Source organism: Microcella sp., assembly GCF_025808395.1.
GTDB lineage: Bacteria > Actinomycetota > Actinomycetes > Actinomycetales > Microbacteriaceae > Microcella.
Window position 1 is genome coordinate 225,702 of record NZ_CP075524.1, and the last position, 55,936, is coordinate 281,637.

General features: G+C 68.0%; 58 protein-coding genes and 1 other RNA gene (2 of these 59 only partly in view). 29 read left to right on the top strand and 30 right to left on the bottom strand.

The features are described from left to right. The 4 genes in view from KIT89_RS01155 to KIT89_RS01170 are tightly spaced (at most 44 nt apart) and all read left to right on the top strand, a layout consistent with a single transcriptional unit that may run on beyond the window. On the top strand, positions 1–454 hold the 3' portion of the coding sequence (locus KIT89_RS01155; RefSeq protein ID WP_297602635.1) for a 3'-5' exonuclease. It extends 125 nt beyond the left edge of the window; 454 of the gene's 579 nt are visible here — the last part of the coding sequence; its start codon lies off the left edge, out of view; the stop codon is at positions 452–454. A 33-nt stretch (positions 455–487) separates the two neighbouring features. Further along, entirely contained in the window at positions 488–1,834 is a 1,347-nt protein-coding gene (locus tag KIT89_RS01160; protein WP_297602636.1) for a hypothetical protein, read from the top strand. Then, a complete protein-coding gene (locus KIT89_RS01165; RefSeq protein WP_297602637.1) occupies positions 1,831–2,592 on the top strand; it encodes a type 1 glutamine amidotransferase in 762 nt (253 codons plus the stop codon). The genes KIT89_RS01160 and KIT89_RS01165 overlap by 4 nt, the downstream gene beginning before the upstream one ends. Positions 2,593–2,636: 44 nt before the next feature. Further along, complete coding sequence (locus KIT89_RS01170; protein ID WP_297602638.1) at positions 2,637–3,359, top strand: SDR family oxidoreductase; 723 nt, start codon at positions 2,637–2,639, stop codon at positions 3,357–3,359. Here KIT89_RS01170 and KIT89_RS01175 read toward each other — a convergent pair. Beyond that, the gene (locus KIT89_RS01175) at positions 3,356–4,579 is read right to left on the bottom strand and encodes an MFS transporter (protein ID WP_297602639.1); all 1,224 of its coding nucleotides are present in this window, start codon (positions 4,577–4,579) and stop codon (positions 3,356–3,358) included. The two genes, KIT89_RS01170 and KIT89_RS01175, sit on opposite strands and share 4 nt — an antisense overlap. Positions 4,580–4,621: 42 nt before the next feature. On the opposite strand from KIT89_RS01175, the gene prfB reads away from it, so the two are divergent. From prfB to KIT89_RS01205, 6 genes are all read left to right on the top strand, one after another. Further along, positions 4,622–5,734, top strand: a complete 1,113-nt coding sequence (prfB, locus tag KIT89_RS01180; protein ID WP_297602640.1) for a peptide chain release factor 2 — start codon at positions 4,622–4,624, stop codon at positions 5,732–5,734. A gap of 25 nt (positions 5,735–5,759) precedes the next feature. Then, positions 5,760–6,134, top strand: a complete 375-nt coding sequence (locus KIT89_RS01185; protein ID WP_297602641.1) for a VOC family protein — start codon at positions 5,760–5,762, stop codon at positions 6,132–6,134. A 75-nt stretch (positions 6,135–6,209) separates the two neighbouring features. Then, positions 6,210–6,947: a cell division ATP-binding protein FtsE gene (gene ftsE / locus KIT89_RS01190; protein WP_297602642.1), complete on the top strand. Its 738-nt coding sequence runs from the start codon at positions 6,210–6,212 to the stop codon at positions 6,945–6,947. Next, positions 6,944–7,858, top strand: a complete 915-nt coding sequence (gene ftsX, locus KIT89_RS01195; protein ID WP_297602643.1) for a permease-like cell division protein FtsX — start codon at positions 6,944–6,946, stop codon at positions 7,856–7,858. The genes ftsE and ftsX overlap by 4 nt, the downstream gene beginning before the upstream one ends. Positions 7,859–8,018: 160 nt before the next feature. Then, complete coding sequence (gene smpB / locus KIT89_RS01200; RefSeq protein ID WP_297602644.1) at positions 8,019–8,495, top strand: SsrA-binding protein SmpB; 477 nt, start codon at positions 8,019–8,021, stop codon at positions 8,493–8,495. A gap of 19 nt (positions 8,496–8,514) precedes the next feature. Further along, entirely contained in the window at positions 8,515–9,978 is a 1,464-nt protein-coding gene (locus KIT89_RS01205) for an MFS transporter (protein ID WP_297602645.1), read from the top strand. Here KIT89_RS01205 and KIT89_RS01210 read toward each other — a convergent pair. After that, the gene (locus tag KIT89_RS01210) at positions 9,965–10,633 is read right to left on the bottom strand and encodes an SIMPL domain-containing protein (protein WP_297602646.1); all 669 of its coding nucleotides are present in this window, start codon (positions 10,631–10,633) and stop codon (positions 9,965–9,967) included. The two genes, KIT89_RS01205 and KIT89_RS01210, sit on opposite strands and share 14 nt — an antisense overlap. A 155-nt stretch (positions 10,634–10,788) precedes the next feature. Between KIT89_RS01210 and ssrA the strand changes: the two genes are divergently transcribed. After that, positions 10,789–11,159: a transfer-messenger RNA gene (gene ssrA / locus KIT89_RS01215) on the top strand. A 10-nt stretch (positions 11,160–11,169) separates the two neighbouring features. Here ssrA and KIT89_RS01220 read toward each other — a convergent pair. The 3 genes from KIT89_RS01220 to KIT89_RS01230 are packed head-to-tail and all read right to left on the bottom strand — an operon-like array spanning position 11,170 to position 13,651. Continuing rightward, a complete protein-coding gene (locus KIT89_RS01220) occupies positions 11,170–12,054 on the bottom strand; it encodes a metal ABC transporter permease (RefSeq protein WP_297602648.1) in 885 nt (294 codons plus the stop codon). Beyond that, positions 12,051–12,791: a metal ABC transporter ATP-binding protein gene (locus KIT89_RS01225; RefSeq protein ID WP_297602649.1), complete on the bottom strand. Its 741-nt coding sequence runs from the start codon at positions 12,789–12,791 to the stop codon at positions 12,051–12,053. The genes KIT89_RS01220 and KIT89_RS01225 overlap by 4 nt, the downstream gene beginning before the upstream one ends. After that, complete coding sequence (locus tag KIT89_RS01230) at positions 12,788–13,651, bottom strand: metal ABC transporter substrate-binding protein (RefSeq protein ID WP_297603870.1); 864 nt, start codon at positions 13,649–13,651, stop codon at positions 12,788–12,790. The genes KIT89_RS01225 and KIT89_RS01230 overlap by 4 nt, the downstream gene beginning before the upstream one ends. Before the next feature lie 316 nt (positions 13,652–13,967). Here KIT89_RS01230 and KIT89_RS01235 point away from each other — a divergent pair, with 316 nt between their 5' ends. The 6 genes from KIT89_RS01235 (at position 13,968) to KIT89_RS01260 (ending at position 18,254) form a co-directional block, all read left to right on the top strand. Next, positions 13,968–15,212 carry a hypothetical protein gene (locus KIT89_RS01235; protein WP_297602650.1) on the top strand — a complete coding sequence of 415 codons (1,245 nt, stop codon included), beginning with the start codon at positions 13,968–13,970 and terminating at the stop codon, positions 15,210–15,212. Between the two features lie 4 nt (positions 15,213–15,216). After that, complete coding sequence (locus KIT89_RS01240; protein ID WP_297602651.1) at positions 15,217–15,591, top strand: YccF domain-containing protein; 375 nt, start codon at positions 15,217–15,219, stop codon at positions 15,589–15,591. Positions 15,592–15,619: 28 nt separating this feature from the next. Beyond that, entirely contained in the window at positions 15,620–16,519 is a 900-nt protein-coding gene (locus KIT89_RS01245; protein ID WP_297602652.1) for an EamA family transporter, read from the top strand. Between the two features lie 66 nt (positions 16,520–16,585). Then, entirely contained in the window at positions 16,586–17,014 is a 429-nt protein-coding gene (locus KIT89_RS01250) for a hypothetical protein (RefSeq protein WP_297602653.1), read from the top strand. Next, positions 17,008–17,247, top strand: coding sequence for a helix-turn-helix transcriptional regulator (locus KIT89_RS01255; protein ID WP_297602654.1), 240 nt, complete (start codon positions 17,008–17,010; stop codon positions 17,245–17,247). Before KIT89_RS01250 ends, KIT89_RS01255 begins: the two co-directional genes overlap by 7 nt. After that, positions 17,244–18,254 (top strand): NAD(P)-dependent alcohol dehydrogenase, encoded by a 1,011-nt coding sequence (locus KIT89_RS01260; RefSeq protein ID WP_297602656.1) that lies wholly within the window; start codon positions 17,244–17,246, stop codon positions 18,252–18,254. Before KIT89_RS01255 ends, KIT89_RS01260 begins: the two co-directional genes overlap by 4 nt. Here the strand turns inward: KIT89_RS01260 and KIT89_RS01265 are convergent. From KIT89_RS01265 to aroA, 5 genes are all read right to left on the bottom strand, one after another. Further along, the gene (locus KIT89_RS01265; protein WP_297602657.1) at positions 18,229–18,789 is read right to left on the bottom strand and encodes a septum formation family protein; all 561 of its coding nucleotides are present in this window, start codon (positions 18,787–18,789) and stop codon (positions 18,229–18,231) included. The two genes, KIT89_RS01260 and KIT89_RS01265, sit on opposite strands and share 26 nt — an antisense overlap. After that, a complete protein-coding gene (locus KIT89_RS01270) occupies positions 18,729–19,247 on the bottom strand; it encodes a septum formation family protein (RefSeq protein ID WP_297602658.1) in 519 nt (172 codons plus the stop codon). Before KIT89_RS01270 ends, KIT89_RS01265 begins: the two co-directional genes overlap by 61 nt. Positions 19,248–19,312: 65 nt before the next feature. Beyond that, positions 19,313–20,119, bottom strand: coding sequence for a histidinol-phosphatase (gene hisN / locus KIT89_RS01275; protein ID WP_297602659.1), 807 nt, complete (start codon positions 20,117–20,119; stop codon positions 19,313–19,315). Further along, positions 20,116–21,183 carry a ribosome small subunit-dependent GTPase A gene (rsgA, locus tag KIT89_RS01280; RefSeq protein ID WP_297603871.1) on the bottom strand — a complete coding sequence of 356 codons (1,068 nt, stop codon included), beginning with the start codon at positions 21,181–21,183 and terminating at the stop codon, positions 20,116–20,118. Before rsgA ends, hisN begins: the two co-directional genes overlap by 4 nt. Then, on the bottom strand, positions 21,180–22,583 hold the full coding sequence (aroA, locus tag KIT89_RS01285; protein WP_297602660.1) for a 3-phosphoshikimate 1-carboxyvinyltransferase: 1,404 nt from the start codon (positions 22,581–22,583) through the stop codon (positions 21,180–21,182). Before aroA ends, rsgA begins: the two co-directional genes overlap by 4 nt. A gap of 121 nt (positions 22,584–22,704) precedes the next feature. Between aroA and KIT89_RS01290 the strand changes: the two genes are divergently transcribed. Next, positions 22,705–23,355: a sigma-70 family RNA polymerase sigma factor gene (locus KIT89_RS01290; RefSeq protein ID WP_297603872.1), complete on the top strand. Its 651-nt coding sequence runs from the start codon at positions 22,705–22,707 to the stop codon at positions 23,353–23,355. Further along, the gene (locus tag KIT89_RS01295; protein ID WP_297603873.1) at positions 23,355–23,597 is read left to right on the top strand and encodes a zf-HC2 domain-containing protein; all 243 of its coding nucleotides are present in this window, start codon (positions 23,355–23,357) and stop codon (positions 23,595–23,597) included. The genes KIT89_RS01290 and KIT89_RS01295 overlap by 1 nt, the downstream gene beginning before the upstream one ends. Here the strand turns inward: KIT89_RS01295 and KIT89_RS01300 are convergent. After that, entirely contained in the window at positions 23,592–23,792 is a 201-nt protein-coding gene (locus tag KIT89_RS01300) for a hypothetical protein (protein WP_297602661.1), read from the bottom strand. The genes KIT89_RS01295 and KIT89_RS01300 overlap by 6 nt on opposite strands. Before the next feature lie 14 nt (positions 23,793–23,806). Beyond that, entirely contained in the window at positions 23,807–27,562 is a 3,756-nt protein-coding gene (locus KIT89_RS01305; protein WP_297602662.1) for a multifunctional oxoglutarate decarboxylase/oxoglutarate dehydrogenase thiamine pyrophosphate-binding subunit/dihydrolipoyllysine-residue succinyltransferase subunit, read from the bottom strand. A gap of 132 nt (positions 27,563–27,694) precedes the next feature. Here KIT89_RS01305 and KIT89_RS01310 point away from each other — a divergent pair, with 132 nt between their 5' ends. From KIT89_RS01310 to KIT89_RS01320, 3 genes are all read left to right on the top strand, one after another. Continuing rightward, complete coding sequence (locus tag KIT89_RS01310; RefSeq protein WP_297602663.1) at positions 27,695–29,134, top strand: GuaB1 family IMP dehydrogenase-related protein; 1,440 nt, start codon at positions 27,695–27,697, stop codon at positions 29,132–29,134. Positions 29,135–29,234: 100 nt separating this feature from the next. Continuing rightward, entirely contained in the window at positions 29,235–30,575 is a 1,341-nt protein-coding gene (locus KIT89_RS01315) for a hemolysin family protein (protein WP_297602664.1), read from the top strand. Continuing rightward, complete coding sequence (locus KIT89_RS01320; protein WP_297602665.1) at positions 30,572–31,621, top strand: hemolysin family protein; 1,050 nt, start codon at positions 30,572–30,574, stop codon at positions 31,619–31,621. Before KIT89_RS01315 ends, KIT89_RS01320 begins: the two co-directional genes overlap by 4 nt. Positions 31,622–31,630: 9 nt before the next feature. Here KIT89_RS01320 and KIT89_RS01325 read toward each other — a convergent pair whose 3' ends face one another. Continuing rightward, positions 31,631–32,770, bottom strand: a complete 1,140-nt coding sequence (locus KIT89_RS01325) for an NADH:flavin oxidoreductase/NADH oxidase (protein WP_297602666.1) — start codon at positions 32,768–32,770, stop codon at positions 31,631–31,633. A 63-nt stretch (positions 32,771–32,833) separates the two neighbouring features. Here KIT89_RS01325 and KIT89_RS01330 point away from each other — a divergent pair, with 63 nt between their 5' ends. Genes KIT89_RS01330 through KIT89_RS01340 form a run of 3 tightly spaced genes read left to right on the top strand, consistent with a single transcriptional unit; the run spans position 32,834 to position 35,255 of the window. Then, positions 32,834–33,691, top strand: coding sequence for an ADP/ATP-dependent (S)-NAD(P)H-hydrate dehydratase (locus KIT89_RS01330; RefSeq protein ID WP_297602667.1), 858 nt, complete (start codon positions 32,834–32,836; stop codon positions 33,689–33,691). Further along, positions 33,688–34,947 (top strand): glycosyltransferase 87 family protein, encoded by a 1,260-nt coding sequence (locus KIT89_RS01335; protein WP_297602668.1) that lies wholly within the window; start codon positions 33,688–33,690, stop codon positions 34,945–34,947. Before KIT89_RS01330 ends, KIT89_RS01335 begins: the two co-directional genes overlap by 4 nt. Next, on the top strand, positions 34,944–35,255 hold the full coding sequence (locus KIT89_RS01340) for a thiamine-binding protein (RefSeq protein WP_297602669.1): 312 nt from the start codon (positions 34,944–34,946) through the stop codon (positions 35,253–35,255). Before KIT89_RS01335 ends, KIT89_RS01340 begins: the two co-directional genes overlap by 4 nt. Here the strand turns inward: KIT89_RS01340 and KIT89_RS01345 are convergent. From KIT89_RS01345 to KIT89_RS01375, 7 genes are all read right to left on the bottom strand, one after another. Beyond that, on the bottom strand, positions 35,252–35,923 hold the full coding sequence (locus tag KIT89_RS01345; protein WP_297602670.1) for a response regulator transcription factor: 672 nt from the start codon (positions 35,921–35,923) through the stop codon (positions 35,252–35,254). The two genes, KIT89_RS01340 and KIT89_RS01345, sit on opposite strands and share 4 nt — an antisense overlap. A gap of 27 nt (positions 35,924–35,950) precedes the next feature. Next, on the bottom strand, positions 35,951–37,207 hold the full coding sequence (locus tag KIT89_RS01350; protein WP_297602671.1) for a hypothetical protein: 1,257 nt from the start codon (positions 37,205–37,207) through the stop codon (positions 35,951–35,953). After that, entirely contained in the window at positions 37,204–38,367 is a 1,164-nt protein-coding gene (locus tag KIT89_RS01355) for an ATP-binding protein (RefSeq protein ID WP_297602672.1), read from the bottom strand. Before KIT89_RS01355 ends, KIT89_RS01350 begins: the two co-directional genes overlap by 4 nt. A 69-nt stretch (positions 38,368–38,436) precedes the next feature. Further along, on the bottom strand, positions 38,437–39,333 hold the full coding sequence (locus KIT89_RS01360; protein ID WP_297602673.1) for a hypothetical protein: 897 nt from the start codon (positions 39,331–39,333) through the stop codon (positions 38,437–38,439). Positions 39,334–39,342: 9 nt separating this feature from the next. Further along, positions 39,343–40,542, bottom strand: coding sequence for a homoserine O-acetyltransferase (locus KIT89_RS01365; protein WP_297602674.1), 1,200 nt, complete (start codon positions 40,540–40,542; stop codon positions 39,343–39,345). Between the two features lie 84 nt (positions 40,543–40,626). Further along, positions 40,627–41,943 carry a bifunctional o-acetylhomoserine/o-acetylserine sulfhydrylase gene (locus tag KIT89_RS01370; protein WP_297603874.1) on the bottom strand — a complete coding sequence of 439 codons (1,317 nt, stop codon included), beginning with the start codon at positions 41,941–41,943 and terminating at the stop codon, positions 40,627–40,629. A gap of 117 nt (positions 41,944–42,060) precedes the next feature. Then, on the bottom strand, positions 42,061–43,137 hold the full coding sequence (locus tag KIT89_RS01375; protein WP_297602675.1) for an acyltransferase family protein: 1,077 nt from the start codon (positions 43,135–43,137) through the stop codon (positions 42,061–42,063). Between the two features lie 32 nt (positions 43,138–43,169). Here KIT89_RS01375 and KIT89_RS01380 point away from each other — a divergent pair, with 32 nt between their 5' ends. Next, positions 43,170–43,985, top strand: coding sequence for an SDR family oxidoreductase (locus tag KIT89_RS01380; RefSeq protein ID WP_297602677.1), 816 nt, complete (start codon positions 43,170–43,172; stop codon positions 43,983–43,985). Positions 43,986–43,990: 5 nt separating this feature from the next. Here KIT89_RS01380 and KIT89_RS01385 read toward each other — a convergent pair whose 3' ends face one another. Next, the gene (locus tag KIT89_RS01385) at positions 43,991–45,475 is read right to left on the bottom strand and encodes an MFS transporter (RefSeq protein WP_297602678.1); all 1,485 of its coding nucleotides are present in this window, start codon (positions 45,473–45,475) and stop codon (positions 43,991–43,993) included. A 37-nt stretch (positions 45,476–45,512) separates the two neighbouring features. Between KIT89_RS01385 and KIT89_RS01390 the strand changes: the two genes are divergently transcribed. After that, positions 45,513–46,196: a uracil-DNA glycosylase gene (locus KIT89_RS01390; RefSeq protein ID WP_297602679.1), complete on the top strand. Its 684-nt coding sequence runs from the start codon at positions 45,513–45,515 to the stop codon at positions 46,194–46,196. A 49-nt stretch (positions 46,197–46,245) separates the two neighbouring features. Then, positions 46,246–46,833: a GNAT family N-acetyltransferase gene (locus tag KIT89_RS01395; protein ID WP_297602680.1), complete on the top strand. Its 588-nt coding sequence runs from the start codon at positions 46,246–46,248 to the stop codon at positions 46,831–46,833. A gap of 12 nt (positions 46,834–46,845) precedes the next feature. Here the strand turns inward: KIT89_RS01395 and KIT89_RS01400 are convergent, their stop codons facing one another. After that, a complete protein-coding gene (locus KIT89_RS01400; RefSeq protein WP_297602681.1) occupies positions 46,846–47,460 on the bottom strand; it encodes a hypothetical protein in 615 nt (204 codons plus the stop codon). Positions 47,461–47,611: 151 nt separating this feature from the next. On the opposite strand from KIT89_RS01400, the gene KIT89_RS01405 reads away from it, so the two are divergent. Beyond that, the gene (locus KIT89_RS01405) at positions 47,612–49,075 is read left to right on the top strand and encodes an amidase (protein ID WP_297602682.1); all 1,464 of its coding nucleotides are present in this window, start codon (positions 47,612–47,614) and stop codon (positions 49,073–49,075) included. A 7-nt stretch (positions 49,076–49,082) separates the two neighbouring features. On the opposite strand, the gene KIT89_RS01410 is transcribed toward KIT89_RS01405, so the two are convergent. From KIT89_RS01410 to KIT89_RS01445, 8 genes are all read right to left on the bottom strand, one after another. Then, positions 49,083–49,670, bottom strand: a complete 588-nt coding sequence (locus KIT89_RS01410) for a hypothetical protein (protein WP_297602684.1) — start codon at positions 49,668–49,670, stop codon at positions 49,083–49,085. 42 nt (positions 49,671–49,712) lie between these two features. Beyond that, positions 49,713–50,141, bottom strand: a complete 429-nt coding sequence (locus KIT89_RS01415) for a hypothetical protein (RefSeq protein ID WP_367275879.1) — start codon at positions 50,139–50,141, stop codon at positions 49,713–49,715. Then, complete coding sequence (locus tag KIT89_RS01420; protein WP_297602686.1) at positions 50,138–51,595, bottom strand: NAD(P)/FAD-dependent oxidoreductase; 1,458 nt, start codon at positions 51,593–51,595, stop codon at positions 50,138–50,140. The genes KIT89_RS01415 and KIT89_RS01420 overlap by 4 nt, the downstream gene beginning before the upstream one ends. Before the next feature lie 4 nt (positions 51,596–51,599). After that, complete coding sequence (locus tag KIT89_RS01425; protein WP_297602688.1) at positions 51,600–52,397, bottom strand: crotonase/enoyl-CoA hydratase family protein; 798 nt, start codon at positions 52,395–52,397, stop codon at positions 51,600–51,602. A 63-nt stretch (positions 52,398–52,460) separates the two neighbouring features. Continuing rightward, on the bottom strand, positions 52,461–53,297 hold the full coding sequence (locus tag KIT89_RS01430; protein ID WP_297602689.1) for an arginase family protein: 837 nt from the start codon (positions 53,295–53,297) through the stop codon (positions 52,461–52,463). Positions 53,298–53,301: 4 nt separating this feature from the next. After that, positions 53,302–54,384 carry a heparan-alpha-glucosaminide N-acetyltransferase domain-containing protein gene (locus KIT89_RS01435; protein ID WP_297602691.1) on the bottom strand — a complete coding sequence of 361 codons (1,083 nt, stop codon included), beginning with the start codon at positions 54,382–54,384 and terminating at the stop codon, positions 53,302–53,304. 8 nt (positions 54,385–54,392) lie between these two features. Further along, complete coding sequence (locus KIT89_RS01440; protein WP_297602692.1) at positions 54,393–55,127, bottom strand: PspA/IM30 family protein; 735 nt, start codon at positions 55,125–55,127, stop codon at positions 54,393–54,395. Between the two features lie 60 nt (positions 55,128–55,187). Further along, positions 55,188–55,936: the 3' portion of a TPM domain-containing protein gene (locus KIT89_RS01445; protein WP_297602693.1), read on the bottom strand. Its footprint extends 1,270 nt past the window's final position; only the last 749 of its 2,019 coding nucleotides appear in the window; its start codon lies beyond the right edge, outside the window; its stop codon occupies positions 55,188–55,190.

Consider the following 55,936-nt stretch of genomic DNA (forward strand, 5'->3'; position numbering starts at 1 on the left):
GGCCCCCGACCGCTTCTACGCAGAACTTCGACCAGATCGCGAGGCCGTCGACGAGCGGGCGATGACAGTGGGTGGGTTCACGCTCGAAGGATTGCGAGCATCCGGAACCGAACCGCAGGCCGCGATGCAGCAGTTCGCCGACTGGATCGAGTCGGTCACGCCCGAGGGCAGCAGGGCGGTGATGGTCGGCTTCAACGCCGCATTCGACTGGATGTTCGTCTGTGACTACTTCGACCGGTACCTCGGCCGCAACCCGTTCGGGCACTCGGCGCTCGACATCAAGGCCTATTACATGGGCGTCACGGGTGAGCCCTGGTCGAAGACGGCCATGGTTCATGTCGCCGAACACTATGGAGTGACCGTCGACTTGACGCATAATGCACTAGATGACGCTCGTGATCAGGCGTCGCTTTTTCGCGCAGTGCGCGCGGAGCAGGCGGCTCGCGTCGGCTGATCAGCGCGTCGCCCGACGGGAGAGGCCGCGACGATGACGCCACCGAACGAGACCGATGTCAGCCCCGATGACGACTTGGCGCGCATTGTCGCCTCGGCCGCTCGGCTCGGCGTGCAGCTCGACGAAGAGGGCGCGCTGCAGTGGCTCTCGGCGATCGCGGCGGATGCTGACAGCGACGACCACATCGTCGAGCACGAGAGCGGCACCTTCGGGCACCGTGTCTCGATGCTCGACTTCACCCCGAACGATCTCGAGCGGTTTCGGCGCATCGGCGCCGTCGTCGAGGTGACCGGCCCCGACGGGGTCGTCGAGGGTGCGCTCGCGCTCAGCGGTTCGGCGGCGCAGTCGAAGATCCAGTCGTTTCCGGGTGACTGCGACTACTTTCAACGACTCAACATCAAGGCAGACACTCGCGAAGAGGCGTGCCGCATCATGGCCGACTGCATGCGTGCCGCGGCGCGCCGCACGGCGACGGGCGACCCGTTCGAGTTTCTCGAGGGCAAGCTCGGCAGCTACCCGGCCGACTGCCTGCACGGGGGAGTCGCGCGCAAGAAGGGCAGCCCGATCACGTGGACTCCGGCCGAGATCGAAGCCGAGCGCATCGAGCTCACCCACGCCGACGGCTCTGTGCAGACGCTGACGTGGCATGAAGCAGCGCTCGACCCTGGCTGGTGCAAGCTCGACTGGGTGGTGGCAGACCCCGCCCGCAAGGCGCTGTCGAATGCCAGCAATGTGATCGACGTGACGTGGGAGGCCCCCGACGGCGAGATCGTCGCCCTCGACGGCTACCTCGACGCCTACTTTCAAGAGGTCTACCTCGACGCTGACGCCATGCCGACATTCGCGAAGGTGGCCAAGTTCGTCAGCGATGACGCCCTCGACGAGTACGTCGACCGACTCGAAGATGAGGTGCGCAAATACCTGACTAAGCAGGTGAACTACGGCAAGGCCGCCAAGCGCATGTACAACATCTTCAGGCTGTCGGGCCGCCATCTCGATGCCGCCTATGTGCGCGAGCTCTTCGATGAGCCGGCCACGATCTTGTATCAGGTGTGGTCGCTCATCTCGACGCTCGACAACGCGACGCAGCCGGGGTCGAGCATTCCGATCGACTCGGTGCGCGACCAGACCGACACCCTCGTGCTGCAGGTCATCGAGATGCTCGAGGGTGACGAAGAGACCGAGATCGTCAGCGCGCTGCTGAGCCTGCGCCGCACCCTCGAGGGCCAGCACACCGGCGAGCAGCGCACCGCTGAACTCGAGGCTGCCCAGACGCGGGTCATCAACCTCGTCAACACGTTCTTCCGCGAGAAGCTCGAAGGTGTTCCGACGATTCGCGAGTACATCCTCGCCATGCAGTCGGCTGCAGGTGGTGCGTGAACAGAGCGCGCCCCGACACGATGGCACCCGAGGTGCTCGTCGTGCTGCACGACGTCGACGACAATCTCGGTGAGCTGGCGCCGCCCTTCGCCGAAGCGGGCCTGCGCATCGTCATGTGGGATGTCGCTCGCGACCCCGATGGTGCCCCACCGCTCGAGACCCTCGATCGGTTCAGCGCGATCGTCTCGCTGGGCGCATACGCCGGCGTCACCGATGAGTCGTCGCATCCCTGGATGACCCACGAGAGACGGATGCTCGAGAGCGCTCTCGATGCCGATCTACCCGTGCTGGGCCTCTGCTTCGGCTCGCAACTGCTCGCGGCGGCCGCGGGCGCACCTTTTCGGCCCTCGCCCGTGCCCGAACTGGGGTGGACTCGTGCGCGTCTCACCGCTGCTGCCTCGGCCGATGCGCTCATGGCACCTCTTGCGACCGCGGGCGACGAGATCGACGTCTTCCACTATCACTTCGACAGCCACGACTTGCCCGAGGGTGCCGTGCTGCTGGCCGAGACCGACGGCATCATCGAGGCCTACCGGGTGGGCGACTCGGCGTGGGGTCTGCAGTTTCACCTCGAGGTGGGGCTCGCCACGCAGCTCGCCTGGATAGCGGGCGCTCGGCACGTCTTCGCGCGCGAAGGCCTCGACCCCGCCGCGCACGAGCAGCTCAGTCATGAGCACTGGAAGGCCTACCGCGACCACACTCACGCGGTCGGCGCAGCGTTCGCCGAGCAGGTGCTGCAGCGTCACGCGCAGCGCTGAGCGCCCTCTGCATGCTCCCAGAGAGCACCCATAGCGTTGCCTGCATGACCGACCTCAGTGGAGCCTCCATTCTCGTCCTCGGTGCGACGGGCGGCCTCGGCCGTGAGTTCGCGCGCCAGCTCGCCGACGAGGGCGCACTGCTGACGCTCACCGGTCGATCGATGCTCGCGCTCGACGACCTCGACATCGCGGGTGCCGCTCTTGTGCCCGCCGACCTCGACGACGCCAGCGCCGCTCGCACGCTCATCGCGGCGGCGCTCACAGCGCACGGCAGGCTCGACGGCATCGTCAACGCCGCCGGAGTCGTCGCCTTCGGCACCCTCGCCGACACCACCGACGACACCTTCGAGACGCTCTGGCGCATCAACGTCATGGCTCCGCTGAGAGTGCTGCGCGCCGCGGTACCATCGCTCGCCGAGTCGGCCGACGCCGGTCGATCACCGTTCGTGGTGTCGCTCAGCGGCGTGGTGAGCGAGTCTCCGACAGCGGGCATCGGCGCCTACAGCGCGGTCAAGGCGGCCGTCGCTGCGGCGCACCAGGTGGCAGCCCGCGAGTTGCGCCGCTCGGGCATCCGGGTCATCGATGCCCGACCCGGCCACACCGAGACCGAACTGTCGCGGCATCCGATCGCGGGTGAGGCCCCGGCGTTCCCGGTCGGCCTCGCACCCGCCGCCGTCGTGACGCGCATTCTCGATGCGGTGCGCGACGACGAGAAAGACCTTCCGTCGAGCGCCTTCGCGCAGGTGCCGCTCGCGTCGACGAGCTAGCGGTCGCGCGGCAGGTGGCGCGGAATCATGTAGCCGAGCATGCCGGCGCCGACGAGCCCCAGTGCCCCGAGCACGCCGGCACCGATCGCGAGCGAGAACGCCGCGGTCAAGGCCGCGAGCAGCAGGGGAGCGGTCGCACCCCCGGCGTCGAGGATGAGCCGCCACGCGCCGAGGAACAGCGCCGGATCAGTGCGGCCCGCGAGGTCGCTGCCCATCGTCATGAGAATGCCTGCACCGATTCCGTTCGCGACGGCGAGACCGATCGCGACGCCGATGAACCAGGCGACGGGGTCGGATGCTGATGCCGAGAACGCGAGCACGAGGAACCCCAACCCGAGGCCGAGAGTCGAGGGCACGGCGGTGTAGAGACGCCCGAAGCGGTCCATGAGCCAGCCGCCGAGGTAGAACAGCGCGAAGTCGACCGCGGCCGTCGCCCCGATGATCGTCGCCGTCTGGGCGTCGCCCAGGCCGATGCTGACCGCCCACAGCGGCAGCAGCACCTGCCGACTGGCGCGCAGCGCCGAGACCGTCAGCGCGGCGACACCCAGGCGGGCGAGCACCGCGCGGCGTCGGCCGATGGTGCGCAGCACGTCGAGCGGGCTCGCCGCCGGCCGGGGCTCGGCGTCGACTCGCACGCGCAGCAGCTTCTCGGGGTCGGGCAGCAGCAGCAGGCTCGCGGCCACCGCGATGAGCATGCCGATCGACAGCCAGTAGACGGCGCCGATGCCGCCCGTGACGGTGATGATTGCGGCACCCAGAAACGGCCCGATCATCATGCCGAGCCTGTAGAAGCCGCCGAGTGCCGACAGGGCTCGCGCGCGGTAGGCGGCGGGCACGGCGGTGGTCAAGAGGGCGTGACGGGCAAGGCCGAAGACGGCGGCCGAGGCTCCGAGCACGAGCATGCCGAGACCGAGCACGGCAGTCGTTGTGGCGAAGGCCGCCAGCGCGATGCCGAGACCGGCGGCGACGAGCGCCCCGAGCATGGCGTTGCGCTCGCCGACGCGCGCCACGATCCACCCCGCGGGCAGATCACCGATCAGCTGGCCGACGAGCAGCATCGCCGCGACCAGACCGGCGGCGGCGAGACCCGCGCCCGTCTGCGCGGCCAATGAGGGAATGAGCGGGATGATCGCGCCCTCGCCGATCGTGAACAGCAGCGTGGGCAGCAGCGCGGGTGCGACGATCGAGCGCCATCGAAACTCGTGCGGGCTGTCGGTCATCTCGAGAACGATGCTACGCCCCGCCGGTAGGCTGGAGTCGACATGATCGATCTGGACTTCGCCGAGCGCATCGCCGCCGCTCGCAGCACCTTCGCCGATATTCGCGCCGTGATCGACGTCGAACGACTCGAGATGCAGATCACCGAGCTCAGCGAGCAGGCCGGTGCACCTGACCTGTGGGACGACACGGCGCACGCGCAGAAGGTCACGAGCGCCCTCAGCCACCGGCAGAGCGAGCTCAAGCGCATCACCGAGCTGCAGCAGAAGCTCGACGACCTCGACGTGCTCATCGAGATGGCGCGCGAGGCAGACGATGCCGATGCCGCCGCCGAGGCGGGCAGTGAGCTCGACGCCATCGAGAAGACTCTGGCCGAGATGGAGGTGCAGACGCTGCTCGATGGCGAGTACGACGCGCGCCCCGCCGTCGTGACCATTCGCGCGGGGGCGGGCGGCGTCGACGCCGCCGACTTCGCCGACATGCTGCTGCGCATGTATCTGCGCTGGGCCGAGCAGCACGGCTACTCGACCACCGTGATGGATATCTCGTACGCCGAAGAGGCGGGCATCAAGAGCGCGACCTTCGAAGTGGATGCGCCTCACGCCTTCGGCACCCTCAGTGTCGAGGCGGGCACGCACCGGCTCGTGCGCATGTCACCGTTCGGCGCCGCGGGCAAGCGTCAGACGAGCTTCGCCGCCGTCGAGGTCATTCCGCTGCTCGAAGAGAGTGCCGTCATCGATGTGCCCGAGGCCGACATCAGGGTCGACGTGTTCCGGTCATCCGGCCCGGGCGGTCAGTCGGTCAACACCACAGACTCTGCCGTGCGCATCACCCACTTGCCGACGGGCATCGTCGTCTCGATGCAGAACGAGAAGAGCCAGATTCAGAACCGCGCGGCGGCGATGCGCGTGCTGCAGTCGCGACTGCTCATCATGCAGAAAGAGCAAGAGGCGGCGACGAAGAAAGAGCTCGCGGGCACCATCACTGCGAGTTGGGGCGACCAGATGCGCTCGTATGTGCTCGCCCCGTACCAGATGGTGAAAGATCTGCGCACCGAGTATGAGGTGAACAACCCCTCGGCGGTCTTCGACGGTGATCTCGACGGCTTCATCGCCGCGGGCATCAAGTGGCGCAAGCAGAAGCCCATCGACGAATAGCCCGCGCGGTCGTAGAGTGCTCGCCATGGTGAGCGTCAACATCGTCGAGATTCCGTCTCGCAACCTCGAGCGTGCCGTCGCGTTCTACTCGCGCGTGCTCGACCTCGATCTCGAGATCTCTGAGATCGACGGCCAGCGCATGGTGTTCGTGACTCCCGATGATGCCGATGCAGCGGGCACAGCGCTCGCGATCACCGAGGGCGATGACTACCAGCCGAGCGGCGAGGGCGTCAGGCTCTACCTCACCGTCGACGACCTCGATGCTGTGCTCGCGAGGGCCGTCGACGCCGGAGGCGAGGTGGCCGCCGAGATCGGCATGGTTGAAGGCTGGGCTCGGTATGCGGCGTTTCGCGACCTCGAAGGCACCGTCGTCGGGCTCGCCGAACCGCTCACCGGCTAAGCGGCACCTGATAAGCGCGCGCTCGCGGGTGTCGCACCCCGGCACGGGGGCCGGTGGCGCATACGCTGACCCACGATGATTCGCTTCGATGAGGTCACCAAGGTCTACCGCGGAACCGCCCGGCCAGCACTCAACGCTGTCAGCCTCGAGATTCTCAGCGGCGAGTTCGTGTTTCTCGTGGGCGCGTCTGGCTCGGGCAAGTCGACCTTCTTGCGCCTCGTGCTGAAAGAAGAGAAGCCCTCGAGCGGCAGCATCCATGTGCTGGGCCAAGATCTCGGCTCGATCTCGAGCCGCAAGGTGCCCTACTTCAGGCGCAATCTCGGAGTCGTCTTTCAAGACTTCAGGCTGCTGCCCAACAAGACGGTGTTTGACAACGTCGCGTTCACCCTGCAGGTGATCGGCAAGAGCAAGGGATTCATTCACGAAGCCGTTCCCGACGCACTGCAGACCGTCGGGCTCGACGGCAAGGCGCAGCGTTTTCCGCACGAGCTCTCGGGGGGCGAGCAGCAGCGAGTCGCGATCGCTCGAGCCGTGGTCAACAAGCCGGCCATCATGCTGGCCGATGAGCCGACCGGAAACCTCGACCCCGAGACCAGTGCCGGCATCATGGCGCTGCTCGAGCGCATCAACGCCAACGGCACCACGGTCATCATGGCGACGCACGACGCAGGCATCGTCGACAGGCTGCAGCGACGCGTCATCGAGGTGGTCGGAGGGCGCATCGTGCGCGACGAGCGCGGCGGCGGCTACAAGACGCAGGCGAATCCCATCGCCACGCAGGGCTTCGGCATGTCATCGGAGGGTGCACGATGAGGCTCGGGCTCGTTCTCGGGGAGGTCGGCCAGGGGCTGCGCCGCAACCTGAGCATGGTCATCTCGGTCGTGCTCGTCACCTTCATCTCGTTGACTTTCGTGGGCGCGGCGATTCTGCTGCAGATGCAGATCAACCAGATGAAGTCGTACTGGTTCGATCGTGCCCAGGTGGCGGTCTACCTCTGCACCGAGTTCACAACCGTCGGGGGGTGCGACCAGCAAGCTGCCACGCCCGACCAGATCGCGACAGTGCAGGCTCAGCTTGAGTCGCCCACTCTCGCTCCCTTCATCGACACCTTCTACTTCGAGACGCAAGAAGAGGCGTACGCGAACTTTCAAGAGCAGTTCGCGGGCCAGGCCGTTGCCGATCTGGTGACTCCCGATCTCATGACCCCTGCGTTCTGGGTCAATCTCGTCGACCCCACGCAGAGCGCCGTGCTGCAAGACTCGTTGCGCGGGTTGGCAGGGGTCGAGAGTGTGGTCGATCAGCGAAGCCTGCTTGACCAGATTTTCGAGATACTCAACGCCGCGAGCATCACAGCCGTCGGTATCGCCGCGCTCATGCTCATCGCCGCCGCGCTGCTCATCTCGACGACCATCAGACTCAGTGCGTTCTCGCGTCGACGCGAGATCGGCATCATGCGGCTCGTCGGGGCGTCGAATCGCTTCATTCAGACACCGTTCATCATCGAGGGCGTCGCAGCCGCACTCATCGGGTCGGTGCTCGCCGGCCTCGCCGTCGTCGGCATCGTGCAGTTCTTCGTGCAGGGCTATCTCGCCGAGACGCTGCCCTTGACGTCGTTCGTCGACCTGTCTGATGCGCTGCTCGTGGTGCCGATTCTGCTCGCAGCGGGGGCCGTGCTCGCGGCGCTGTCGGCGAACGTCGCCATCACCCGCTACCTGCTCGTCTAATACCCGAGCGCCGCCAGCGTGCCTCTCAGGCGCGAGTGTGCCGCCACCGGATGGGCACGGTCGCGCGCAACGGGCACTCTCGGCGCGCGGGCGCGGGTATGCTGGAATGCTCTGCGCGACTGGCGTTGAGCATCCGTCGACCACACGCAGGAGGTGAATCGTGCCCAAAGAGAAGGGCGAAAAGGTCGTGGCGACCAACCGCAAAGCGCGGCACGATTACGCCATCGAAGACACCTATGAGGCCGGGCTCGTGCTGAGCGGCACCGAGGTGAAGTCTCTGCGCATGGGGCGGGCGAGCCTCGTCGACGGCTACGGCTTCATCGACGGCGGCGAAGCCTGGCTCGATGCCGTGCACATTCCCGAGTACACCCAGGGCAACTGGACGAACCACCCGCCCCGCCGCAAGCGCAAGATGCTGCTGCACAAGGCGCAGATCATCAAGATCAGTCAGAAGGTCAAAGAGGGCGGCTACACCCTCGTGCCGCTGCGCATCTACTTTCTCGACGGCCGCGCCAAAGTCGAGCTTGCCGTGGCCAAGGGCAAGAAAGAGTACGACAAGCGCCACGCACTGCGTGAGCGTCAAGACAAGCGCGAAGCCGATCGGGCGATGCGCACGCGCAATCGCATGGGCGAGTAGGGGTGCGGGTTCTCACACGATGACGCAGGCTGACGGGTACAGCGACCGCACTCGTTGGCAGGCGTTCGCGATCGCAGTCTCGGTGGCCGCGCTCACGATTCTCGACCTGTCGAAGGTCAATGTGGGTATTCCGGCGATCGAAGAGGCCTTCAGCGCGACTCCCACGCAGATTCAGATCATCGTCGCAGGCTATGTTCTGGCGTTCGGCGTCGTGCTCGTGCCGGCGGGTCGCTGGGGCGACCTGAACTCTCGTCGACGCATGTTCCTGGTCGGGCTCGTGGTGTTTCTCGTCGCGAGCCTGCTGTGCGCGATCGCGCCGACCGTCGAAGTGCTCGCGGCTTCGCGCGTGCTGCAGGGTGTGGCTGCCGGCCTGCTCATGCCGCAAGTGCTCGGGCTCACGCAGCAGCTCTTCACCGGCCCGGCGAGGGGTCGGGCGTTCGGGATCTTCGGCGCGGTCATCGGGCTCGCGGTCGCGTTCGGCCCGACGCTCGGCGGGCTCTTCGTCGGCATCGGCGATGTCGACTTCGGCTGGCGGCTCATCTTCTGGATGAATGTTCCGCTCGTGCTCGGGCTGCTGCCGTTCGCCTACCGGCTCTTGCCCCGCACGCAACCCGATTCTGGCGCGGCGAAAGATCTCGACCTCATCGGCACCACGCTCCTCGGCGTGACGGTCTTGTCGCTCATGCTGCCGTTCATTCTCACCACTGGCAGCACTGACGATGACCCCGCTCGGTGGTGGTGGTTGCTCGTCGCAGCGACGAGCGCCTCGGTCTTCGTGTGGTGGGAGCAGAAATACACGCGCAGTGGCCGCACCGCGGTGATCGACATGAGCTTGTTCCGCATCTCGAGCTACCGCAACAGCACGATCATCAGCGCCTTCTACTTCGCCGCCGTGCCCACCATCTTCTTGACCCTCACCCTCTTCCTGCAGCTCGGCATCGAGCTCGCGGCGGTGTTCGCCGGCATGGTCACCATTCCGTTCGCGCTCGCGTCGGCACTGACCTCGATCGTGTCGGGTCGTGTCGTGCACCTCTACGGTCGGCGCGTCGTCGCCCTCGGTCTGGCGGGCGTCATCGCCGGGGTGGCGGGCACCGTCGCTGCCGCTTTCTTCGTGCCGGTGGATGCCCTGCCGTGGGTCGTGGCGGTCGCGATGGGCATCGCTGGCGCGGGGGCGGGGGCAGTGATCCCTCCGAACCAGACGCTCGCCCTCTCAGAAGTGCCGGTGACCTCGGGCGGCGTCGCCGGGTCGATCCAGCAGGTCGGGCAGCGGGTCGGCACGGCGGTCGGCATGGCGGCCGGCACTGCCGCGTTCTACGCGACGATCTACGCCGAGCGCGGCGAGTTCGCCGAACTGGTCGTCTATCAAGACGCCTTCCGCAACGCGAGCATCGTGGCGCTCGGCCTGCTGTCGATCGCGATGCTCGTCGCAGTGCTCGACCTTCGCTCGCGGCCGATGCAGGCCACGGCGGTCAGCGCGCGCTGAATCGTGCGTCGACCGCGACGTCGATGACGATCGGCTCGGGGCGCAGAGAGAGACCGCCGTCACCTCGAGCATCCATCGCCATGGCGCGTTCGAGGCGCGGCAGGGGCGCGGGGTGCTCTGTTCCCCCGTCGAGCATTCCGGGGTCGGCGAGCGCGAGCGTGGTGAGTGATCCGAGGCCGATGGCGGTGGCGAGCACCTCTGCTTTCGCTCGGGCGTCGGCGACGGCGCGAGTGCGCGCCTCGCGCGTCTCGAGCTCGAGCCGGGCATCCGTCAGCGCCCACTCGATGCCGTCGATGGCGACCAGGTCATGCTCGACGAGCGCGCCGATCAGCCCGGACACCTCGTCGACCTCGCTCACCGTCGCCTGACCAGACACGCTCGCGCGGTGGATGAGTGGCGCGGTCGAACCATCGTTGGTCCACGGTCGGTGCGAGGTCACGGCGACGCGATCGGCAGACCATGCGGTGACCGGGCCGGCCTGCGCGTCGAAGCGGGCGTCGATGACTGCCGCGATCGCCGTCGAGGCGTCGGTGACCGATGCGACGACGGATGCTCGCTCTGGCCCGTCTGCCGCAACGGTGAATCGCACGATCGCGCGTTCTGGGCGCAGCTCGCTGCGGGCCGATCCGTGCACGGTGATGATGGTCTCGCTCATGGGGCTCCTCACTCGACGACCGACTCACGGCGTTTCGTCGGCAGTGACGTATACTGTAGGGCTACGCCGTGATCGGCGTCTGACATCGGGTTCGCCCGATCTCTCAACTCCACAGTGCGTGACAGCGACCCGCCTGACACAGCTCAGGTACTCATGGGGATGATCGGTTTCGACATCGCCTGCGAAACGGTGAGAAGCGGGTCGAGGATGCAGGGTTATCTCGTAAACGATCTCTGCAAACAACAGGTGCCGATGCTAAGCGCACCGACTTCGCTCTCGCCGCCTAAGGCAGAGTAGAAAGTCCGTCAGTCCGGGTGCGTCTCCGACCCGATCACTGGCGTCATTGAGGAGACTTGCTGCGTGCCTGCGTCTCAGGTGCACGCGGGACTTGAACTGAGGCTGGGCTCGTCGACCTAGGGGTCTGCAACAAAGGTCGGAGCCGAGTAGAACGTCTCAGCAGACTACGCCCGTAGAAGGCTCCGGCTCACAGCGATGGACGGGGGTTCAATTCCCCCCATCTCCACCACTGGTCGCTGTCACGCACTGAGGAACCTCTCGCTCGTCGCCGACCGGCGCCGGCGCGCCGCGACCCGGCGGCCCAGCAGCCCGTGCCGAGAGCTCAGCACTGCCACGAGCGCGAAGACCGCTCCCTGCACGACGACGACGAGCCCTCCTGACGAGGCGTCGAACCAGTAGCTCAGGTAGATGCCGGCCACTGAGCACGTCGCGGCGATCGCGGGTGCGATCACGAGCATGCGCGAGATGCGGTCGGTGATGAGGTAGGCAGTGGCGCCGGGAATGATGAGCATCGCGACCACGAGGATGACGCCGACCACCTGCAGGGCGACGACCGCGATGAGCGCGAGCAGGCCCAGCAGCATCGCACTGAGCACTCGCGGATTGATGCCCATGGCGTGAGCGTGCGCGGGGTCGAAGGCGAAGAGCGTGAAGTCTCGCCGTTTCAGCAGCAGCACGAAGGCTGCGATCGACGCGAGAACGCTGATCTGCACGAGGTCGGCGACCGAGACGCCGAGCACGTTGCCGAAGATGATGTGCCCCAGGTCGATCTGGCTGGGGGTGACCGAGACGAGCACCAGGCCGAGCGCGAACAGTGTCGTGAAGACGATGCCGATCGCGGCGTCTTCTTTCACTCGATGCGTTCCTCGCACCGCCCCGATGAGGCCCACCGCGAGAAACCCGAACACCAGGGCTCCCAACGCGAACGGCGCGCCGACGGCGTAGGCGATGACGACTCCCGGAAACACCGCGTGAGCGACGGCGTCGCCCATGAGCGACCAGCCCACGAGCACGAGCCAGCACGAGAGCAGCGCGCACACGACAGCGGCGATCGTTGTGGCGAGCAGCGCTCGCACCATGAACTCGTACTGCAGGGGCTCGAGCAGCAGGTCGAGGGGGTTCACGGCGCACCGCCTGTGTCAGGGGGGTCGATGCCGAACGCTCGAGCGAGCGTCGACGGCTGCAGTGCTGCTGCCACGTCGCCGTGAAACAGCACGCTCTGCTTCAGCAGCACGGCGTCATCAGCCAGCCGGGGCAGGGCCTGCAGATCATGCGTCGAGACCACGATCGTGCGGCCTTCATCAGCGAGCTCGCGCAGCAGGCGCACGATCGTCGACTCTGACGTGCGATCAACCCCTGCGAACGGCTCGTCGAGCAGCAGGATGCGGGCGTCGTGCGCGATGCCCCTGGCGACGAAGGCGCGCTTGCGCTGCCCTCCCGATAGCTCGCCGATCTGGCGGTCGGCGAGTTCGGTGAGCTGCACTCGCTCGAGCGCCACCGCCACGGCGGCGTGGTCAGCTGCCCGCGGTCGTCTGGTGATGCCGAGCCGGCCATAACGGCCCATCATGACGACGTCGTGCACCGACACCGGAAAACTCCAGTCGACGAGCTCGCTCTGCGGAACGTAGCCGACGATGCCGCGGCGACGGGCGATCGACGGAGCGACCCCGTCGAGAGCGACGTGCCCGGCGTCGGGTGCGACGAGACCCATGATCGCTCTGAAGAGCGTCGACTTTCCTGACCCGTTCATGCCGATGAGGGCGCAGACTCGCCCCGTGTCGATGCACATCGAGACGGAGTCGAGGGCAGTGGTCTCGCCGAAGCGAACGGTGAGGTCGCGCACGTCGATGGCGGCGGTCATGGTGACCGCCCGGTGAGCCCCGCGATGATGAGCGCTGTGTCGTAGCGAATCAGGTCGAGGTAGGTCGGCACGGGGCCGTCGGGTGCCGAGAGGGAGTCGACGTAGAGGGTTCCGCCGAAGACCGCGTCGGTGGCGTCGACGACCTGCTGCATCGCACTGTCTGACACGGTCGATTCACAGAACACCGCGGGCACGTCGTTGTCACGCACGAACTCGATGACGCTCGCGATCTGCCGCGGCGTGGCCTGCTGTTCGGCATTGACCGGCCAGAGGTAGTGCTCGGTCAGACCCGCGTCTCGAGCCAGGTATGAGAAGGCGCCCTCGCACGTGACGAGGGCTCGTCGAGTCGGTTCGAGCGCGGCGACGGCGGCCGTGAGTTCGTCGTGCACGAGCTGCAGCTCGGCAGAGTATGCCGACGCGTTGGCGACGAACGACTCGGCGTGCTCGGGTGCGAGTTCACTGAACGCGGCCGCCATGACGTCGGCATAGTGCTGCACGGTGACAGGGCTCATCCACGCGTGCGGGTTCGGGGCGCCGGCGAAAAAGTCGCCGGTGATGTCGATGACGTCGATGCCCTCAGACACGACGACGTGCGGCACGTTCGCCGAGTCGATGAAGCGTTCGAACCATGCTTCGAGGTTGAGACCGTTCTCGAGCACCAGATCGGCCCGAGACGCAGCGATGATGTCGCTCGGTGTCGGCTCGTAGCCGTGAATCTCTGCGCCTGCCTTGGTGATCGATTCGACTCTGAGGTGGTCACCGGCGACATTCTGCGCGATGTCGGCGAGCACCGTGAAGGTCGTGAGCACGAGCGGGCGGTCGTTGGCAGGCGGCACTGCTGCGGGCGAGCATCCCGTCATGGCGACCACTGCGAACGCCGTCGTTGCGGCCGCGAGCCACCGAGAGGCACCTCCGCAACGAGTTTTCGGCATACCGAAAAATCTACGGGCTGTCGCCCCGATCTGCAACGTGGTCGTGCCGACCCGTTAATCTGTGCCTCATTGAGCGTCGCACAGGTCGATCTTGAAACCTGACGCGCTCTCGAACTAGGTTCGATGTGAGCCCAAACCCGATCGAAAGGGCCCACTCATGCGAAGCACTGACCCGCAACCAGCGTCGAGACGCAGCACGAGAGGGCGCGCACCTGCACATCGTGCACGCACCGTCGCCGTCATCGTGAGCGGGACGTGGGCACTCACGGCCTGCGCACCGGCATCAGTCGACACCGACGTCGTCGACCCAGAGCCGAGCGCTGTCGAGGTCGAGGCGATCGAGCTCGGTGTGGAGTGGCGAGTGCAGCCGACGGAGGGTCTCGACGCCTACACGCGCATGGACGCACTCGCGTTCGGCGCGGGGCGATGGTGGGCCCTCATGGATGTTCCCTCGGGAGTCGGGAGTGATCTGGTCAGCCCTCATGGCCGCCCCGTTCTCGTCGTGAGCGATGACGCAGTGCAGTGGAGCGAAGTCGATCTCAGCGTGCAGGGGCTTCCCGACGAGATACCTGGCGATGCTGTGCTCGTGACGACTGACGATGACGTGACGGTCGTCTTCGCGAACGCCGTGACCCAGCCACTCACGACCAACGATCGATCGGCCCCCTGGGTCGTGCGTGGTGATGGATCGTCGTGGAGCGTACTGCGCCCCGAGGCTTTCGGCGCGTGGAGCGTCGAAGGGTCTCGGGCGAACTTCAGCTATATCGGCACTGGCCCGCTGGCCCATCGAGGTGATGACTCACTCATGCTCGCGCTCGGCCAGTGGTGGAACCCCCCGCCAGGAGGGCCGAACAATCGGGCCTCGATCATCTTCGACTCGTCGACCGGATCGATGAGCAGTCGTGATGGTGTCGGCCCGGGCTCGGCCCGGGGAGAGAACCTGAGTGCACTGCTGGTCTCGGGCGATCAGTGGGTGGCTCTGGGGAGTGTGAGTCGGGATCCGAACAGCGCAGGAGCGGGAATCGATGTCGCCGTGTGGTCGAGCGCTGACGGGCGCGAGTGGCAGCGAGATCACCCTGATGTGAATGGTGCTGAGGGCTACACCGTCGTCTACGACGCTGTTGCGGGGCCCGCGGGCATAGTTGCTGTCGGAGCAGAGCAGACGAGTCGTAGCACGGTGGGTGCGCGGGAAGCGACTCCCGTGGTGCTGCATTCAGTGGATGGACAGCAGTGGAGCCGAATCGAGCTCGAGGGCGAACGGGCTCTCGGTTTCGTCGTCTCGACTCCGCACGGGTACTTCGCGTTTCATGATCCATCGAACTCGAGCGCCGTGTTCCAGGTCGTATGGCGCTCAGAAGACGGAGTCGTGTGGAACGAGGTATCTCGCGAGATCGGGGTGCTCATCAACGACGTTCAGGTCGCTGCGTCGAGCAGCGCCATCGTCATCAGCAATCAGGGAAGGGTTGCTATCAGCGGCGTGACAGACTGAGCGCATGCGCACCCTGCTCAACGTCATCTGGCTCGTGCTCTCTGGCGTGTGGCTCTTTCTCGCCTACGCACTCGCGGCACTGATCATGTTCGTGCTCATCATCACGATTCCGTGGGGTATCGCTGCCTGGCGTATCGGCGTCTACTCGCTGTGGCCGTTCGGCAAGACGGTCGTCGACAAGCCCACCGCGGGGGTCTTCTCGCTGCTGGGCAACATCGTCTGGGTGGTGCTCGCGGGCTGGTGGCTCGCGATCGGGCACATCATCTCGGCTGTCGGCCTCGCCATCACGATCATCGGCATTCCGTTCGCGATCGCCAACATCAAGATGGTGCCGGTCGCGCTGCTGCCGCTCGGCAAGCAGATCGTCGATCTGCCGTGACCCGGCTGCACGCAGCGCGCACGAACCGGTGAGCCTCAAGCACTCTCTGCTGGCGCTGCTGGTCGTCGTCATCTGGGGCGCCAACTTCGTCATCATCGATGCGGGGCAAGAAGATGTTCCTCCCTTGCTCTTTCTCGCTCTGCGCTTTCTCGTGGTGTGCGTGCCTGCGCTCTTCTTCATCAAGCCGCCACCGATCGGTTGGCGCAACATCGTGGCCATCGGCGCGACACTGAGCCTCGGGCAGTTCTCGCTGCTGTATCTGGCGCTCGCGCTCGGCATGCCGCCCGGGCTCGCCTCGCTGCTGCTGCAGACGCAGGTGATCTTCTCGATTCTGGTCGCCGCCGTCGTGCTGCGCGAGCGGCCGTCTCGTCGCCAGTTCGTCGGGGTCATGATCGGCATGCTTGGGCTGTCGATCGTGATCGTGGGCCACAGCCAGGTGGCGCCGTGGCTGCCGCTGGTGGTCACGCTGCTCTCAGCGCTCGCATGGGCGGTCGGCAATGTGCTGACGCGGCGCTCGAAGGCGAGCTCGGGCCTCTCGCTCGTGGTCTGGTCGGGCGCGGTGGTGCCGCTGCCGGCACTCGCCCTGTCGCTCGTGGTCGACACGCCGACCGTGGTCTGGCAGGCCCTGACCTCGCTCTCGTGGGTCGCGATCGCGAGCACGGTGTACACCGCTGTGTTTGCGAGCCTCATCGGCTACGGCATCTGGAACTCGCTGCTCGCACGGCATCCGACGAGCGCTGTCGTGCCTTTCACGCTGCTCGTGCCCGTCGTCGGAATATTGACCGCCTGGCTCGTGCAAGCGGAGGTGCCGACGACCGCGGAGTTCATCGGCGGGGCGATCATGCTCGCAGGCCTCGCCGCGGCGATCATCCAGCCTCGTCGGCGTCGGGAGCCTCCGACGAAGGCGAGTCAAGAAAACTTGACATGATGTAATGCATGCTTTACCTTCGGGTGTGTCAAACATTTATGACACATCAAGGGAAGGGAGGGCGTCATGGCCTTCGAAGAAAAGAGTGCCTGGGTTGGCCTCATCGTGTCGGTCGTGGCCTACGCGGTGTACCTCACCGTGGTGCTGACTCGAGCATCGGGAGGCCAGATCGTCGACACTCCCTACGTCGATGCGCTCCTCTGGAGCATCGGCACCGCCATTGCCGTGGTCATCGTGCTGAACATCATCGTGGCGATCCTCACGGGCAAAGACGGGCACGAAACAGATGTGCGCGACAAGCAGATCAGCGCTCGCGCAGAGTTCACCTCTCGGGGGTTTCTGATCGCTGGGGCCCTCGCCGCCCTCATCTTCGCGATGCTCGAGTGGGATCACTTCTGGATCGCCAACGTGCTCTTTCTCGGGTTCGTCTTGTCGGCAGCGCTCGAAGGCGTCACCAAGATCGCGCTCTACCGAGGGGGCATGCCCGCATGGTGAAGCCGACCCGAGTGACCAACAGCATCCGCGCACTGCGATTCGCCGCCGGAGAGCTCACGCAGGCCGAGCTCGCGCAGCGCGTCGGCGTCACTCGGCAGACCATCATCGCGATCGAGCAGGGCAAGTACTCGCCGTCGCTCGAAGTCGCCTTCCAGATCGCTCACGCGCTCGGGGTGCGCCTCGACGACGTGTTTTCATACCCGAGCATCGACCGCAGTCCGGAGGAATCATGACCGCCACCGACACCATGCGAGCGATCGTGCAGCACGGCTACGGCGGCACCGAGGTGCTCAGCTTCGCCGACGTCGCTGTTCCCAGCCCCGGCCCGAAGCAGGTTCTCGTGAACGTGCACGCCGTGAGCCCCGACTCAGGAACGGTGCACCTCATGACGGGCCGGCCGTCATTGGTGCGCCCGTTCATGGGCTGGCGCACCCCGAGGCAACCCGTCATCGGCCTGGCGTTCGCCGGCGTCGTGACTGCTGTCGGCTCAGCGGTCGAGAGCGTTCGAGTCGGCGATCGGGTGGCGGGCTCGGCGCCGGCGGCATTCGCAGACTTCGTCGTCGCCGACCCCGCCAAGATCGCCGTGGTGCCCGCCGCGGTCTCGATGGTCGACGCTGCCACCGTGCCAATCTCAGCCGGAACCGCGCTGCAGGCCGTGCGCGATGTCGCTCGCATCCAGGCGGGGCAGCGGGTTCTCGTCATCGGGGCAGGCGGGGGAGTCGGCTCGTTTCTCACCCAGCTCGCGATACTCGAGGGCGCCAGCGTCACCGGGGTGGCGAGCGCGGCCAAAGCGGCGTTCGTGACCTCACTCGGCGCGGAGCGCGTGATCGACTATCGAGAGAGCTCTGAGCCTGCCGAGTGGGGCGAGTTCGATGTCATCATCGACACCGCAGATGGGCGCCCCTTGCACGTGCTGCGTCGAGCACTCGCCGAGCGAGGCGCACTCGTCATCGTCGGGGCCGACGGTGCTGGAGGGCCTGTGCTCGACGGCGTCGACCGTCAGCTTCGAGCGGCGCTGCTCAGCCCCTGGGTGAAGCACCGACTGGTCGGAGTGGTGCAGCGAGAGCGCGGATCAGACGTCGCTGTGCTGCTCGATCATCTCGCGGCGGGCAGGCTTTCGGCCGCGGTCGGCGAAGTGGTGCCGTTCGACGCAGCTCGCGAGAGCATCCATCGGTTGCAGCAGCGGTCGATCCCAGGCAAAGCGGTGATCGAGCTCAGGGCCGAAGAGTCTCAGCGGTGAGCGAGCCGCGACGAGGGCCACTCGGGTCGACGACCACGCAGAGAATCTCGCGGTCGTCGGCGCTCCAGCTGTCGGCGGTGGGGGCGAGATAGACGAAGTCGAGCGGCGTTTCGAAGTAGGTGACGCCGACGAGCTGCTCGAGAGCGGCGCGGCACTCGATCTCGGCGCGTGAGACGAGAGCGTCAGACCCCGGAAAGCTCGTGCCGCTCACCACGATCGACGCGTAGACCTCGCCCTCGTGCTCGGCATCGCACGGCACGGTGGCCACGGTCGAGATCTCGCCGAGCGAACCAAGCCCGTCGATGCAGTCGCCCACGAGCAGAGCGAACGCATCGGTCTCGAGGTTCGCCTCGATGACGAGCCCGTCATCATCGCGAATCGGCTGATCAGTCGGCGCGACGGCGTCGAGCGCGGTGCACCCCGTCAGTGCGGCGACGCTGAGGAGCGTCGCCGCACTGACGAGGCCGCGGTGAATCAGCGGCCGATGTTCTGCAAAGAGCCCGTGACCTGGCCCGCTTGGTCGTAGATGGTGCACAGAATCTCGCGGTCGCCGCCCGACCAGCTTCCCTCGGTCGGGAAGTAGTAGCTGTAGTAGTAGATCGAGTCAGCCCAGGCGATGCCGACGAAGCCTTCGAAGGCATCGAGGCAGACGCGGTCGGCCTCATCGATCACCGCGTCTTGGCCCGGGTAGGTGTCGCCGCTCATGATGTGCGAGGCGTAGATCTCGCTGTCGTGCGGCTGCGAGCACGGCACGGTCGGAATGGTCTCGACGGTCTCGGCGGCGGTGGCATCGTTGAGGCAGTCGCCGACCTGCAGGGTGAAGACGTCGGTGTTGTCGTTGCCTTCGACGACCTGGCCGCTGTCATCACGCGTGGCCTGCCCGCCACCGGTGATCTGGTTGAGAATGCTGCAGCCGCTGAGGGCGACACTCGCCGAAGCGACAGCGACAAGAGCGATGGCACGAGTCCAACGCGAAGAGCTGATGATGGTCACGACAACTCATTTCACTCGGGGGCGGAAAACGGCGTGCGATGCTGTGCTCGCCAGTGAAAAACAGCCTACCGAGAGCGCAGGCTCTGCAACACCTCGTCGTGCAGCGCGCCGTTCGTCGCGAGGGCGCTGCCATGCCAGGGGCCGTCATCGCCGTCGACCGAGGTGAATCGACCACCGGCCTCTTCGACGATCGGCTGCAGCGCGGCCATGTCATAGGGCTGCAGGTCGAACTCGCCCGCGATGTCGATGGCGCCCTCGGCCACGAGCATGTACGACCACATGTCGCCGATGGCGCGAGCCCGCCAGACGGCGCGAGTCAGCGCGACGATCTGATCGAGCCTGCCGGCGTCATCCCACCCCGGCAGGCTGTTGTAGCTCAGTGAGGCGTCGGCCAGTTCGGTGACTCCGCTGACCGCCAGGCGACGAGCAGCCTGGCCATGCTGACTGGTGTACGCGCCCTGATCGCGCGCGGCCCACCACCGCTGACCGAGCGCCGGAGCACTGACGACACCGACCACCGGCCGGCCCTCGACGGCGAGGGCGATCAAGGTGCCCCAGATGGGCACACCCCTCAAGAAGTTCGCGGTGCCGTCGATCGGGTCGATGATCCACTGACGGCGGGAGTCTTCGTCGGAGCCATCGGCGGTGCCGAACTCTTCGCCGAGAATGCTGTCGCGTGGCCGAGCGTCGCCGAGTCCGTCGCGGATGACTCTCTCGACAGCACGATCGGCATCGGTCACGGGCGTGCGGTCTGGTTTGGTCGAGACCTGCAGGTCGAGTGCGCGAAAGCGGTCGATCGACACCGCGTCGGCTGCGTCGGCGAGCTCGAGAGCCAGTGCCAGGTCGGCGGCCAGGTCGTCAGTGGTCGTCACTGCTTCAGCGTATCGGCACCCGTGCGGCCGCTGGGCGTGATGAGCGTCGACAGCAGGCGCTGCAGAGAGTCGAGCCGTTCGACGCCGAATTCACCCAGCGTGCCCGCGCGCGCGCGGTCGACGAGCTCGCAATCGGGAGAGTCGGGCAGATGCGTGCAACCGCGGGGGCACTGCGCTGCGATCTCGGCCAGGTCGCCGAAAGACCTCACGATGTTGTCGGGGTCGACGTGGCCGAGCCCGAATGATCGGATGCCGGGGGTGTCGATGACCCACCCGCCCGTCGCCAACCGCAGCGACACGGTCGACGACGACGTGTGGCGGCCGCGGCCCGTGACGGCGTTCACGACACCGGTGGCGCGCCCCGCGCTCGGTACGAGCGCGTTGACAAGGGTCGACTTGCCCACCCCCGAGTGCCCCACTGCGACCGTGGTGCGGTCGCGCAGCAGCGCGTGCAGCTCGTCGAGCGGGGGCGCATCTGAGCGGCTCGTCACAATGCGCAGGTCGAGCCCGCGAAACTGCGCGAGAAACGGGGTGGGGTCGGCGAGGTCGGTCTTGGTGACGACGAGCAGCGGCTCGACACCGGCGTCGAACGCCGCGACGAGGTAGCGGTCGACCAGTCGGGGGCGAGGCTCGGGGTTCGCTGCGGCCACGACGATGAGCAACTGGTCGGCGTTGGCGACGATGATGCGCTCGACGGCGTCGGTGTCGTCTGCGCTGCGCCGCAGGAGGGTTCGGCGCTCGTGCACCCGCACGATGCGCGCCAGCGAGCCGTCATCGCCGCTCGTGTCTCCGACGAGGTCGACGCGATCGCCCGTGACGACCGGGGTCGAGCGCAGCTCGCGGGCGCGAGTGCTGATGACCTCGCGCTCGGTCGGTGCTGCCTCATCGACGAGACACAGGTAGCGACCGCGGTCGACAGTGACGACGCGGCCCACCTCGGCGTCGGTGTGCGCCGGCCGCTGCTTCGACCGCGGCCGGTTGGCTTTCGGGTTCGGTCGAGACCGCACAGCCGACTCGTCGTACTGGTCGTACGGCTCATCGTCGTCGGGCGGCAACCAGCTCACGGTGTCGAGGCCGTCTGGTCGAGCATCCGGTGCCACAGCGCTGCGAACTGCGGCAGAGTCTTGGTGGTCGCCGCGATGTCGTCGACGAGCACGCCGTCGACGGCGAGGCCCACGATGGCGCCCGCGGTGGCCATGCGATGGTCGTCGTACGAGTGCCAGACGCCCCCGTGCAGTGGGCGCGGATCGATGGCGAGCCCGTCGTCGAGTTCGGTCACGGCGCCGCCGAGCGCGTTCAATTCTGCGGCGAGCGCGGCGAGCCGGTCGGTCTCGTGGCCGCGCAAGTGCCCGATGCCCGTGATCTCGCTCGGCTCAGAGCTGAGCGCGGCGAGGGCGACAATGGCGGGTGCCAACTCACCACCCGTCGACAGATCGACGTGGATGCCCGGCAGGCGAGTGCCGCCCAGCAGGCCCGCACCGCCGTCGACGACGAGTCGGCCGTCGTGCCGGTGCGCGCTGGCGCCGAAGAGGGGCAGCAGCTGCTCGAGGTCGGCGCCGACCTGCGTCGTGCTGACCGGCCAGCCGTCGATGGCGACGGTGCCGCCCGCGATCACCGCGGCGACCAGAAACGGTGCTGCGTTCGAGAGGTCTGGCTCGATGTCGATCGAGATGCCCTCGATCGGGCCGGGCGCGACCACCCAGACCCCCGGCTCGGGGCTCTCGACGGTGACGCCTCGAGCGGCGAGCGAGGCGATCGTCATCTCGATGTGCGGCATCGAGGGCAGGCGGTCGCCGACATGACGCAGTACGAGACCCTCGTCGAATCGTGCGGCCGCGAGCAGCAGCCCCGACACGAATTGACTCGAGGCAGAAGCGTCGATCTCGATCTCGCCGCCTCGCACCGATCCGGTGCCCCACAGGCTGAAGGGCAGTGCGCCGCGGCCGTCGTCATTGACGTCGACGCCGAGCGATCGCAGCGAGTCGATCGTCGTCGCCATCGGGCGTCGCCGCGCCCCGGCGTCGCCATCGAAGGCCACGGGGCCGAGCGCGAGCGCCGCCACGGGCGGTATGAACCTCATGACGGTGCCGGCGAGGCCGCAGTCGATCGAGGTGCTGCCACTGAGTTCAGCGGGTGGCGCGACGCGCAGGTCGGCGCCGAACTCGCCATTGCCCTCGATCTCGTCGATCTCGACGCCGAGCGACCGCAGGGCCTCGATCATGAGCGCAGAGTCGCGAGAGTGCAGTGGCTGCCGCAGCTGCGATGGTCGATCGGCGAGGGCGGCGAGCACGAGCTCGCGGTTGGTCAGGCTCTTCGACCCCGGAAGGCCGAGTCGCGCCGCGAGCCTCTCGGTCGCGCGGGGCGCGGGCCAGTTGCCGTCGGCATCGAGGCCCTCGGCGGTGCCAGGGCGCTCGTCATCGCCGTATGGCGAGAATCGGGCGCCGGAATACGTGAATACCTGCATCGGTTATCAGAGTAACGGCACCGCGCACGGTGCCCCGTTGCGACCACGCGAGAGGATGCCCGAGGTGACCTTGCTGCTGCACCCGCCGTCGGCCGAGCTCGCGCCGTTAGACTCGCGCCTGATGACCGAGAACGCGCAATCAGAAGCCGAAGAGCTCGCCGAACGTCGCCGACTGTTTCAAGAACAGGCGCTGCCGTTCATGGACCAGCTCTACGGAGCGGCGATGCGCATGACGAAGAACCCGGCCGATGCTGCCGATCTCGTGCAAGAGACCTTCGGCAAGGCCTTCGCGGCCTTCGGCCAGTTCGAGCAGGGCACCAACCTCAAGGCCTGGCTCTATCGCATTCTGACGAACACCTTCATCAACGTGTACCGCAAGAAGCAGCGCGACCCATACCAGGGCGCACTCGAAGAGCTCGAAGACTGGCAGCTGGGTGGCGCTGAGTCTGCCACCTCGAACTCGAGCAGGTCGGCTGAAGCCGAGGCGATCGACCGCATGCCGGCGAGCGCCGTCAAAGATGCCCTGCAGTCGATTCCCGAAGACTTTCGACTGGCGGTGTACTTCGCCGACGTCGAGGGCTTCTCGTATCAAGAGATCGCCGACATCATGAAGACCCCGGTCGGCACGGTCATGAGCCGACTGCACCGCGGCCGACGGCTGCTGCGCGATCTGCTCGCCGACTACGCACGCGAACGCGGCATCACAACCCCTCTGGCGGCGACCAGCCCGGCAGCCTCCGCCGCCACGACGAGCACGACAAGGAGCCCATGATGACTGACTGCGGCTGCGACAAGGCAAAGGCCGAACTCGAAGAGTTCTTGCACAACGAGCTCAGTGCTGAGCAGTGCCAAGACATTCGTGATCACATGGCGAACTGCGACGACTGCTCAGCCGAGCATCTCGTCGGCATCACGCTGACGAACAAGGTCAAAGAAGCGTGTCAAGAGAAGGCCCCTGATGAGCTGCGCGAGCTCGTGCTGGGTGCGATCTCGACGATCGACGCACCGTCATAGCCGACGCTCATTGCCCCGCTTGTAGTTGCCGGTCACCCGAGCGAGAAGCTGCTGCTCGTCGCGACCTGCCGCGACGTCGTCGAGAAATTTCGCCGCAGCCCGGCCCCGCAGCGTCGCGGCCACCCGGCCGTGGTGCCGCACGACGATCTCGCCGCTCGCTCTCGTCTCGACGGTGAATCCTTCTGCCTCGGCCATGGCATCGCTCTCGTTCAGTCGGCGAGCGCGGCGTCCATGATCTCGGCGTGCTCGAGGCTGCTGCGCTTGCTCGACCCGGTGGCCGGTGATGCCGATGCGGGCCGCGAGATGACGCGCATGGCGGGCATGCCGCGCTTCTGAGTCTCGAGAGCCAAGAACGGCCAGGCTCCTTGGTTCTCGGGCTCGTCTTGCACCCACACCAGTTCGGCGTTCGCATAGCGTTCGGTGATCTCGCGCAGTTGCTGCTCGGGCAGCGGGTGAAACTGCTCGAGCCTGACGAGCGCGATGCCGGTGGTCTCTCGCTTCTCGATCTCGCCGACGAGGTCGTAGTGGATCTTGCCGGCGTGCAGCAGCACGCGACGCACCGATGAGGCATCGGTGACACGGGCATCGTCGATGACCAGCTCGAAGCGACCGCTGGTGAAGTCAGAGACTTCGCTCGTCGCGCCACGAAGCCGCAGCATCGACTTCGGGGTGAAGACGATGAGGGGGCGGCGAGGCCGGGCGTAGGCCTGACGGCGCAGCAGGTGGAAGTATGACGCGGGGGTCGACGGCCTGGCCACGGTCATGTTGTCTTCGGCGGCGAGCTGCAAGAAGCGCTCGATGCGGGCCGACGAGTGATCGGGGCCCTGGCCTTCATAGCCGTGGGGCAGCAGCAGCACGACGCTCGAGCGCTGGTTCCACTTCTGCTCTGCCGAGGCGATGAAGGTATCGATGATGGTCTGGGCGCCGTTGGCGAAGTCGCCGAACTGCGCTTCCCACAGCACGAGGGCGTCTGGCCGTTCGACCGAGTAGCCGTATTCGAAGCCCATCGCGGCATACTCGCTCAACAACGAGTCGTAGATCCAGAACCGGCCCTGGTTCTCGCTGAGGTTCATGAGCGGCAGCCACTCTTGACCGTTGAGGCGATCGTGCAGCACCGCGTGACGCTGCACGAAGGTGCCGCGGCGAGAGTCTTGCCCCGACATGCGCACCGGGGTGCCTTCCATGAGCAGCGAGCCGAGGGCGAGCAGTTCGCCGAAGCCCCAGTCGATCTGGCCGTTGCGGCTCATCTCGACGCGCTTCTTCAGCATGGCCTGCAGCTTCGTGTGCACGGTGAAGCCCGCGGGCGGGTTGTCGTGGGCGTCGCCGATGTGGTGGATGACCGCCACATCGACACCGGTCGACTCTGGTTCTCCTGACAAGTCGTCTGAGTCGAGGGCGAGACCGCCGTCGACGACCGGAATCGCGCCCGTCTGGGCCGCGTGAGTCTCGGCGAACGCCACTTCGAGCCGCTCTTGGAAGTCGCGATGCGCGGCTTCGAACTCTTCTTCGGTGATGTCGCCGCGACCGACGAGGGCCTCGGTGTAGAGCGTGCGCACGCTGCGCTTCGCCTCGATGAGGTTGTACATGAGCGGCTGCGTCATCGAGGGGTCGTCGCCCTCGTTGTGACCGCGACGGCGGTAGCAGACCAGATCGACGACGACATCGCGCTTGAACTCTTGCCGGTAGGCGAAGGCGATCTCGGCGACGCGCACGACTGCTTCGGGGTCGTCGCCGTTGACGTGCAAGATCGGCGCCTGAATCGACTTGGCGATATCGGTGGCGTAGATCGACGAGCGCGCTTCACCGGGGGGCGTCGTGAAGCCGACCTGGTTGTTGACGACGATGTGTATGGTGCCGCCGGTGCGGTAGCCGCGCAGCTGGCTCAGCTGCAGGGTCTCGAAGACGACGCCCTGGCCTGCCATCGCGGCATCGCCGTGGATGAGCACCGGAAGCGTCGTGAAGGTTCCGACGTTCTTGCGATCTTGCTTGGCCCTGACGATTCCTTCGAGCACGCCGTTGACTGCTTCGAGGTGCGAGGGGTTCGCGGCGAGCGACACCTCGATCTGCTGGCCGTTCATCGCGGTGAAGGTGCCTTGCGTGCCGAGGTGATACTTGACGTCGCCTGAGCCCTGCACCGACCGCGGGTCTTGCGTGCCCTCGAACTCGCGGAAGATCTGCCCGTAGGTCTTTCCGCCGATGTTGGCGAGCACGTTCAAGCGCCCGCGGTGCGCCATGCCGATGGCGACCTCGTCCATGCCCTGCTCGGCCGCGCCCTGCAAGATCTCGTCGAGCAGCGGAATCACGCTCTCGCCGCCCTCGAGGCTGAATCGCTTCTGACCGACGTACTTGGTCTGCAGGAAGGTCTCGAACGCCTCGGCCTGGTTGAGCTTGCCCAGAATGCGCATCTGCTCGTCGTGCGTGGGCTTCTGGTAGGGCTTCTCGAGCCGTTCTTGAAACCAGCGGCGCTGCTCGGGCTCTTGAATGTGCATGTACTCGATGCCCACAGTGCGGCAGTAGGTGTCGCGCAGCACGCCGAGCACTTCACGCAGCAGCATCGAACGCCGGCCGCCGAAGCCGCCGGTGACGAATTCGCGATCGAGATCCCAGAACGTGAGACCGTGGCTGGCGATGTCGAGGTCGGGGTGCGAGCGCTGCTTGTACTGCAAGGGGTCGACATCGGCCATGAGGTGGCCGCGCACGCGGTACGAGTTGATGAGTTCTTGCACGCGGGCGGTCTTGTTGACGTCGTCGGCAAGGTCGACGTGAATGTCTTGCGCCCAGTGGATCGGGTCGTACGGAATACGCAGATCGGCGAAGATGTCTTCGTAGAAGTGGCGTTCGCCGATGACGAGCTCGTGAATCTTCTTGAGAAACTCGCCTGAACCGGCGCCCTGAATGACGCGGTGGTCGTAGGTGCTCGTCAGGGTGATGGTCTTGCCGACACCGAGCTCGGCGAGGGTCGCTTGCGACATGCCCTGAAACTCGGCCGGGTATTCGAGAGCGCCAGCCCCGATGATGGCGCCTTGCCCCTTCATGAGCCGGGGCACCGAGTGAACGGTGCCGATGCCGCCCGGGTTGGTGAGCGAGATCGTGTTGCCCTGAAAGTCGGCCGCCGCGAGCTTGTTGTCTCGTGCTCGCTTGACGACGTCTTCATAGGCGGTGAGAAACTCGCTGAAGTTCATCGAGCCGCACTTCTTGATGCCCGGCACCAGCAGTGAGCGGGTGCCGTCTGGCTTCGGCAGGTCGATCGCGATGCCCAGGTTGATCTGGGCGGGCGTCACGACGACGGGCTTGCCGTCGATCTCGTCGTAGTAGACGTTCTGGCTCGGAAACTCTTGCAGCGCCTTCACCATCGCCCACGCGATGAGGTGCGTGAAGCTGACCTTGCCGCCGCGGGCGCGCTTGAGGTGGTTGTTGATGACGATGCGGTTGTCGATCATCAACTTCGCGGGAATGGTGCGCACGCTCGTCGCGGTGGGCACCGTGAGGCTCGCATCCATATTGGTGGCGAGGGCTTTGGCCATGCCCTTGAGAGGCGTGACGATGTCGTCGGGCTCGCCGTCTCCGTCAGCGTCGACGACCGGGGTGCTCGAGGTGTCGGGGGCCTGCGCCGGAATCGGGGCGGGCTGCGGGGCGATCGAGGTGGTCTTCGCCACGGGCTGGCTGCCCGTCACCGGCACAGATGCCACGGGAATCGACCCGGTCGTCGTCGGCACGTCGGGCGCGGCCGCGGGCGGCGGCGGCACCTCGATCGCGGTGTCTGCCGCGGGCTCGGGCGCCGGCTCTACCGCCGCGCCGCTCGTCGTCGCCTGGTGGTACTTCTCGAGAATGGGCCACCACGAGGGGTCGACCGAGTTGCGGTCGGCCTTGTACTGCTCGTACAGCTCGTCGACGAGCCACTCATTGGCCCCGAACTCGCCCGATGCTCCGCCGTCAGAGCTGATTCCGGTCACTTGGCTCGACACAGCCGACCGCCCACTTTCGCTTGATTTCGAAGGGTTCGTGCGCGCGCACCCGCCCATGGGTCGCGCGCAGACAAGCTTAACCGCTTTGGCGCGGCGGCGCGGTCGAGCCGCGGGCCGAGTAGCGTTAATTCCGTGCGATTTTTGACCGAACGGCCTCAGCACGATTTGACCTACTCTGACGTGTTCTTGGTGCCGCAGCACTCGAACGTGGGCAGCCGACTGGGCGTCGACCTCACCGTCGATGATCCGACAGGGCTGCGGGTGCCGATCGTGGCCGCCAACATGACCTCGGTCACGGGGCCACGGCTCGCCGCCGCGATGGCCCGCCGAGGCGGCCTCGGCGTGCTGCCGCAAGACCTCGCACTGCAAGATCTCGACGCGGCGATTCACGCCGTGAAGGCCGCGTCGCCGCTGCTCGATGCTCTCGTGAGAGTCGATCGCGCCACCACGATCGCGGCGGCTCGCTCCCTCGTCGCCGACACTGCGGGCGCAGTGGTGACGATCGTCGATGCCGATGGCGAGCCCGAGCGCTGCATCTCGGCAGCGGCTCTGCGCCACGCGCTCGCCCACTCTGTCGTGGGTGATCTCGTCGCCGACGACCTGCCGTCGATCGACGACGACGATGTCACCGATGCGAGGTCGGCATTCGACCTCATCGACGCGGCGGGCGTCGACGCCGTCGCCGTGCGGCACCATGGGCGCATCGTCGGTTCGCTGAGTGCGCGAAGCGCCGTGCGCGCCACGCTGTATTCACCGGCGGTGGATGCTCACGGCAGGCTGCGCGTCGCCGCAGCGGTCGGCATCAACGGTGATGCTGCCGCTCGTGCTGCCGCCCTCGTGCAGGCCGGCGTCGATGTGATCGTCATCGACACGGCTCACGGTCATCAGCAGCAGGCGGCCGATGCGGTGCGCGCTGTCGCGGGCGCCGCGCTGGGGGTGCCGATCGTGGCGGGCAACGTCGTCACCGTCGAGGCCGTGCGCGACCTCGTGGCCGCTGGCGCCGATGTGCTGAAGGTCGGTGTCGGGCCGGGGGCGATGTGCACGACCCGCATGATGACGGCGGTCGGTCGCCCGCAGTTCTCGGCCGTGCTCGAGACTGCTGAGGTCGCCCGCGAGCTGGGGGCTCGCGTCTGGGCAGACGGGGGAGTGCGCTACCCGCGAGACGTCGCGCTGGCGCTCGCCGCCGGGGCCTCGGCCGTCATGATCGGGTCGTGGTTCGCCGGCACCCTCGAGGCGCCTGGTGACCTCGAGGTCGACGAAGACGGTCGGTGGTTCAAGAGCAGCTGGGGCATGGCGTCGAGCAAGGCGGTCGAGCAGCGCTTCCGGCGACTGAGCGCCTTCGAGCGCGCGCGCAAGACCCTGTTCGCCGAAGGAATCTCGAGCTCGCGCATCTATCTCGACCCCGAACGGCCCTCGCTCGACGACCTGCTCGACATGATCACGTCGGGGCTGCGGTCATCGATGACGTATGCGGGAGCATCCACTCTGCCCCAATTCGCCGAGCGGGCCGTCGTCGGCACGCAATCGGCCGCGGGATACGACGAGGGCAAGGCGCTGCCCGTCTCATGGTGAACGACGTATACTCACAGCGATATGGAGCCTCCTAGTTCGGGCGATACGACTGCCCCAGACGAACCCAGCCATAGACCCTCGCCGGTGATCGGGGGCCGTCGTGAGTTCTGAGTTGATCTCTCTGCTCGCTGGCCTGCTTCTGACCATCGGCACCGGCTTCTTCGTGGCGAGCGAGTTCGCCCTCATCAATCTCGACCGCTCTGAGCTCGAAGCGCGTCAAGCGCGCGGCGAGAAGCGCCTGGGCCCCACCATCGCGGCGCTCAAGATCACGTCGACGCACCTGTCGAGCGCCCAACTGGGCATCACCCTCACCACGCTGCTGACGGGGTTTCTGCTCGAGCCGGCGATCTCGAGCATGCTCGCCGAACCCTTGAGGTCGATCGGTCTGCCCGACGGCGCGATTCGACCCGTCGGCTCGATCACGGCCATCGTCATCGCCACCCTGCTGTCGATGATCGTCGGCGAGCTCGTGCCCAAGAACTTCGCGCTCAGCCTTCCGCGTCAGACGGCCAAGGTCGTGGTGCCGTTTCAGTGGGCGTTCACGACGGTGTTCAGGCCCGCGATCGTGGTGCTCAACGGTTCGGCCAACCGCATTCTGCTGTCGATGGGCGTCGAGCCGAAAGAAGAGCTCAGTGGTGCCCGCACCGCCGAAGAGCTCGCCTCGCTCGTGCGCCGGTCGGCGAGCCACGGCAGCCTCGACCACGACACCGCCACGCTGCTCTCGCGCACGCTCGCGTTCTCGCAGCACACCGCGCAAGACGTTATGACGCCCCGACCGCGCGTGGCCGCCATCGAGCGCGGAGACAGTGCCCAGGCCGTCATCGAGCTCGCCCGAACGACGGGGCACTCGCGGTTTCCGGTGCTGGGCGAATCGATCGATGACGTCGTCGGGGTGGTGCACGTCAAGCAGGCCGTGGCGGTGCCGCGAGATCGCCGGGCCGATGTTCCGGCCTCGGCGCTGCAGACCGAGCCGTTGCGCGTGCCCGAGACGATGAAGCTCGACACCCTGCTGGCAGAACTGCGCGGTCGCGGCTATCAGATGGCGATCGTCGTCGACGAGTACGGCGGAACCGCCGGGGTCGCCACCCTCGAAGATCTCGTCGAAGAACTCGTCGGCGAGGTGAGCGATGAGCATGATCAGGCGCGCGTCGACGTGGTGCGCTCGCGCAACTGGCTGACGTTTCCGGGTCTGCTGCGCCCCGACGAGCTGCAAGACCGCGCAGGCGTCTCGGTGCCCGAAGACGGCCCGTGGGAGACCGTCGGCGGATACCTCATGGCCGAGCTCGGCCGGGTTCCCGTCGTGGGCGACACCGTCGAGATCGCCACGGGAACCTTCCGCATCGAGCGACTCGACGGCAGGCGCATCGACCGGGTGCGATTCACGCCGCTCGCCACGGGTGAGATCTCGATCGTGCAGCCTCAGGCGGGTGAGCGTCGATGACCGAATCTGATTGGTGGGGCATCGCCTGGCTGGTGGTGCTGCTCGCCGGCAACGCCTTCTTCGTCGGCGCCGAGTTCGCGGTGGTCGCGGCGAAGCGCTCGCAGGTCGAGCCTCGTGCCGAGGCGGGTTCGCGCGCGGCGAAGACTGCTCTGTGGGCGATGGAGCACGCCACCCTCATGCTCGCGACGTGCCAGTTGGGCATCACGATCTGCTCGCTGCTGATCTTGAACGTCTCAGAACCGGCGATCAAGCACCTCGTCGAGATTCCGCTCGGGCTCACGGGTTTGAGCCCAGAGTGGATCGCGGGCATCGCCTTCACGATCGCGCTGCTGCTCGTCACCTACCTGCACGTCGTGTTCGGCGAGATGGTGCCGAAGAACCTGTCGTTCTCGCTGCCGACGCGCGCCGTGCTCATTCTGGCGCCGCCGCTCGTGGTGATCTCGCGCATTCTGTCGCCGGTCATCCGGGGTCTCAATGCGATCGCGAATGGCGTGCTGCGCTTGTTCCGCGTCGAGCCGAAAGATGAGGCCGCGAGCGCGTTCACCCTCGAAGAGGTCGAGACGATCGTGCGGCAGTCGACTCGCGAAGGGCTGCTGCTCGACGCCACTGGGGCACTCACGGCGGCGTTCGAGTTCACGACGAAGATCGTGAGCGACGTGGCATTGCCGATGGATGCCCTCACCGCCCTGCCCGAAGACGCCAGCGCTCTCGACCTCGAGCGTGCGGTCGCCCAGCGCGGGTTCAGTCGCTACGTGCTGCTCGACGAGCAGGGTGAGCCGACCGGCTATCTGCACTTGAAAGATGTCATCGACCTGCCCGACGACGAGCTCGACGACCCCGTGCCGCCGAAGCGCATTCGTCGACTCGTGTCGATTCCCGGTTCTGCCGACCTCGAAGACGCGCTCGCGATCATGCGCCGCTCAGGTGCGCACCTCGCGCGTTCTGTCGACGCCGAGGGCAACACTGCTGGAGTGCTCTTTCTCGAAGACATCATCGAAGAGCTCGTCGGCGAGGTGCACGACGCGACGCAGCGCGGGTGGCGGTAGTTCTGGGGATCAGCGATACGCGCGAAGGTACTGCGGGGGCGTGCCGACGGGTACTCCGTCAACTTCGACGCCGAGCTCGCGGGCGAAGCGCAGTGGGGCGTGCGGGTCGCGCATGAACTCGCGGCCCATCATGACGGCGTCGGCCTGACCGCTCGCGACGATCTTCTCGGCCTGCGCCGCCTCGGTGATGAGCCCGACGGCGTTGACGAGCACGCCGCCCTCGGTGCGCACGGTCTCGGCGAACGGCACCTGATACCCCGGCCCCGTCTCGATGCGTGCGCGCACGAGCCCCCCAGACGAGATGTCGAACAGGTCGGCGCCGGCGTCGAGCGCCCACGCGGCGACGGTGGCGGTGTCGTGCTCGTTCCAGCCGGCGACTCCCGACTCGGTGAGCCCGTGCGACTCGAGCCACGCGTCGTCGACCCAGTCGCTCGCCGAGAAGCGCACGAGCATCGGCACGTCGACCTCGGCGCGCACGGCGCGCACGATGTCGAGCAGCAGGCGCGCGCGATTCTCGAGGCTTCCGCCCCACTGATCGTCGCGCGTGTTCGACAGGGGCGAGAGAAACTGGTGCAGCAGGTAGCCATGTGCGGCATGGATTTCGACGAGATCGAAGCCCGCATCGACGCTGCGGCGGGCTGCGTCGGCGAACGCGGCCACGACATCCTGAATGCCCGCCTCATCGAGCGCCACGGGCGCGGCGTAGCCGTCGAAGGCGATCGCCGATGCCGATACAGTCTGCCAGCCGCCGAGCTCGACGGGCACGGTGCCGCTGCCGGTCGCGCCCTTCGCGAGCGCGCCCCACTCGGGAAAGATCGAGGCCTTGCGGCCGGCATGGGCGAGTTGGATGCCCGCCGCGGCTCCTTGCGAATGCACGAAGTCGACCACGCGCGACCACGCGTGAGCCTGCGCGTCGTTGTAGATGCCGGTGTCGTGCGGGCTGATGCGGCCCTCGGGCACGACGGCTGTCGCCTCGGCCATGACCATGCCGGCCCCGCCCCGGGCGAACGAGCCCAGGTGCACGAGATGCCAGTCGGTGGGCACGCCGTCGGCGGCGGTCACCGAGTACTGGCACAGGGGAGACACCCACAGCCGGTTGCGAAGGGTGAGCGAGCGCAGGGTGAGGGGGCTGAAGAGCGAAGAGGTCACGACACCATCCAACCGCAGCCGGTAGCCGATGATTCCCTCTGCCCTGCTCGATAGGGTGTGCGCGTGACCGAACACCCGCAGTTGTCGTCAGCCGATGCCGCCGCCCTCGTGCGCGTGCCGACAGCCGATGACGACAAGTATTCGCGCGGGGTCGTCGGCTTCGTGACGGGGTCGACGCGCTACCCGGGTGCGGCCGTGCTCGGTGTCGAAGCAGCGCTGCGCACCGGAGTAGGCATGGTGCGCTATCTGGGGCCCGCTCGACCGACCGAGCTCGTGCTGCAGCGTCGCCCCGAGGCTGTGGCCGACGAGGGACGCGTGCAGGCCTGGGTCGTCGGCTCAGGCATGCACGATGTGAGCCGAGAGACGCTCGGTGACGAGGCAGCCGAGCGTGTGGGCGCGGCACTCGAGAGCGGGCATCCGGTGGTCATCGATGCCGGAGCGATCGATGCAGTCTCGATCGAACGGGCCGTCGCCGCCGGCTCGCCCGTCGTCGTCACGCCCCACGTCGGCGAGCTCGCGAGGTTGCTCGGTCGTGAGCGCTCAGTGGTCGCCGACGCCCCGCTCGAGGCGGCGCGCGAGGTAGCGGCGCACGACGGCGTGGTTGTGCTGCTCAAGGGCCACACCACGAGGGCCGTCGCTCCGGGAGGCGCTGTCGTCGAGGCCCGATCTGCTCCGGCCTGGCTCGCGACCGCCGGTGCCGGCGACGCCCTCGGTGGAGTGCTCGGTGCACTGCTCGCCTCGCACGCCGACGACCTGGCGGCCGACCCCGATCGCTCCCTGCTGGCCCGGCTCGCTGCTGCCGCAGCCGTCATCCACGGGCTCGCTGCCGAGCGGGCGTCGGGCGGGGGCCCGCTCACGGTGCTCGACCTCTGCGCCGCCATCTCGCCGGTCATCGCCGAGCTCGTGGCGGGCCGCGAGTGAGGCGAATCGCCGGCAGCGCTGTCTCGCTCTGGCTGGCGTTCGCGGCCGTGCACCTGTGGCTCGGGTTTCTCAACCTCTACGGCCCGGGGCTGCCCATGGGCGACGTCACCTATGTGTACCTGTTCTGGGTCGAGCGCGGGTTCACGGTGGGCGAGTGGGTGGGGCTCGACACCGAGTGGGTCTACCCGGTGCTCGCGCTCGTGCCCATGCTCGCCGCCTACGTCTTCGGCCCCGACCTCTACGCCTCGACGTGGCTGACGATCGTCATGGCCCTCAACGCTGTCGCGCTCGTCTCGATCATCGGAGTGCACGAGCGCGCGCGGCGTGCGCCCGTCGCCTGGTGGTGGATGCTCTTCTTGGTGCTCGTCGGCCCGATCGCGCTCGGTCGCATCGACGCCGTGACGGTGCCTCTCGCCATCGTCGCCGTCATGCTCATCGCCGACCACCCGAGGTGGGGCGGTGCTCTGCTCGCCATCGGCGCCTGGATCAAAGTGTGGCCCGCCGCTCTCGTGCTCGCCGCCGTCGTCGCGCTGCGTGCGCGCGCAGCCGTGGCCGCCTCGGTGGCGATCGTGTCGGGTGCCGTGGTCGCTCTCGCACTCGCGTTCGGGTCGCTGCTCGCCCTCGTCAGCCCCGTCATGCAGCAGACCTCGCGCGGCGTGCAGGTCGAGGCGGTCGTCGCGACGCCGTGGCTCTGGGCTGCGGCGGCGGGGGTGCCGGGCACGCGCGTCTACTACGACCAGGGCATTCTCACGTGGCAAGTGCTCGGCGAGGGCACGTCGCTCGTCGCCGATCTCATGACCCCGCTGCTCGCGCTCGCGGTGCTCGCCATCGTCGTGCTGGGGCTCGTCGCGATGCGGCGCGGGGTCGCCGAACTCGACCTCTTTCCGGTGCTGTCGCTCGCCCTCGTCATGACGCTCATCGTCGTCAACAAGGTGGGCTCTCCGCAGTTCGCCACGTGGATCGCCGTGCCCGTCGTGCTGGGCCTCGCCTGGCAGAGATGGGGAGGCATGTCGTTCACGGTTCCTGCCGTGCTCGGGCTCGCGATCGCGGCGCTCACGCAGTCGTTCTATCCCGTGCAGTATGGTGCCCTGCTGTCGCTCGAGCCCGCTCTGCTCGCGGCGCTCACCGCGCGCAACGTGCTCTACCTCGTGCTGCTCGGGTGGGCCGTTCAGCGGCTCGCGGTACTGTGCAGGCGACCGCGCGTTGCGCCCGCCACGCCCCCCGTCGCGGTCGACGAAGGAGGAGCATCCGCATGATCGTCGCATTCTCAGTCGCCCCGTCGGGCGGTTCGTCAACCGACTCGGTGCACGATGCCGTCGCCGCCGCCGTGAAGGTGGTGCGAGCGTCGGGGCTGCCGAATCGCACGTCGTCAATGTTCACCGAGATCGAGGGGGAGTGGGACGAGGTGATGGCAGTGGTGAAAGACGCGACGCTCGCCGTCGCCGAGTATGGCACTCGGGTGTCGCTCGTGCTCAAGGCCGACTATCGGCCAGGGCACGTGGGCGAGCTCGACGGCAAGGTGCAGCGGCTCGAGGCCGCGATCGAGCGCCGAGAGCGCGCCTAGAGCCCGCCGCCTCCGCCAGGCGCATCGACGAGAATGCCGTCGGTGATCGCCTGCTTGCGCAGAGCCACCTTCGTGCCCACGTCGATGCCTGCAATGCGGTACTTCTCGCGGATGCGCTTGAGGTAGCTCTTTGCGGTCTCTTCAGAGATGCCGAGTTGATACGCCACTGTCTTGACGGGCTCGCCGGCACCGTACAGCGCCATGACGCGCCGCTCTTGAGCGCTCAGCCGCGGCGAACCGCCGACGTCGGCGGCGTTGAGCGCCAGGTCGAGCTCAGCCGAGATGAACGACTCGCCCTGGCGCGCGGCCCGGATGGCTTCGACGATCATGCCGGCGTCTTCGCTCTTCACGAGATACCCGAGGGCTCCGGCGCTCAGGGCCTCGCGCACGACGTTTGGTTCGCTGTAGGTGCTCATGAGCACGACACGCACCCCCATCGACTTGAGGGTCTGAATCTTCAGCGACACCGGAATGTTGTCTTTGAGGTCGAGATCGAGCAGTACGACGTCGACCGGAAACGCAGGGTGCGAGAGCAGGTCGGGCCAGGTGGCCACCGCAGCCACCATGTCGATGTCGTCGGCCGCTTGCCTGATCCACTCGGTGAGAGCACCGAGCAGCATGCGGTGATCATCGACGAGTGCCAGTCGAATCTGCGAGTGGGTGACCATGATGGTGCCTCCTGCGTGTCCGCGTTGTCAGCTCGGCCGAGCTGCATCGACTGGGTTGTCGACCGCGCAGTCGAGGTCGATGCGCAGCGCACCGTTGACTGTGTTGTCACTGTATCGCCCGACCCGGTCGAGAGCCTCCCACACACCGGAGTCGACTCGATTGCGCTTCAAACCGGTGACCTCGATCGCGATCGGAATCAGCAGCTGCTGGCCGATCGTCGACCGCTCGGGGTCGAGCGGCCCGAGCGTGATCGAGATCGCACGCGAGGGCGACACCCCCTGCGGGTCGGCCGAGAGCAACCACAGCGCCGCGAGCAGCGAGTCGCGCTGCACATCATCGAGCAGCCCGGCGAGCGTCGCCGAGTCGCTCACCGTGACGCGCCGACCCAGATGGTCAGACTCGCTGACCGCGTGAAAGAGCCACGTCTCACGACGACCCTCGATGAGGTGCAGCCGAAGCTCGGTGGCGAGCGTCGACGCCCGCGCCGCGAATGACGGCGGCAGCGGCAGGGGAGCCTCGCCGCTGGCCACGGCCTCGAGCAGCTCTTCGGCGTCGAGATCGAGCCGAGCAAGCTCTTCGCTCGCGAGCATGCCGACGGCCAAGCGGGGCGCGGTGACGGTCGACTGCACGAGCACGCGGTCGAGCTCGCGCTTAAGCATCCGCTCGAATCCGCTGACCAGCAGCACCCCGGTGATTCCAGGCCCGACAGCGAGGGCGACCGTGACGAGCTGTGCGGGAATCGTGACGGGAGTCAGCGGAGTGGTCGTGACGATCGCTGCGATGAAAGCGACGCCCAGCGCGCCGGCAGCGACCAGAACCTCCCACCGCGCGCGCAGCGTCACGATGATGAGCAGCACGAAGCCGGCCGACACCGATGCTGTGGCGTACCTGCCCACATCGCCGAGCGGTGCGATGGCGACGAAGTCGAGCCAGACGACGCCCGCGAGCGAGGCGAGAAACACACCGTAGAGCCAGTCGGGCAGTCGTTCGCCGGTGGCCGAGATGGTGATGGTGAGGCCGAGAAACGTCACCATGAGCAGCAACCATGCCCCCACGATGGGCAGCAGCGACGGGTAGTCGCCGGCACGCAGCATGAAGAGGGCGATGCCGAGCATCGACTGCAGTGCGGCGATGATGGCCACCCCGAGCCCGAGAAAGCCCGAACCCAGCGCCGAGGCGTGCGTCGACGACGGAGACCCGCGCCGCGTCGACGAACGAGCGCCGGCCGGTCGCACGAGCGAGCCGAGCGTGGTCTCTTCGGGGGGAGAGTACCGAGAACTCATCTCGGCACCTCCAGAATCACCGTCGTGCCGGCGCCGGGCGTCGAGAACACTCGTGCGTCGCCGCCGACATCGCGAAGACGAGCGACCACCGATTCGGTGAAGCCCAGCCGCTCGGTGGCGATGCTCTCTGGGTCGAAGCCGACGCCGGCGTCGGTGACGACGGCTCTCAGCCGATCGTCGGTCTGCGTGATGGTGACATCAGCGGCGTCGACTCCGGCGTGACGGCGCACGTTCTCGAGGCACTCTGCGAGCGCGAGCAAGAACGCGTCGAGCACATCGCTCGGCAGCAGCACCTGACCGGTGCCGTGCCAGCGCACCGACAAGCCCATGCGCAAGAACCGCTGCTTGACCGACTCGAGGGTGGTGCCCAAGGGCGTCTGAGCCACGGGCTCGAGACTGTAGACGCCCGAGAACTGGGGCATCGGCGTCGAGCCGAGCCGCAACTGCCGCAAGAGGTGCGCGTCTTCGCGCGCCTGCTCGCGCAGCGCATGCTCTGAGACTCCAACGCCCGAGTGGGCCAGGAGCGTCAACGTGGCCAGCACAGTGTCGTGCAGCAGCCTGGCGCCCTGTCGGCGCTGGGCCTCAGTCTCACTCGCCTGCCGTTCGAGGTGATGCGAGCGGCCGATGTTCTCGATGCGCATCATGGCGCGTTGCACGCCAACCGTGACCCAGAGCCCGATGATGAGCGTGATGACCCACCCCGCGAGCGTCGCGATGGCCGGCGTCGACACGAGACCGCGCGTGGGCCCCGCACTCGCGACGAGCAGGCTGCTGCCGAGGGTGCCCGCAGCCCACAAGAGCCATCGGCCCGTCGACTCGCTCAGCACCATGCCGAGCGCACCGAGCCCGGCCGCTCCGAGGGGAGCGAGCGAGATCGGCAGAGCCACCGAGCTCGACTGGCCCCACGGCAGTTGGGCGAGAGCGAGCGTGGCGAACCCCAGCACCATCGTCAGCACGACCCAGCCGACATGGCCGCTGCGCCCCACCATGACGAGGGCGCCCGCCTGACCGGCGAGCAGAATGAGCAGAGACGGCACGAGCACCGGATCGACGACTCCCGGCAGTGAGAGGCAGATCGCGGCGAGCACGACGCCGCTCAATCCGAAAGCGCGGGCGGCCGAGCGCAAGAGGCGTTGGCGCTCTCTCTCGATCAACTCCACGGCTGACCCTGCCGTGTGCCGCCCCCGCGCCTCATGAAGACCAGTGTGGCACCTCGCGAGGCTTCAGCCTCAGAACCTGCAGATCGCGGCGAACGCGTCGTAGAGCTCAGAGCGGGTTCGGTCGTCTGCTGCGACAGTCGTCGAGCCGACGACGGTGCCGACAGCGAGCGTCACGATGAAGAGCGTGCCCTGCTTGTCTTCGGCGATGGCGTGCGGGTCGCATCGCGCCGGAGACAGGCTGAGCTCGATCACCGTCGATGCCCCGGCCGTCAGCTCTTCGTCGAGGGCGATCGATGTCGCCCGTGATTCCGAGGCGTCGACGAGAGCGAAGAGCACCGTGTCGTGCACCGTCTCGAGGGCGAGGTCGGCGCGAACGTTCGAGGCGATGAGGTCGAGGCCGAGGGTGCGCGCAGCGAGATCGTCGCGCTCGGGGGCGCGGCGCACCGTCAGGTCGACCCGTTCTGCCACGGCCGCGGTGAAGCACGCGCGTGCATGCCAGTCGTTCCACTGACCCAAGCGGTCGGTGGCGGTGATCATGAGCTCGGCCGTCTCGCCCGTCGCGAGCGCGATCGTGAGCACGACGGTCGGCAGGGGTGCCGCCTGCTGCCCCACCAGCTCGGGGCACTGCGGCGTCGTCAGCTCGACGGCGAGGTCGCGAGTCGCTCCTGCGGCGATCACCGAGGTGCGGTCGCGCACGATCGGCTCGGCGAGCGCCGGCGAGCGTAGTTCGGTGCGCACGATCGTCAGGGGCGCAGCCGAGGTGTTGGTCACACTCACCTGCATGCCGTTGCGCGCAGGGTCGATGCGCGAGCGGTAGAGCTCTGCCGTCGCCGAGGCCTCGTCGATCGACTGCGGGGCCGCGGTGAGTGACGGCTGCGCCGCCGGGGGGCCGTCGGCCGAGCAACCGGCGGTCAGCAGCATCACGACCACCGAACCGAGGGTGAAGACCGCGCGCAGGCCATTCATGGCAGAAGGCTAGCTCTGCAGCAGCTGCGTGAGGGGCGGGCCCACGAGGTCGTCGTCGATGAGAAACGCGTCGTGGCCGAACGGCGACGAGATGACGATGGCCTCAGGGCCGTGAATCGAGTTCGGCAGGTGCGCGGCGAGCGTCTGCTGCTGCTCGACCGGAAAGAGGCGGTCGCTATCGATGCCGAGCACCATGCTGCGCGCGGTGACGCGACCGAGCGCCTCGGCGATCGAGCCGCGACCTCGAGCGAGATCGTGCGAGTTCATCGCCTCGACGAGCCTGATGTAGCTGCCCGCGTCGAAGCGTCGGGTGAACTTGTTGCCGTGAAAGTCGAGGTAGCTCTCGACCGCGAACCGTCCGCCGTGGCCGAGCGGGTCGAGCACTCCCTGCCACGAGCGCTCGAAGCGCTCGTTGAGCTCGCTCGGTGACCGGTAGTTGAGCAGCGCCATGCGGCGTGCGAGCGCGAGCCCGCGGTATGGCCCCTCGGGGTCGTCGTAGTAGTCGCCGTCGCGAAAGAGCGGATCCATGCGAATCGCCTCGAGCTGCACCGAGTTCAGTGCGATCTGGTCGGCGCTCGAGACGGCCGTCGCGGCGAGCACGGCGAGCCGTTCGACTCTGTGCGGATGCTCGACCGCCCATTCGAGAGCGTGCATCCCTCCCATCGACCCGCCGACGACTGCCGCGAGGCGGTCGATGCCGAGGGCGTCGATGAGTCTGACCTGCGCTGCGACCTGATCGCGAATGGTCAGGTACGGAAACCGCGAGCCCCATTCGGTGCCGTCGGGCGAGAACGATGCGGGCCCGGTCGAGCCCTGGCACCCGCCGAGCATGTTCGGGGCGATGACGAACCAGCGGTCGGTGTCGATGGCCAGACCGGGGCCGACGATGCCGCCCCACCAGCCTGCGGTGGGGTGACCGGCCCCCGGCTTGCCCACGACGTGGCTGTCGCCGGTGAGGGCGTGCATGATGAGCACCGCGTTGTCTCGCTGCTCGGTGAGCTCGCCCCAGGTCTCGTAGGCGAGGCGCGCGTGCGGCAAGCGGGCGCCCGATTCGAGGTCGATCGTGCCGACCGGGTGAAACAGCCGCTCGCCGGGAGGGTCGCCTTCTCGCCAGGCACCGGTCGTCGGGGGAGTGCCGCGCAGGGCGCGCCTGTTCGCCTCGGTGATGAACGCCGAGGGCACCGTGTCTTCGCTCGTCTGCCAATCCATGCTGAGGCCATTCTGTCGCAGGATGCACGTGACCCCCGCCGTATGACGGCGGGGGTCACGGATGCTGCAGCAAGGGCCCTCGACTCAGGCGGCGTTGGCGGCGATGACGGCGCGCGCCGCCGCGAAGCCCTCTTCGAGATCGGCGATGATGTCGTCGACGTTCTCAAGACCGACAGACAGCCGCACCAGTCCGGGCGTCACGCCGGTGGTCAGCTGCTGCTCGGGAGTGAGCTGCGAGTGGGTCGTGGATGCGGGGTGGATGATGAGGCTGCGCACGTCGCCGATGTTGGCGACGTGGCTGAACAGCTGCACCGAGTCGACGAGCGCCCGGCCGGCGTCGACCCCGCCCTTGAGCTCGAACGACAGCACCGCCCCGACGCCGCGCGGTGCGTACTTCTGCGCGTGGCTGTGCCACGGGCTCGACGGCAGGCCGCTGTAGCTGACCGAGGCGACATCGGGGTGCGCCTCGAGCCAGTGCGCCACGGAGGTCGCGTTCTGCACGTGGCGCTCGACGCGCAGGCTCAAGGTCTCGATGCCCTGGATGATCTGCCAGGCGTTGTCGGGCGAGACGGCAGCGCCGATGTCGCGCAGCAGCTGCACGCGGGCCTTGATGATGTAGGCGATCGCGTCGCCCAGCACTCCCGTGTAGCTCGCGCCGTGATACGAGGGGTCGGGCTCGGTGAGCCCCGGAAACTTGTCGACGTGCTCAGACCAGGCGAACTTTCCGCCGTCGACGATGAAGCCGCCCATGACGGTGCCGTGCCCGCCGAGAAACTTGGTGGCCGAGTGCACGACGATGTCGGCACCGTGCTCGAGGGGCCTGATGAGGAAGGGCGTCGCGATCGTGTTGTCGACGATGAGCGGAAGCCCCGCGCCGTGCGCGACCTCGGCGACCTTCTCGATGTCGAGAATGTTGATCTTCGGGTTTCCGACCGTCTCGGCGAACAGCAGCTTGGTGTTCGGGCGGATGGCGGCTCGCCACTCGTCAGCGTCGTCTTGGTTCTCGACGAACGTGACCTCGATGCCGAGCTTCGCGAGCGTGTAGGTGAACAGGTTGTAGGTGCCGCCGTAGATCGACGACGACGACACGATGTGATCGCCCGCCTGGGCGATGTTCAGCACCGCATAGGTCGTCGCCGACTGCCCCGACGCGAGCAGCAGGGCCGCCGAGCCTCCCTCGAGAGCGGCGATGCGCTGCTCGGCCACGTCTTGCGTGGGGTTCTGGATGCGCGTGTAGATGTTGCCGAACTCAGCGAGCGCGAACAGGTTCTTCGCGTGCTCGGCGTCGTTGAACACGTATGCCGTCGTTCGGTACACCGGGGTCGCGCGGGCATTCGTCACGGGGTCGGGCTGGGCTCCCGCGTGAATCTGCAGTGTCTCGAACTGGTAGTTGCCGGCCATGAGGGCTCCTTGCGTCGCGGGTGGGTCGCCTCGACGGTACGTCGCCCGTGCTGGCGGGTCAACGGCGGTCGTCACGCGCCGTAACGCAGCAGCCTGCGATCGCCGACGGATGCCCGCTCAGCGCTCGCGGCGAAACAGCCACTCGACCCTCGGCTCGACGAGCGGCCGCGCGACTCGTCGCACGATCGGGGTCGACAGCACCACGGCGATCACGAGAGCCAGCACGATCATGCCAACGAGCCACGGCCATGTCGAGTTCTCACCGCCGAGCAGCCCCGACTCTCTGATCGGGTAGAGGGCGAAGGTGTGCAGCAGGTAGACGTAGAGAGTTGCTGTGCCGAGTGAGGTCAGGGCTGTGGTGCGTCGAGGCGTCAGCACCAGTACCGCAGCGCAGAGCGCCGTGGTGAGCACGAGCAGCCCCAGACGAATCGCGCCCGCCCACCACTGGGGTGCGTCGAGGGCGTCATAGTGCTCGGTGTAGAACAGCCACAACCGCAGGTCGACCGCACGCCAGTGGTCGATGCCGACGACGATGACGGCAGACCAGGCGATGAGAAGGGCCGCAGCCGCGACGCGCAGTATCGTGCGCGGTGCTCCGTCGAGCCGGGCGCTCCAGCGGTGCCCGCCGAGCCAGAGGTCGCCGAGCCCCCACGCGCGAGCTCTCCAGCCGAGCACGAAGAACGGAAGCAGGCCGAGCGCGCGCGCGAGCGAGAAGGTGTTGTCGACGTTCGGCCAGTAGGCTACGCCGATTCCGGCGACCAAGACGACGACCCAGAGCACGGGTTCGCGCAATCGCGCCAGGTAGGGCAGCACGAGGCGGAAGAGGGCGAGAGCGAGCAGAAACCAGAGCGTCCACGACGCGGTGGTCGGGTTGAGGCTCGCCGAGCCCTGCACGAGCCAGCGCACGATCGTCCAGATCGTGTCGAAGATCAGATACGGAATCACGATGCCCGAGATGAGGCGCTGCAGTGCGACGTTGTCGGGCGGATCTGACGTCGAGAACCAGCCGCTCGCAATGGCGAAGAGAGGCATGTGGAACGAGTAGATGATCAGGTAGACGGCCATCGCCGCGTCGCTGTCGGCAGTGAGGCGCTGAATGGCGTGCCCGATGACGACGAGGGCGATGGCGATGAACCGCGCGTTGTCCCAGAAAGCGACGCGGGCCGCTGGCGCGGCGGCAGCAGGTGTCGTCACCACTTCAGGCTAGTCGCCGGTACCGTGGCGGCATGAGCACTGATGCAACCCCTCTCAACCGAACGACGAGCGTCGACCTGCGAGCGGTGGTCACGGGCGCCAGTTCGGGCATCGGCGCGGCCACCGTGCGCCTGTTGCGTGAGCACGGCTGGAGCGTGGTCGCCGTCGCGCGTCGCGCTGAGCGCTTGGCGGCGCTCGCCGATGAGACGGGGTGCGAGGTGGTGGTGGCCGACCTCACCGACGACGCCGCGGTGGATGCCCTGCGCGAGCACATCGCCGCGACGGGGCCGATTCATGCCATCGTGAGCAACGCGGGCGGCGCGTTCGGCGCCGACCCGGTCGCCACGGCCGACGCCCGCGACTGGATGCGCATGTTCGACGTCAACGTGCTCGCCGCCCAGCGGGTCATCAGCGCGCTGCTGCCCGCCCTGCGGGCCGGCGCCCTCGACCGCGGGGTGGGCGACATTCTTGCAGTCACGTCGACCGCGGGTCAGATCGCCTACGAGGGCGGCGGCGGGTACAACGCCTCGAAGTTCGCTCTGCGCGGCATGATGGGGGCTCTGCGTCTCGAGCTGGCGGGCGAGCCTGTGCGCGTCATGCAGGTGGCGCCGGGCATGGTCAAGACTGATGAGTTCTCGCTCAACCGGTTCGGCGGCGACACCGAGAAGGTCGACGCGCTGTATGCGGGGGTCGAGCATCCCCTCGTCGCCGACGACATCGCCGCCATCATTGTGGCCGCGCTCGAGTCGCCCCCTCACGTCAACCTCGACGAGATCACGGTGCGCCCGGTGGCGCAGGCTGCGCAGCACAAGATCGTGCGCGAGCCGCTCGCGGTGCGCGAGGGCTAGGGCGGCTACAGCACCGTCGTGTTCGGCTGCACGCCCTCGTCGACGGCGGCGTCGCTGAAGGCGAGCTTCGGCACGAAGAAGAGGGCGACGGCGGCGACGAGCGCCGTGCCGCCGCAGATGGCGAACACGATCATGTAGCCGAGCAGGCTCGACGCGGTCTCGGTGATGGCTTGCCCGGCGGAGAATGCCAGCACGACTGCGAAGATGGCGCTCGCGAACGCACCGCCGATGGTCTTGGTCGTGTTCGTGAGGCCCGTGGCGATGCCGGTCTGGCCGATCGGTGCCGCAGCGGCTGCGGCGGCCGGCAGGGCCGCGACGAGGGCTCCTGAGCCGATGCCGGCGATGACCATGTTGATGGTGACCCCGACCGCCGTGTCGTTGTTGACGAGAAAGAGCAGGTAGCCGGTGGCGACGATGAAGGTCGCCCCGATGAGGGTGATGCGCGGCGTCGTGCGGCGCGAGGCGAGCGGAAACAGCAGGGCGCCGATGATCATGGCGACGAGGTATGCGCCGATGATGTACGAGCGATCGGTGGCGTCGAGTCCGAGCCCGAATCCGTTGATCGGATCGGTGCCGGCGAAGGTGCTGAGCGGAGCTTGAGCGCCGAGCAGGCTCACGCCGACGAGTCCTGCAGTGAGCAGCACCGGCCACATCGTCGGCTGGCGCATGACCCGAAGGTCGATCGCGGGGTCGGGGTGCTTGAGCACCCAGCGGCCGAAGGGGTAGAGCAGGGCGAGGCCGACGAGCATGAGTGCGTAGACCCACCAGGTCTCGGGGCCGTTGACGCGCAAGAAGGTGAGCCCCGAGGTGATCGTCAAGAGCGCGATCGTGAGCAGCACGAAACCGAAGGTGTCGAGCCGTCGGCCGGTGACGGGTTCAGACTCGGGCACGCCGAACAGAATGACGAAGAAGGCCACGCTCACGGCGATGGCCGGAATCGTCAGGGTGAGCGCGATGTCGCCGTTGAACGCCGCGAATACTCGAGCGCCGCCGAGTGCGCCGACGATCGCGCCCGCCTCGAGGCCGACGACCAGCAGCCCGGCCGCGCGGCGGGTCTGCGAGGCCCCCGTGCCGGTGCGTCTGCCGCGGTCGAAGATCAGGGCCACTTCGAGCGGCAGCCACACGACATAGAAGCCCTGCAGGGCCCAGGCGGCGAGAAAGACCCAGAACGAGTCGGCGAAGACGAGCCACCAGCTCGCCCCGGCGGTCAGCAGGGTCGAGAGCAAGAGCACCTTCTTGTGCCCGATCATGTCGCCGAGCTTGGCCAGTATCGGCACGACGAGCGCGCTGAGCAGCAGTTGGGCGGCTTCGAACCAGTTGAAGTCGGCGTCGCGAATGCCGAGGTAGTCGACGAGGTCGCTGATGAGGGGCACGTAGTAGCCCTGCAGCACGCCGCTGACGAACTCGACGAAGAAGAGGTAGCCGACGAGCGACATGGTGATGGCGCCGGAGGCGCCGCGCAGGCGTGAGGCCATCGTGGGCTCGGTCATGCCGTGATGCTAGCGCGCCGCGGGGTACCGTGCTGTCATGTCGCAGCGAAGACCCTTGAGCGAGCTGGTCGCCCCCGACTGGGCTGCCGCGCTCGAGCCTGTCGAGCCGCGCATCGCCGAGCTCGGCGACTGGTTGCGCGCCGAAGTCTCGCACGGTCGCCCGTACCTGCCCGCGGGGCCGAACGTGCTGCGCGCCTTCACGGCTCCGCTCGCGAGCGTGCGAGTGCTCATTCTCGGCCAAGACCCCTACCCGACCCCCGGCCACCCGATCGGCTTGAGCTTCGCCGTCGACCGCGCGGTGCGGCCGATTCCGCGCAGCCTGGCCAACATCTACCGCGAGTTGCGTGACGATCTCGGCATCGAGACCCCTGAGCACGGTGATCTGAGCCCCTGGGCCGATCAGGGCGTCATGCTGCTCAACCGCGTGCTCACCGTGCAGTCGGGTGTTTCGGGTTCGCACCGGGGTCGAGGGTGGGAGGCCGTGACGGGTCGCGCCGTCGAAGCGCTCGCCGAGCGCGGAGGGCCGCTCGTCGCGGTGCTCTGGGGTCGAGACGCCCAGTCGGCCGCGCCGCTGCTCGGCAGTGTTCCGGTGATCGCGAGCGCGCATCCCAGCCCCTTGTCGGCCCGCAACGGGTTCTTCGGCTCGCGCCCGTTCAGCCGCGCCAATGCTCACTTGGCCGCCCTCGGGCATGCCCCCATCGACTGGCGCCTGCCGACGTAGACTGGCGCCGATCAGCGGGCAGGCTGCCGACGACGCGAGAGGGGGGTGGATGCTCGAAGAGGAGTACCTGCAGCGACGGCGCCCTCCCCGGCACGCGCGTCGGCAGGTCGATGCCGAGACACCGTTTTCGTTCACCGTGCGCGAGGCAGTCGAGCGAGACCTGCCCGATGTGCGCGAGATCTACAACCACTACGTGGCGAACTCGACGGTCACCTTCGACGAGTCGCCGTGGAGCCTTCGCGCCCTGCGCGCGAAGTACGCGCGGGTGCGCGAACTCGGCTACCCCTTTTTGGTGGCGGTCTCGCCCAACGGCGTGATTCTGGGCTTCGCCTATGTGTACCCGTGGAAGGAGAAGGCCGCCTATCGGTTCACGGTCGAGAACTCGATCTACCTCGGGCCGGCATCGACCGGCAAGGGCATCGGCCGCGAGCTCATGCGCGAACTGCTCGAGCGTTCGAAGGCCGCAGGAGTCAAAGAGGTCATCGCGGTGATCGCCGACCGGGGTGCTGACGCCTCGATCGCGCTCCACGAGAAGTTCGGCTTCACGACGACCGGCTCGATGGGTCGGGTGGGTTTCAAGTTCGGCCGATGGCTCGGCGTCGTGATGATGCAGAAGTCGCTCACGCGGCGCCGATAGCGCCGCGCGCTGCTACTGGTAGACCTGACCTGCGACGTCGTCGGCGATCGACACGGCCTCGTTGTAGAAGACCTGGCCACCGAAGGCGCTGATCACCGAGATCCAGCTGTCGTTGCGAATGATGTTGTAGATCGCGGGCGCCACAGACTCGTCGCCGAACTGGCTGTAGGTGATGGCGCCGTCGGCGGTCGTCGCTTCGTTGAGGCCTTGGGCTGCCAGGTCGTTCACGACTCCGGCCCGGGTCGAGGCGTTGAGAGGCGCGACGCTCACGAGCAGGCTCGAGAGGTCGAGGCCGTCTTCGGCGTAGACGCAGCTGATGCCGCCCACCATCTGCTCGGGGGTGGGGTCGAAGAAGTAGTCGTCGCCGTACACGCTGCCCGGCCCGCCGAGCAGCTCGAGGTTCTGCGAGGCGAACGAGTCGAGGCGCGATTGCGGCATGATCGTCGTGCAGTCGGCCGGCATGGTGAAGGTGAGCGGCCCCGGGTCGGGCTCGGTGGTCTCGACCGCGCTCGGGGTGGGCTCAGGGGTGGGCTCTTCTGCCACGGGCTCTTCTTCTGCCGCGCAGGCAGACAGGCCGACGACCAGGGCGATGGCGGCGGTGCCGACGAGAACTCGCTGGGCGAACATGGTGCTCCTCTAGAGGTCACGACAGTAGCGTCGGGCGCGAATCTAGCAGTCGAGAACCGCACTCAACCGTGATTTGGGGTCGCAGAGAGCGATCGATGTGCCTTCGTTGCCGAAACGATATGCGGGTGCACCGCGCCGTAGGCTCGTGAGGGTGTTCGAACTCCATCACTTGACTGCGCTCGAGCAGTGGCAGTGGCTGCACAGCGGGCAGATCTCACCCCGCGAACTCGTCGAGCACTACCTCGCCCGCATTGACAGGCTGAACCCCGAACTGGGTGCTCTGACGGTGATCGACGCCGACCGTGCGCTCGCTCGAGCTGACGCACTCACCGAGCTGGTCGCACCGACCGCACCGCTGTGGGGCATTCCGATCGCCGACAAAGAGCTTGTGCGGCGGGCCGGCCAGCGCACGACTTTCGGCTCTCGACTGTTCGCCGATCACGTGCCCACCGAGAGCGATGAGCTCGTGCGTCATCTCGATGCGGCGGGTGCCATCAGTCTGGGTGCCAGCGCGGCGCCCGAATTCGGCCTGCCGTCGTACACCGAGAGCCGGGTGTCTGCACCCGCACGCACGCCCTACGACCTCTCGCGCGGCGCCGGGGGGTCGAGCGGCGGTGCCGCAGCCGCTGTCGCCGCGGGGCTGCTGCCCATCGCTCCTGGCAGCGACGGCGGAGGCAGCATTCGTATTCCGGCCGCGGCATGCGGCCTGGTCGGGCTCAAACCGTCTCGCGGCAGAGTGCCGGCCGGCAGCGGCCTCGAAGCACTCGCCGGGCTCGTGGTGGCAGGGCCGTTGGCGCGCACGGTCGCCGACGCCGCCCTGATGCTCGACGCCCTCGTGTCGGCGGCGCCCTGGCCCTTCGCGACGCGGGCGCCGGTCGACCCTCCGCTCGCCTCGGGTGCGCCGCACCCGCACAGCGGCCCGTTCCTCGGGGCAGCTGTGCGAGGCGAGGGCCGCTTCCAGCTCGGCGTGACGACGAGCTCGCCGTGGCAGTCGACGGTCGACATCGCGCTCGCGCCCGCCGCGCGAGCCGCGCTCGACGAGGCGGTCGGCGGTTTCGCCGCGCTCGGGCACGGCATCGAAGAGTTCAGTCTCGACGACGAACCCGACTATGCGCGGCACTTTCGAGCCGTCTGGATGGCGGGGGCGTCGCAGATTCCGGCGCGCACCGCGCTCGAGCTCGCGTCACTCGAGCCGCTCACCGCGTGGCTCGTCGAGCGCGGTCGCGCCCTGTCTGCCTCTGATCTCGCCGAGGCCCTCACCTGGCTCTCCGGGTTCGAACGTCGCGTCATCCGACAACTCTCTCGTTATGACGCCGTCGTCACCCCCGCACTCGCGATGACTCCCCGGCCCCTCGGCTGGTACGACCCCGACGACCCTGAGCGCAACTTCACCCAGCAGGTGCAATACACGCCGTACACGAGCTTCGTGAACGTGGCCGGTCTGCCCGCGCTGACGTTGCCGGGGGGGCTCACGCCCCCGTCGTCAGCCGAACCTGGGCTTCCGATGGGCGTGCAGCTGATCGGTCGACCCGGCGGCGAGGCGACGCTGCTCGCTCTCGGCGCTCAGTGGGAGCGCTCGCGGGCGACCGCTCGCGTGCACCCGCCGCAGTGGTAGTCAGCGCTCAGGACAGCAGTTGTGCGGCGGCGTCGAGCGTGAGGGTGCTCGCGTCACCGAACGCGTAGGCGCTCGCGATCCACACCTCGGCGGTCAGCAGGTGCGACTCGGTGTAGGTGATGAACTCTTCTTCGACAGTGATCGAATAGAGGTCGCCGCCCGGTGCTGTCGAGGCGACGAAGCCGCCGCCGGCGAAGGCCGCGACGAGGGCGGTGCGAGAGGCGTCATCGAGCATCGCGATCGAGGTCGTCGACCCGCTCTCGCTCGCCGGCAGAATCCAGGTGCAGTGCACGGCCTCGGGTATCGCCGAGAGGATGGCCTCGACCCCGACATCGAAGGTGCCCCAGCCGCCTCCGCCGAGCGCGCTCACGTCGCCCTCTGAGGTGCGACCCTCTGCCTCAAGGGCGGCCACGAGGGCGGGGGAGTAGATGCTGTCGCAGTCGGGCAGGCTGATCGCGGGTGCCGTCGGCGCCGCCGATGCTGAGACGGTCGCGCTCGGTGAAGCGCTCGGCGTCGCGCCGGGTTCAGGTTCTGGCGTGCAGGCAGAGAGAGCGAGCACGGCGGTCAGGGCTGAGGCGAGCATCCATCGGCGCATTCCCGCAGACTAGCGCTCCGTCGCCATCAGCGGCAGTGCCGTCTAGCGGTACCCGCCCCTCTCGAGGCCCGCCTCGATCTCGAACCGGTTGCTGCGCGCATCTCGCCCGGCGGCGAGGTACAGGGGAATGAAGGCCAGACCATACCGGCGCCACTGAGCACGATGCACCGCCTCATGCTCGAGCACCGACTCGCGCGTGTTGTCGCGCGTGAGGTAGGCAGCGCCGATGGTCGTGCCGCCGCGCCCGAAGGCCCAGCGCGGCAGCCCTTCGCACACGATGACCCCGCCTCGACGCGAGACACGAAACCCGCCCAGCACCGCCCCCCAGGCCACCCCGGCTGCCGTCGCGAACCAGTACCCCGGTCGAGCGACGACCGGGTGAAGGGTGACGGCGCGCAGCGCACGGTTGCGCGCAAGTCGGTCGACTGCGCGCGCCGCCCGGCCCTTCTGCGGCGAAGGCGTCGCGCTCACGGCCGGCCGAAGCCCTCGAGCAGCCGCAGCCACACCTCGCTGAGGGTGGGGTACGAGGGCACGGCGTGCCACAGTCGCTCGATCGTCACCTCGCCCACGATCGCCACCGTCGCCGCGTGCAGCAGCTCTGCCACGTCGTCTCCGACGAGCGTGAAGCCGACGATGACGCGCCGATCGTCGTCGACCACCATGCGCGCCGTGCCGCGGTAGTCGTCGGCATGCACGGTGGCCCCCGCGAGCCAGCCGAGCTCGTAGTCGATGACCCGAGTGCGCAGGCCGCGCTGCTCGGCCTGCTCTGCCGTCATGCCGATGCTCGCGACCTCGGGCGACGTGAAGGTGACCTGCGGCACCGCGTCATGGTCGGCGGTTGCCACGTGCGCTCCCCACGGGGAGTCGTCGACGGATGCCCCGCTCGCGCGCGCCGCGATCACGTCACCCGCGGCTCGTGCTTGGTACTTGCCCTGATGCGTGAGCAGAGCGCGATGGTTGACGTCGCCGACCGCGTAGAGCCAGTCGTAGCCGCGCACGCGCAGAGTGTCGTCGACCTCGAGCCAGGTGCCGGACTCGAGCCCGATCGTCTCGAGCCCCACGTCGTGCGTGGCGGGCTCGCGCCCGGTGGCGACGACGATCTCGTCGACCTCGATGGTGCGCCCGCCGGGCAGACGGATCGAGACGGTGCCGTCGTCGCGCCGGTCGACGCGCTCGACGTCAGTGTTGAGCAGCACCTCGGCGCCGTCGGCGCGCAGTCGGTCGGCCACCGCGTCACCCGCGAACGACTCGACCCCTGCGAGCAGCGTGCCGCGTGCGATGAGCGTCACGGCGCTGCCGAGCGAGACGAACGCCGTGGCCATCTCGCACCCGACCACGCCGCCGCCGATGATGGCGAGCCGATCGGGAACGCTCTCAGTGCTCGTGATCTCGCGCGATGTCCACGGTGCCGCCTCGACCAGCCCGTCGACGGGCGGTATCGAGGCGCTGCTGCCCGTGCAGATCGCCACAGCGTGGCGAGCCGTCACCTCTCGAGCAGTGCCGTCGGCGTGAGTGATCACGACTCGGCGCTCACCGGCCAGCCTGGCATGCCCCCGAGCGAGCTGAATGCCCGCCTTCTGCAGCCAGCGCACCTGACCCGTATCGTTCCAGTCGCTCGCCACAGCATCACGGCTCGCGAGCACGGCTGCGGCGTCGAGGCCTCCCGCCACGGCCGCTCGCGCCCCCGGCACCGCGTGCGCGGCACGCAGCACGGTTGCGGCGCGCAGCAGCGCCTTCGACGGCATGCACGCCCAGTACGAGCACTCGCCCCCGACGAGCTCGCCTTCGACGATGAGCACCGCGAGCCCACCCTGCACGGCACGATCGGCGACGTTCTCGCCGACCGCTCCAGCGCCGATGACGATGAGGTCGTACGAGTCTTCAGTGGTGCCGTCTGTCGTCGCGGTCGCGGTGAGAGAGCGCATAGAGCTACCGTCCCACGAACTCCGGCTCAGTGCGCGTGAGAAAAGCCTGCATGCCGATGCGGGCGTCTTCTGACTGGGCGAGTCGCACCAGTTCGCTCGGGAGGCGCGCCGCGGCAGCCGCCTCGCCCTCGCTCACCGCCAGTCGAGCGTTCGCGAGCGTCGCCTGCACCGCGAGGGGCGCCTGCGCGGCGATGCGCTGCGCCACGGCGCGCGCCCGCTGCAGCTGCTCGCCGGCCGGCACGACCTCTTGCACGATTCCCATGCGATGCGCCTCGGCGGCGTCGAAACGGTCTCCCGTGAGCATCCATCTCATGGCATTACCCCACCCCGCCGCTCCGGCGAAGCGGGTCGTTGCCCCGCCGAACGGCAGAATCGCGCGGGCGACCTCGAGCTGCGCGAAGACCGTGTCGTCCGCTGCCACGACGACGTCGCTCGCGAGAGCGAGCTCGATGCCGAGCGTCAAGCAGGTTCCTTGCACGGCGAGCACGACGGGCTTGCGCACACGCGTGCCGTCCATGCCCCAGGGGTGAATACCGCCTTCCGGCACCATCGCGAGACCCTCGGGCCCGATGCGCGGCGCGACGTCGGCGAGATCGAGCCCGGCGGTGAAGTGGTCGCCGTGCGCGAAGACGACGCCGACGCGAAGATCGTCGTCGCGGTCGAGCTCGCCGTAGGCGAGCGACAGCTGCTCGAGCATGGCGACGTCGGCGGCGTTGCGCTTGTCGGGTCGATTCAGCCCGATGAGCAGCACGTGGCCGTCTCGCTCGGTCGTCACTCGGGGCATCGCAGTGGTGTCACTCATGCGTGCCAGCGTAGCCACGCTGGGGTCTCGCGCAGCAGCGAGTTGTCGCAGACCGACGGCTCGCTACCCGCTGAGCACCGCCAGTATGCGCAGAATCACCGAAAGGTCGTCTGACGCGCTGTCGAGAGCATGGCCATCGTCTGCGCCGCCGTTCGCCGGCCCTGCTGGCGCATACTCGGTGACTCCGGCGCCGACGAGCGGCAGCACGTCGCGGGCGGCCGCGATCGCGGTGGTGAGCTCTGAGAGCTCGAGACCGAAGGGCACGGCGAAGCCGACGCCGCTGAACACACCGGGGTCGAGAACATCGAGATCGACGTGGGCATAGAGCACGGGTTCTGCCCCGTCGGCGCGCGCGGCTGCTGCGCGTTCGGTCACGATGCTGCCGACGTCACTCGGCGCCACTCTGCGCAGCCCGTGCGCTGCGATGAACTCGGCTTCGGCATCGTCGAGGTCTCGAACCCCGACCAGCACCACGTCAGCGGGTGCGACGATTCCTGCGTCGATGATCGAGCGCAGCACCATGCCGTGGAAGGCCCCGCTCGGCGAGGAATCGGGAGAGTTGAGGTCAGCGTGCGCGTCGGCCCACAGCAGCACGACGCGACCCGCTCGGGCGGCGTGCTCGATGCCCGCGTACTCCACTCCGCAGTCGCCCCCGATGATGACCGTCGTGCCGTCGAGTTCGGCGAGCCTCTGCTGCAGCCGTTCGCGCACGAGTCTGATCGAGCTGTAGCGAAGAATGCGGGTGCCCTCGGCGTCTCCCGCCTCGAGCGGCACGTCGACCACCGTTGTGGCCGCGGCTGGCAGCTCGAGTCGAATGGCCTCGGCCCCCTCGATCAACCGCATCGCGCGAGACGACCCCGACCCCTGCCACTGCCCGACGACGACGAACTGACTGCTCATGCGCTCATTGTCGCACCGCGGGGCTGGCCGCGACGCGTCGGCCGGGCAGACCCGCCACGACAGAGAAGAGTGCTTCGAGCGGCCCGCGCCAGCCCATTCTCATGCACAGTAATCCCACGAGCGCGGCGGCGATCGTCAGTGCGGCGAAGAGCGAGATTCCCACGGCCGACTCGAATTGGCCTGCGGGGCCGAATGCGGCCAGACTCGCGATGATGAGCACGTGAGCCGTGTAGACCGTCAGCGGAATACGCCCGATCGCGACGAATGGAGTCGCGAGCACGCGCACCGCCCGAGGGGTCGCCGTGCGGTCGAGCACGAGTGTGAGCCCAGCGATGATCGCCACCGCGAGGCCGCCTGAGCCGAGCAGCTCGGCCGTGGTGCCCGAATGCGCGCTCGTGTCGATGGCAGGCACCAGCGCGGCGCTGCCATAGCCGACGAGACTGGCCGCGACGCCCAGCGACAGTGCGGTGACTCGTGCCCGGGTGGCACCGAGGTCGCATCGTGCGATGAGCAGACCCGCGAGCAGCAGCGGAAGCCACAGCAGAGCGGGGTAGTACCCCGTCAGCAGATAGTCGAGCGCACGCGCTGCGGGGTCGCTGTCGGGCACGGCACCCCACCGGCCGTCGACCACGGCGTCTCGCACCAGGGGCATGGCCACGAGCAGCAGTGCTGCCCCGATGGCGAGCCATCGGCGGCGCAAGAACAAGAAGGGCATCACGAGCACGAACATCACCCCGTAGTAGTCGAGGATGATCGCGATGCCGCTCGGGAGCATCCACAGCAGCAGGCCGAGCCCGACCAGCAGGGCCGCTCTGATGACGAGCTGCAAGCGTGCCGAGCCCGCACGCTCACGGTGAGGGCTCGGGCCGCCCGTCACGAGACCCAGTGCGACTCCGGCGACGACGGCGAACAGCACGGAGGGCCGACCGTCGACGAGAAGCTCGCCCTGCAGCTCATCGCGGGGCAGCACGTGGGCCGCCATCATGCCGAGCACGGCCAGACCCCTGGCGGCGTCGACGCCCCACCACCGCGTGCGAGCCGCAGCCGAGGCGGGCGCGACGACGGCGCTCCGCCCCGGCTGCGTCATGCCGGGTGCTACTGCTCGATCGACTGCTGCGCGCCGCCCGACTTCAGTGCGGCCAGGCGAGCCTCGACCTCGATCTCGACGCCGACGTTCTCGAGCGATTCGAACTGCGCGTCGAGAGTCGATGCGGCGAGCTCTTGACGACCCATGACCTTGGCCTCTTCACGACGGATCTTCTCTTCGAAGCGACCCAGCTCGCTCGTCGGGTCCATGATGTCGATGCTGCCGACGGCGTCGATCACCTGGTTCTGCGCATCAGCGATCTTGGCGCGGGCGATGAGCTGATCGCGCTGCGAGCGAAGCTGGTCGAGCTTGCCCTTCATCGCCTCGAGGCCGCTCTTGAGCTGCTCGACGATCTGGTTCTGATTCGTGATCGTGGGCTCGACCGCCTTCGCCTCGCTCTCGGCCTGCAGCTGCTTGCCGAGCGCCACCTTCGCGAGATTGTCGAACTTGTCGGCGTCTGCGGTGTTGCCCGCCGCGCGCAGCTCATCAGCCTTGGCGCTGGCCGCGACCGCCTTGCGGCCCCAGTCTTGCGCCGACGCCACGTCTTCGGCGTGGTCTTGCTCGAGCAGTCGAAGGTTGCCGATGGTCTGCGCGATCGCCGCCTCAGCCTCTTGAATGCTCGAGGTGTAGTCGCGCACCATCTGGTCGAGCATCTTCTCGGGGTCTTCTGCCGCGTCGAGCAGCGCATGGATGTTGGCCTTCGCAAGCTGCGCGATCCGGCCGAAGATTGACTGCTTTGACATTGCGGTGGTGCCTTTCTCTCGAGGGTTCTCTCTGCAGGATGGAAACGTGGGTGTCGCCGGTCAGAAGCGGCCGCTGCCGCCGCGGCGGCCGGTCGATCGCGGTGTGGATGCTCGGCGCGAGCCGCCCGACGATCCGGTCGACGGGCGCCTGCTCGTCGTGCCTCCCGAGCCGCCGCTCGAGCCGAACCGCGGGCGTGAGCCGCCTCCGCCACTGACCAGCCCGCCGATGAGCCCGCCGATGAGAGCATCGCCAGAGCCGCCCATGGCCGATCGCGAACCCCCGGAGCCACCGATGAATCCGCTCGGAGCTGTCGCAGCATGCACATCGCGTTCTGCGGCCTGCATCGCCTGCGCGGCGAGGTCAGCGGCCCGCTGCGCCGCATCGAGCGCTGCGAGCGGGTCTGATGCTCGCAGCTCGACGGCGCCCTGCAGCTGCGCTTCGGCATCGGCGAGCCGCGTGCGGGCGGTGGCCCCCACAGCACCGCGGTGCGACGCGATGAATTCGGCCGCGCCCAGCACGCGGCTGCGACCGGTGGCGAGCGTGCGCTCGAGCGCTGCTTCTGCTCGCGCGCGGCGCTCTGAGAGCTCGCGCGCATCGGCCAGCTGGGCGTCGAGCACGCGGTCGGCGGCCACGAGGGCACCGAGCGCGGTGATCGGGTCTCGCGCGTCTGCCGCGGCGAGCGTCGATCGCGCGTTCGCGACCGCGCTCTGCAGCTCAGGCGTCGACGGCAGCGCTGCCGCCGAGGTGACTCCAGAGCTCAGGTCGTCTGCCTGCGCCCGCACGGCCTGCTGGGCTTCATCAAGCTCGG

Coding starts and splice junctions, on each gene's coding strand:
- KIT89_RS01160 (WP_297602636.1), top strand. CDS start 488: ATGACGCCACCGAACGAGACCGATGTCAGCCCCGATGACGACTTGGCG.
- KIT89_RS01170 (WP_297602638.1), top strand. CDS start 2,637: ATGACCGACCTCAGTGGAGCCTCCATTCTCGTCCTCGGTGCGACGGGC.
- KIT89_RS01175 (WP_297602639.1), bottom strand. CDS start 4,579: ATGACCGACAGCCCGCACGAGTTTCGATGGCGCTCGATCGTCGCACCC.
- prfB (WP_297602640.1), top strand. CDS start 4,622: ATGATCGATCTGGACTTCGCCGAGCGCATCGCCGCCGCTCGCAGCACC.
- KIT89_RS01185 (WP_297602641.1), top strand. CDS start 5,760: ATGGTGAGCGTCAACATCGTCGAGATTCCGTCTCGCAACCTCGAGCGT.
- ftsE (WP_297602642.1), top strand. CDS start 6,210: ATGATTCGCTTCGATGAGGTCACCAAGGTCTACCGCGGAACCGCCCGG.
- ftsX (WP_297602643.1), top strand. CDS start 6,944: ATGAGGCTCGGGCTCGTTCTCGGGGAGGTCGGCCAGGGGCTGCGCCGC.
- KIT89_RS01205 (WP_297602645.1), top strand. CDS start 8,515: ATGACGCAGGCTGACGGGTACAGCGACCGCACTCGTTGGCAGGCGTTC.
- KIT89_RS01210 (WP_297602646.1), bottom strand. CDS start 10,633: ATGAGCGAGACCATCATCACCGTGCACGGATCGGCCCGCAGCGAGCTG.
- KIT89_RS01225 (WP_297602649.1), bottom strand. CDS start 12,791: ATGACCGCCGCCATCGACGTGCGCGACCTCACCGTTCGCTTCGGCGAG.
- KIT89_RS01230 (WP_297603870.1), bottom strand. CDS start 13,651: ATGACGGGATGCTCGCCCGCAGCAGTGCCGCCTGCCAACGACCGCCCG.
- KIT89_RS01240 (WP_297602651.1), top strand. CDS start 15,217: ATGCGCACCCTGCTCAACGTCATCTGGCTCGTGCTCTCTGGCGTGTGG.
- KIT89_RS01250 (WP_297602653.1), top strand. CDS start 16,586: ATGGCCTTCGAAGAAAAGAGTGCCTGGGTTGGCCTCATCGTGTCGGTC.
- KIT89_RS01255 (WP_297602654.1), top strand. CDS start 17,008: ATGGTGAAGCCGACCCGAGTGACCAACAGCATCCGCGCACTGCGATTC.
- KIT89_RS01260 (WP_297602656.1), top strand. CDS start 17,244: ATGACCGCCACCGACACCATGCGAGCGATCGTGCAGCACGGCTACGGC.
- aroA (WP_297602660.1), bottom strand. CDS start 22,583: ATGCAGGTATTCACGTATTCCGGCGCCCGATTCTCGCCATACGGCGAT.
- KIT89_RS01290 (WP_297603872.1), top strand. CDS start 22,705: ATGACCGAGAACGCGCAATCAGAAGCCGAAGAGCTCGCCGAACGTCGC.
- KIT89_RS01295 (WP_297603873.1), top strand. CDS start 23,355: ATGACTGACTGCGGCTGCGACAAGGCAAAGGCCGAACTCGAAGAGTTC.
- KIT89_RS01300 (WP_297602661.1), bottom strand. CDS start 23,792: ATGGCCGAGGCAGAAGGATTCACCGTCGAGACGAGAGCGAGCGGCGAG.
- KIT89_RS01320 (WP_297602665.1), top strand. CDS start 30,572: ATGACCGAATCTGATTGGTGGGGCATCGCCTGGCTGGTGGTGCTGCTC.
- KIT89_RS01340 (WP_297602669.1), top strand. CDS start 34,944: ATGATCGTCGCATTCTCAGTCGCCCCGTCGGGCGGTTCGTCAACCGAC.
- KIT89_RS01345 (WP_297602670.1), bottom strand. CDS start 35,923: ATGGTCACCCACTCGCAGATTCGACTGGCACTCGTCGATGATCACCGC.
- KIT89_RS01350 (WP_297602671.1), bottom strand. CDS start 37,207: ATGAGTTCTCGGTACTCTCCCCCCGAAGAGACCACGCTCGGCTCGCTC.
- KIT89_RS01360 (WP_297602673.1), bottom strand. CDS start 39,333: ATGAATGGCCTGCGCGCGGTCTTCACCCTCGGTTCGGTGGTCGTGATG.
- KIT89_RS01365 (WP_297602674.1), bottom strand. CDS start 40,542: ATGGATTGGCAGACGAGCGAAGACACGGTGCCCTCGGCGTTCATCACC.
- KIT89_RS01370 (WP_297603874.1), bottom strand. CDS start 41,943: ATGGCCGGCAACTACCAGTTCGAGACACTGCAGATTCACGCGGGAGCC.
- KIT89_RS01380 (WP_297602677.1), top strand. CDS start 43,170: ATGAGCACTGATGCAACCCCTCTCAACCGAACGACGAGCGTCGACCTG.
- KIT89_RS01385 (WP_297602678.1), bottom strand. CDS start 45,475: ATGACCGAGCCCACGATGGCCTCACGCCTGCGCGGCGCCTCCGGCGCC.
- KIT89_RS01390 (WP_297602679.1), top strand. CDS start 45,513: ATGTCGCAGCGAAGACCCTTGAGCGAGCTGGTCGCCCCCGACTGGGCT.
- KIT89_RS01395 (WP_297602680.1), top strand. CDS start 46,246: ATGCTCGAAGAGGAGTACCTGCAGCGACGGCGCCCTCCCCGGCACGCG.
- KIT89_RS01400 (WP_297602681.1), bottom strand. CDS start 47,460: ATGTTCGCCCAGCGAGTTCTCGTCGGCACCGCCGCCATCGCCCTGGTC.
- KIT89_RS01410 (WP_297602684.1), bottom strand. CDS start 49,670: ATGCGCCGATGGATGCTCGCCTCAGCCCTGACCGCCGTGCTCGCTCTC.
- KIT89_RS01420 (WP_297602686.1), bottom strand. CDS start 51,595: ATGCGCTCTCTCACCGCGACCGCGACGACAGACGGCACCACTGAAGAC.
- KIT89_RS01425 (WP_297602688.1), bottom strand. CDS start 52,397: ATGAGTGACACCACTGCGATGCCCCGAGTGACGACCGAGCGAGACGGC.
- KIT89_RS01430 (WP_297602689.1), bottom strand. CDS start 53,297: ATGAGCAGTCAGTTCGTCGTCGTCGGGCAGTGGCAGGGGTCGGGGTCG.
- KIT89_RS01435 (WP_297602691.1), bottom strand. CDS start 54,384: ATGACGCAGCCGGGGCGGAGCGCCGTCGTCGCGCCCGCCTCGGCTGCG.
- KIT89_RS01440 (WP_297602692.1), bottom strand. CDS start 55,127: ATGTCAAAGCAGTCAATCTTCGGCCGGATCGCGCAGCTTGCGAAGGCC.